Genomic DNA, 56,713 nt, shown 5'->3' with positions numbered 1-56,713 from the left:
TCGAACCGCGGGTCGTCGGCCAGCAGCTTCCAGCCCTCCCTGGCCAGGTCGCACACCTCGTCGAAGAGGGCGCCGATGCCGTCGGCACCCATCACGCGCAGGGTCGTCCACAGCTTGAGGGCGTCGAAGCGGCGGGTGGTCTGGAGGGACTTGTCGACCTGGTTGGGGATGCCCTCCCGCACCGTCCGGCGCGGGTTGAGGTACTCCGCGTGGTAGGTGGCGTGCCGCAGGGCGGCGGCGTCCCGTACCAGCAGGGCGGACGAACTCACCGGCTGGAAGAACGACTTGTGGTAATCGACGGTGACGGAGTCGGCGCGTTCGATGCCGTCGAGCAGGTCGCGGCGGCGGGGCGAGACGAGCAGGCCGCAGCCGTAGGCGGCGTCGACGTGCAGCCAGGTGCCGTGGCGCGCGCACAGCTCCGCGATCCCGGGCAGCGGATCGATGGAGCCGAAGTCGGTCGTGCCGGCGGTGGCGACGACGGCCATGGGGACCAGCCCGTCCCGGGTGCAGCGTGCCAACTCCCGGGCGAGGGCGAGGGTCTGCATGCGTCGGTCGTGGCCGACGGGGACCGGGATGACGGAGTCGGCGCCCAGGCCGAGGAGTTTCGCCGACTTCCGCACGCTGAAGTGGCTCGCCTCGGAGGTGAGGATCCGCAGCCGGGCGAGGGCGCCGGGGCCGGCCTCCTCGCGGGCCAGCAGCAGTGCCTGGAGGTTGGACTGGGTGCCGCCGCTGGTGAACACGCCGTCGGCGGCGGGGCCGAGCCCGATGCGCTCGGCGGTCCAGTCGATGAGTCTGCGCTCGATGAGGGTGCCTCCGGCCGACTGGTCCCAGGTGTCGAGGGAGGAGTTGACGGCGGACAGGACGGCCTCGCCGAGCACGGCCGGGATGACGACGGGGCAGTTGAGGTGGGCGAGGTAGCGGGGGTGGTGGAAGTAGACGGCGTCGCGGAGGTAGACGTCCTCCAGTTCGTCCAGGACCGCGGCGGTGTCGCGCAGCGGGCGGTCCAGGTCGATCCGCTCGATGCGGGAGGCGAGGGCGTCGACCGTGACGCCGGTGAAGGGACGGTCGGTGGCGGCGAGTTGGGCGGCCACCCGCTCGACTCCTTCGGCCACGGAGCGGCGATAGTGCTCCGCGGTCAGGTCATTGAGCAGGTGCGAGCGCATGAAGACCTCCGATGAGGGCGGCGACTTAGGTTAGCCTAACCTAAGTAAGGTCGGGTGATTCCGCCCCCTGACCGCCGTCACCCGTGCGCACGCATCTGCTCCTCGCTCAGCCCGCGCCGCCAGTAACCGACGAACGTGACGCGCCGGCGGTCGATGCCGCGCTCCGCGACGACATGCCGGCGCACCTCCTTCACCTGCCCGGCCTCGCCCGCGATCCAGACGTACGGGGCGCGCGCCTCGGGGAGCCGGGCGGCACGCAACGCGGCCAGGGCCGGGGACGCGGCCAGGGCCGGGGAGGCGGCCAGGGCCGGGGAGGCGGGGGCGGTCCCGGCACCCCAGGGGTCGTGGGGGAGTTCGCCGCGCACCAGCCAGGTGATCTCGGCGTCGGCCTCGGTCACCGGGTCCTGGATGTCACCGGCGTGCCCCACCTCCAGCCAGACGCGGGCGCGGGTGCCCGCGGGCAGCCGTTCGAGGATCGCGCAGGCCGCGGGCAGGGCGGTCATGTCGGCCCACAGGACCACCAGATCGGTGTCCTCGGGCGGCCGGAAACGGATCGCCCGGTTGTCCGCGACCGCCGGGCCGAGCACCACGACCCGGTCGCCCGGGGCGGCACGGGAGGCCCAGCGCGAGGCCGGGCCCGCGGGGGCGGCCTCGCCCGGCCCGACGCCGTGCAGCACGAAGTCGATGTCGATCTCCGCGGGATCCCGCCGCAGCGCCCGCAGCGTGTACGAACGCATCACGGCCCGCACGCCGTCCGGGAGTTCCCGCCAGCCCTGCCACCACCGCTCGCCCAGGCCGACCGGGACGGCGGGCTCGGTCTGGCCCGGGTGCGGCAGGAAGAGGGAGAGGCTCTGGTCGTGCCCGTCGGAGCGGAACGCGTCCAGGTCGTCGCCCGCGAAGGTGAGGCGGCCGAGGGAGGGGCCGAGCCGCCTCGTCCGTACGACCTGGAGGGAGAAGAAACGGAACGGGGCGGCCACGGCCGTCGTCATGTCAGCTCACCTGCTTCGCCGTCTCGATGGCCTTCGCGAGGTCCTCGAGCAGCGGGGCGCACTTGTCGTACGACAGGATGGGCTCGGGATTGCGGGCGATGACCTGGCCCGCCCTGACCGCGGGGAGCTTCTTCCAGGTCGCCTCGGTGACGGCGGCGGGCTGGACGGCCGAGGTGCGGTTGTCCATCATGATGATGTCGGCCGGGTACCTGTCGGCGTTCTCCCAGCTCAGGTTCTCGAACCAGCCACCGCTCGCCTTCAGGGCGGAGGCGGGCGGCTCCACGAGGTTCACGCCGAGCGCCTTGAAGTACTCCAGGTCGATGGAGAGGTTCGAGCCGGAGACGTAGAGGACGTCCTGGCTCGCGGACCCCGCCAGCACCTTGATGCCGGGCCTGGCCCTTGCGGCCGCGCGCAGCCGGGCGGCGGCGTCCTCGAACCGCTTCTTCGCCCGGGTGGTCCGCGCGGAGCCGGTGTCCGCGCCGAGCGAGTTCGCGAGCTCCAGCATGCGCTGCAGCGGTTCGGTCAACTGCCGGTCGTAGACGGAGATCCCGACGCTCGGGGCGCCGACCGCGAGGATCTTCTCGCGGGATTCCTCGGGCACGTACCAGAGGGTGCCGGCGCCGTCGAACATGGTGGTGACGAGCAGATCGGGGCCGAGTGCCGCGTACTTCTCGATGTTGAACTGGCCCCACGCGTTGCCGAGGACCGCGACCTTGCCGATGTCGAGGTCGCCGGCCTGCACGTCCGCCGTGCCGTCCTCGGTCCTCGTCGGCCCGAAGACCCCCTTCACGCCGATGCCGTAGTCGTGCAGCGCGGCGGCGACACCGACGAACGCGACGACGGCGGAGGGCGTCCGGCCGGCCTTCGCGGTCCGCCCGCGGTCGTCCTCGAAGGACCAGGGGCCGGAGCCCTTGCCCGCGCCCGAGCCGCCGCCCGAGCCGCCGCCCGAGCCGTCGTCGCCGGGGGCTTCGCCGTCCTTGCAGGCGGCCAGCAGGGCGCCGAGTCCGAGGGCGCCGCCGGCGGCGAGGACGCCGCGGCGGGAGGGGACGGTGGGTCGGTGCTGGGGCATGGGCGTGTCTGCTTTCGCGCGTGGACCACATGGATTTAAGTTAGGTTAGCCTAACCTAATCAGGCTGGGGGAGTGGAGTGCCCGCCGGGAGCGGTGCCCCGGGGCCCGCGCTTGCCGCGGGTCGCGGCCGAAGGCGGCGGCTTGTGGCCGTCGGGGCGGGTGGGATAAGGTCGATCTTGAGGTTGCAGCCGGTTCCACCGGTCGGCCGCACGCGTTGGTGGTCCAAGGAAAGACGTCCCGCTTCCTGCGGGGAAATGCAGGTGCAAGGCCTGCCCGGCGCTCAAACAACCCTTCTCCCCGTGGTGTTCGGGGAGAAGGGTTTTTCGTTTCGACGCCGGTAGCCTGGCGGCCGTGATCACGAGCACCGCATGGCAGCGTGAGCTGACCGCCGCCTTCTCCGTCCTGCTGGGCGGGCCGCTGGAGTCGTTCGACCCGGCAGCCGAGTACGCGCTGTACTACCGCAACACCATCGACCGCTCGATGCTGTTCGAACTGCTCGACGACGTCGGACAGTTCGGGCGGGTGCTGTCGCCGTCGGCGGACGGCGGCCGTCCGCAGGCGCTGAAGGTGTGCCTGGGCCTGGACTGGGGCCTCGACCTGGCCCGGTCGGAGTTCGAGCTGTGCCCGGACGACGGGACGGCCTTCGCCCGCGCCCTCGACTCGCTGCCCGACACGGCCTTCCTCGACCGGCACCGGACGACCCTGCCCGGCCGCGAACTGGCCCGCCTGCTCCCGGCGCACGGTCTCGGGCCGGCGGACATCGTCTCGGCGTCGGAGGACGGGACTCTCGACGTGGGAGTGACCCTGCGGGTCGCCACCGACGGGACGCTGCGCGACGCCATGGTGACCGCGACCCGCAGCGCGGCGGGCCCCGACGGCCTGCGGCCCGGTCCCGAGGAGGCGGCCGTGCTGTCCACGACCGACGTGTTCACCTTCTTCGGGGACCAGTTGTCGCCCGCGGCGGCCGCGGAGCGGGACCGGCTGCTCGCCCCGGTCGGCGACCCGCGGCTGCGGGCGCACATCTGGTCGCCGTACCTGGACATGCCCTGGGACCGGGCCGAGGACGGCACCGTGGTCGGGACGCCCGCCGTCCGGTACCGGTCCGTCGCCGACCGGCCCGGGACGGCGGTCGTGGCGGCCTGGGACCTGTCGTACTTCGGCGAGATATCCCTCGCCGTCGTGCAGACGGGGGGATCCGGCCGGTGAGGAGCCGGTGTCGCCCGTACGGCCCGAGGTGATCTGCGGGCGGGTGCCCGCCCACCGCGCGTCGACTCGTGGCTCCCCGCGCGAGCGGGAAGTCGGGCGCCGATCGCCGGAGTTGTGGTCAGGAGGCGCGGTGGGCTACAGTCGATCTTGCAGACGCCGCCGGGCCTCACCGGTCGGCCGCACGCGTTGGTGGTCCAAGGAAAGACGTCCCGCTTCCTGCGGGAAGATGCAGGTGCAAGGCCTGCCCGGCGCTCAACCAACCCTCCTCCCCGAGTTGTTCGGGAGGAGGGTTTCTGCATTCTTCGCGTGACCGACGTAACCGGCCGGGGCCGACGCCGCTGCAGGGAGAGGGCGGCCAGGCCCTCAGCCCGTGCCGTTCCCGGCCTTGCCGTACCGGCGGAACGCGGACGTCTCCACCGTCCACGGGCCGAACCGCACGGAGTCCCCGAAGATGTAGGGCTCCTTGTGGGCGTAGCGGTCCTTGTATGGTTCGGAGTGCACCTCGATGGTGCCGGTGCGAGGGTCGACGATCATGTAGTGGGCGATGCCCATCGCAGGGTACTCGGTGAGCTTGACACCGTAGTCGTTGTCGGGGTTGGACGGTGAGACGATCTCGACGGCCGCGAGCACCTGCGTCGCGTCCACGGCGAGTCCTTCCTCGTCGAGTACGTCCTCCGGGATGACGACCGCGTCGGGACGCCGCATGCGCCCGATGGCCGGATGCTCGATCTCCGGCCCGTTCTCGCAGATGTACCCCGGGTGCGTGCCGGGCAGCTGCGCGTTGAGCTGGTTTCGGATACGTCGGACCGTGCCCTCGTGGCGCTTCGAAGGGCTCATCATGGCGAGGAAGGGCCCGGAGGGGCCGATCTCGACGTTCCAGGCCCCTTCCAGGTGCTCCGCGTACGCCGTGAGCTCCTCGGCGATCGCGCGCATCTTCGCGTAGTCCATGTGTCCAGCGTACTGAGGCTTCCGGCGTGCCGATGGCACGGAACCACGGACGGGCCGTACCCGACCCGGCGGCCGGGTACAGCCGTGACCTCTCGGGAAGGGCGTCAGCCCGTCAGGCCCAGTTCCCTCGCGATCAGCATCCGCTGCACCTCACTGGTGCCCTCCCCGATCTCCAGGATCTTGGAGTCGCGCCACATACGGGCCACCGGGTACTCGTTCATGAAGCCGTAGCCGCCGTGGACCTGGGTGGCCTCGCGGGCGTTGTCGACCGCGACCGTGGACGAGTACAGCTTCGCCAGGGCCGCCTCCTTCTTGAAGGGCTCGCCCGAGACCAGGCGGGACGCGGCGTCGCGCCAGGCCAGGCGGGCCGTGTGGGCCTTCATCTCCATGTCCGCGATCTTGAACTGGATCGCCTGGTACGCGCCGATGTTCCGGCCGAAGGCGTGCCGCTCCTTCGCGTACTTCACCGACTCGTCCACACAGCCCTGGGCCAGGCCCGTGGCGAGGGCCGAGATGGCGATGCGGCCCTCGTCCAGGATGCGGAGGAACTGGGCGTAGCCGCGGCCCTCCTGGCCGAGCAGGTTCACCGCCGGGACGCGCACGTCCGAGAAGGACAGCTCGCGGGTGTCCGAGGCGTTCCAGCCGACCTTCGAGTACGGGGCCGCCACCGTGAAGCCGGGCGTGCCGGACGGGACGATGATCGAGGAGATCTGCGGGCGGCCGGACTCCGTGCGGCCGGTGACCGCCGTGACCGTCACCAGACCCGTGATGTCCGTGCCCGAGTTGGTGATGAAGCACTTCGTGCCGTTGATCACCCATTCGCCCGTCGAGTCGTCCAGCCGGGCCGTCGTACGCGTCGCCCCGGCGTCCGAGCCGCCGTCCGGTTCGGTCAGGCCGAAGGCGCCCAGTATCTCGCCGGAGCACAGGCGCGGCAGCCACTCCCGCTTCTGCTCCTCGGTGCCGAAGCGGTAGACCGGCATCGCGCCCAGCGAGACGCCCGCCTCCAGGGTGATGGCGATCGACGAGTCGACACGGGCGAGTTCCTCCAGCGCGATGCCCAGCGCCAGGTAGTCGCCGCCCATGCCGCCGTACTCCTCCGGGAACGGCAGCCCGAACAGGCCCATGCGGCCCATCTCGCGGACGATCTCGTAGGGGAACTCGTGGCGCTCGTAGAAGTCGCCGATCTTGGGCGCCACGACGTCGTGGGCGAACTCTTCGACCGTGCGCCGGAGTTCCTCGAGTTCGGGGGAGAGACGGTGGTCCATGGGATCACTCCTTGTGGGAGAGGGCTCGGACAGTACGGGACGGACTGGGCCGGTCCAGGTGCGCGGCCATCCACACGCTCGTGGCGGTGAGCCGGCCGAGGTCGACTCCGGTGTCGATGCCGAGACCCTGAAGCATCCACACGAGGTCTTCGGTGGCGAGGTTTCCGGTGGCGGACTTGGCGTACGGGCAGCCGCCGAGGCCGCCCGCGGAGGCGTCGACGGTCGTCACCCCGTGCTGGAGCGCGGCCAGCGTGTTGGCGAGGGCCTGGCCGTAGGTGTCGTGGAAGTGCACGCCGATGGCGCCCGTCGGCACGCCCTGGGCGTTCAGCTCGGTGAGCAGGTCCTGGACGTGGCCCGGCGTCGCCACCCCGATGGTGTCGCCCAGGCTCAGCTCGTCGCAGCCCATGTCCATGAGCGCCTTGCCGACCCGGACGACCTGGTGGAGGGGCACCGGGCCCTCCCAGGGGTCGCCGAAGCACATCGACAGATAGCCGCGGACGTGCGCGCCCCGGGACCTCGCCCGCTCGACCACCGGCTCGAACATCCCCAGGGCCTCGTCCACCGTGCGGTTGAGGTTGGCCTTGGCGAAGGACTCGGTGGCGCTGGCGAAGACGGCGATCCGGCGGGCGCCCAGCGCGAGGGCGCGATCCAGGCCGCGTTCGTTGGGCACGAGCACCGGAAGCTCCACCGGCAGGTCGCCGACGAGCGGGTACAGTTCCTCGGCGTCGGCGAGCTGGGGCACCCACCTGGGGTGGACGAAGCTGGTGGCCTCGATGGTGGTCAGGCCGGCGTCGGCGAGCCGGCGGATGAACTCCGCCTTCACCTCGGTCGGAACGGCCGCCTTCTCGTTCTGCAGGCCGTCGCGCGCGCCGACCTCGTGGATCCTGACCCGTGCGGGCAGGCCCCGGGCCGGTACCACCATGGGCAGCCGATGATCCGTCATTCCTCCGCCTCCGTGTGCTCCTCGTGCGCCGCGATCACGGCCAGCACCTGGTCCATGGCGACCGTCGAGCCGGGTGTGACGTCCAGCTCGGCGACGGTCCCGGCGTGCGGGGCGGAGATGACGTGCTCCATCTTCATCGCCTCGACCACCAGCAGGCTCTGCCCGGCCGTCACCTCGTCCCCGACCGCCACCTTCACCACCGTCACCGTGCCGGGCATGGGTGCGGTCAGCGAGTCGGTGCCCGTGCGGGCGGCCCCGGTCAGCGACGCCGCGACCGGGTCGTGGTCGCGCACGTGCCAGGCGTCGCCGTCGCGCCCGAGCCAGGTGCCGTCCGGCAGCGCGGCGACGGTGTGGGTGACGCCGTCCAGGCGGAAGGTGAACCCGGATCCGCCGCCCGCTCCCGGCGGCGGGCCCCAGCTCGCGCGCAGCGGCCGCTCCGCGCCCGGCAGCAGCAGCTCCGCCGCGCCGGCCGCGGTGCCGCGCACGCGGACGGTCACCGGGTCGTGTCCCGGCGCCCGCAGGGGGAACGCCGTCCAGGCGTGCTCGCCGCCCAGCCGCCAGCCGCTGGGCACCGAGAACGGATCGACCCACCCCGGCGCCGGGGCGGCGAGGGCGGCCTGGCGCAGCAGTGCCGCCGCGGCCCAGACCTCCTCCGGGACCCCGTCCCGCACGAGGCCGTCCACCTCCCGCTCCACCAGGCCCGTGTCCAGCTCGCCCGCCACGACCGCCGGGTGGGCCAGCAGACGGCGCAGGAAGCCCGCGTTGGTCCGCACGCCCAGGGTGACGGTCCCGGCGAGGGCGGCCCGCAGTCTCCGCAGCGCGGTCGCACGGTCGGGGCCGTACGCGACGACCTTCGACAGCATCGGGTCGTAGAGGCTGCCGACCTCGGTGCCCTCGGACAGCCCCGAGTCGGTGCGCACCCCTTCGCCCTGCGGCTCGCGCAACGACAGCACGGTGCCGCCGGAGGGCAGGAACCCGCGGGACGGGTCCTCGGCGCAGATGCGGGCCTCCACGGCGTGCCCGGTGAGCGTGACGTCGTCCTGGGCGAAGGACAGCCGCTCGCCCGCCGCCACCCGCAGCTGCCACTCGACCAGGTCCAGGCCGGTGACCAGCTCGGTCACCGGGTGCTCCACCTGAAGGCGGGTGTTCATCTCCATGAAGTGGTACGAGGAGGGGTCGACGCCCGGGACGATGAACTCCACCGTGCCCGCGCCCCGGTAGCCGCACGAGCGGGCCGCCTGGACCGCCGCCTCGCCCATCGCCGCGCGGGTGGCCTCGTCGAGGAGCACGCTCGGCGCCTCCTCGATGATCTTCTGGTGGCGGCGCTGGAGGGAGCACTCGCGCTCGCCCAGGTGCACCACGTTGCCGTGGCCGTCCGCCAGGACCTGGATCTCGATGTGCCGGGGGCGCTCGACCCAGCGCTCGACGAGGAGCGTGTCGTCGCCGAAGGAGGCGCGGGCCTCACGGCGGGCGGCGGCGATCTCGTCGGCCAGCGCGGACGCCTCCCGCACCAGCCGCATACCCTTGCCGCCGCCGCCGGCCGACGGCTTGAGCAGCACCGGCATGCCGATGGCGTGCGCGGCGTCGGCCAGCTCCGCGTCCGACAGGCCGCTCCCGTCCGACCCGGGTACGACCGGCACTCCGGCCGCCCGGACCGTCTCCTTGGCCCGGATCTTGTCGCCCATGAGCGCGATGGCGTCCGCCGGGGGGCCGATGAACACCAGCCCGGCCTCCGCGCAGGCGCGCGCGAACGCGGCGTTCTCCGCGAGGAAGCCGTACCCGGGATGGACCGCCTGGGCGCCGGTCCGGGCGGCCGCCCGGAGGATCCGCTCGGCGGACAGATAGCTCTCCGCCGCCGGCGCCGGCCCGATCCGTACCGCGGTGTCGGCCTCCCGGACGTGCCGTGCGTCGGCGTCCGCGTCGGAGAAGACGGCCACCGAGCGCACCCCGAGCGCGCGCAGCGTGCGGATGACCCGGACGGCGATCTCGCCCCGGTTGGCCACTAGGACTGTCTCGAACATTCCCACCCTCACATCCGGAAGACGCCGAAGCCGGGCGCCGTGCGGTCCCGCTGGGGGAGCGGCGCGTTGGCGCACGCGGTCAGGGCCAGGCCCAGCACCTGCCGGGTCTCCAGCGGGTCGATCACACCGTCGTCCCACAGGCGGGCCGTCGCGTAGTAGGCGTTCCCCTGGCGCTCGTACTGGGCGCGGATCGGGGCCTTGAACCCCTCCTCGTCCTCGGCGGGCCAGGACTCGCCGCGCGCCTCGAGCTGGTCGCGCTTGACGGTCGCGAGGACCGAGGCGGCCTGCTCGCCGCCCATGACCGAGATCTTGGCGTTCGGCCACATCCACAGGAACCGCGGCGAATAGGCCCGGCCGCACATCGAGTAGTTGCCCGCGCCGAACGAGCCGCCGACGACGACCGTGAGCTTCGGCACGCGGGTGCAGGCCACGGCGGTCACCATCTTGGCGCCGTGCTTGGCGATGCCGCCCGCCTCGTAGTCGCGGCCCACCATGAAGCCGGAGATGTTCTGCAGGAACACCAGCGGAATGCCGCGCTGGTCGCACAGCTCGATGAAGTGGGCGCCCTTCTGGGCGGACTCGGAGAACAGGATGCCGTTGTTCGCCACGATCCCGACCGGGTGGCCGTGGATGCGGGCGAACCCGGTGACCAGGGTCTGCCCGAACTCCGCCTTGAACTCCGCGAACCGCGAACCGTCCACCACGCGCGCGATGACCTCGCGGACGTCGTAGGGCGTACGGGAGTCGGCCGGCACCGCGCCGTAGAGGCCGGCCGGGTCCGCCTTCGGCTCCACCGACGGCACGACCTCCCAGGGCAGCTGCCCGCGCGCGGGCAGCGTCGAGACGATGGTCCGCACGATCCGCAGCGCGTGCGCGTCGTCCTCGGCCAGGTGGTCCGTCACGCCCGACACCCGCGAGTGGACCTCGCCGCCGCCCAGCTCCTCCGCGGTCACCACCTCGCCGGTGGCGGCCTTCACCAGGGGCGGGCCGCCCAGGAAGATGGTGCCCTGGTTGCGCACGATCACGGCCTCGTCGCTCATCGCCGGGACGTACGCCCCGCCCGCCGTGCAGGAGCCCAGCACCGCCGCGATCTGGGGGATGCGGGCGCCGGACATCCGCGCCTGGTTGTAGAAGATCCGCCCGAAGTGCTCCCGGTCGGGGAAGACCTCGTCCTGCATGGGCAGGAACGCGCCCCCGGAGTCGACGAGGTAGACGCACGGGAGGCGGTTCTCCAGAGCCACCTCCTGGGCGCGCAGATGCTTCTTCACCGTCATCGGGTAGTACGTGCCGCCCTTGACCGTGGCGTCGTTGGCGACGACCACGCACTCGCGGCCGCTGATCCGCCCGATCCCCGCGATCACACCGGCGGCCGGCGCCTGCCCGTCGTACATCCCGTCGGCCGCCAGGGGCGCCAGCTCCAGGAAGGGCGAGCCCGCGTCGAGCAGGGTGTCCACCCGGTCGCGCGGCAGCAGCTTGCCGCGCGCGGTGTGGCGCGCGCGGGCCCTCTCGCCGCCGCCCAGCCGGGCCGCGGCCAGCTTGGCGCGCAACTCCTCGACCAGCGCGTGGTGCGCCGCCTCGTTGGCCCGCCAGGCCTCCGACGCGGGGTCCCCCGCGCTCGTCAGCTCCGGTGCCTCCTGCATCCCGCGGTCCCCTCACCTTGTTAATGAGCGTTAACGCATTTCCTTCAGGTTAACGAGCGCTAACCTGCCTGTCTAGAATTGCCTCCATGGCCACCAGAACCGACGCCCTCACCCGTCGCGAGCAGATCCTGAAGGAGGCCGCGCGGCTGTTCGCCGAGCGTGGCTTCCACGGTGTCGGGGTCGACGAGATAGGGGCGGCCGTCGGCATCAGCGGGCCCGGCCTGTACCGGCACTTCGCGGGCAAGGACGCGATGCTCGCCGAGCTGCTCGTGGGCATCAGCGAGCAGCTGCTGACCGGGGCCAGGCGGCGGGTCGCCGAGGCCGACGGGAATCCCGCGGGGCGGGACCCGGAGGCGGTCCTCGACTCGCTGATCGAGGGGCACATCGACTTCGCGCTCGACGACCGTCCCCTGATCACCCTGCACGACCGGGAGCTGGACCGCCTCCGGGACAGCGACCGCAAGCTCGTGCGGCAGCTGCAGCGGCAGTACGTCGAACTCTGGGTGGAGGTCGTCCGTGAGGTGTATCAGGGGCTGACCGAGCCGACCGCCCGCTCGTCGGTGCACTCGGTGTTCGGGCTGCTCAACTCGACCCCCCATCTGGGGCGGCCGGGCTCGCTGCCGGGGCGGGCCGCGACGGCGGCGCTGCTGCACCGGATGGCCAGGGGCGCGTTCGCCGCCGCCGGGGCGTGACCCCTGCCGGGGTCCGGCCGTCACGTGACGAGCGTTACGTGGCGGCTGCTCTGGACGGCCTGGTGACCGGCCGGTAACGTGTGCTGAGCAAGCGCTTAGCCATGGGGTCGCAACCATCGATTGAGGAACCCCGACGGCGAGCAGCCAGGTACGCGAGAGCGGCGCCGGTTCAGGCGCAAGGAGGGGTGGCGCGGTGCGCCGTACGGTGTTCAACGAGGATCACGAGGCGTTCCGGGAGACCCTGCGCGCCTTCATCGAGGCCGAGGTCGTCCCGGTCTACGACGAGTGGTTCGCCGCGGGCCAGGCGCCGCGCGACTTCTACTACAAGCTCGCCGAGCTGGGCGTCTTCGGCATCCGCGTCGACGAGGAGTACGGCGGCGCCGGCATCGACTCGTACAAGTTCGAGGCGGTCATGTACGAGGAGACCGCCCGCGCCGGCGTCACCTTCGGCGGCTCCGGAGTGCACGTCCTGCTCGGCCTGCCCTACATCAAGATGCTCGCCACCGACGAGCAGAAGAAGCGCTTCCTGCCGAAGTTCGTCACCGGCGAGGAGATGTGGGCCCTCGCGATGACCGAGCCGGGCACCGGCTCCGACCTCGCGGGCATGAAGACCACCGCCAAGCTCTCCGAGGACGGCACGCACTACGTCCTCAACGGCGCCAAGACCTTCATCACCGGCGGTGTGCACGCCGACCGGGTCATCGTCTGCGCCCGCACCTCCGCGCCCACCGCCGAGGACCGCCGCCACGGCATCTCCCTGTTCGCCGTGGACACCAAGTCCGAGGGCTACTCCGTCGGCCGCAAGCTCGACAAGCTCGGCCTGAAGACCTCCGACACCGCCGAGCTGGCGTTCGTCGACGTCAAGGTCCCGGTCGAGGACCTGCTCGGCGAGGAGAACAAGGGCTTCTCCTACCTCGGCCACAACCTCGCCTCCGAGCGCTGGGGGATCGCGTACGGCGCCTACGCACAGGCCAAGGCGGCCGTCCGGTTCGCCAAGCAGTACGTCCAGGAGCGCACCGTCTTCGGCAAGCCGGTCGCGCACTTCCAGAACACCAAGTTCGAACTGGCCGCCTGCCAGGCCGAGGTGGACGCCGCCGAGGCGGTCGCCGACCGTGCCCTGGAGGCCCTGGACGCGGGCGAGCTGACCGCGGCCGAGGCCGCCAGCGCCAAGCTGTTCTGCACCGAGGTCGCCCACCGCGTGATCGACCGCTGCCTCCAGCTGCACGGCGGCTACGGCTTCATGAACGAGTACCCCATAGCCCGCCTGTACGCCGACAACCGCGTCAACCGGATCTACGGCGGCACCAACGAGATCATGAAGACGATCATCGCCAAGGACATGGGCCTGTAAGCCGGGCGACATCACCGGCCGGTACCCATCCAACCCATGAGCCAGGCGCTACAGGAACTCCTCGATCTGCTCGACCTGGAGCAGATCGAGGAGAACATCTACCGCGGGCAGTCCCGGTCCGCCGTCGTCCCGCGTGTCTTCGGCGGGCAGGTGGCGGCCCAGGCACTGGTCGCCGCCGGGCGCACGGTCCCCGCGGACCGGCACGCCCACTCCCTGCACGCGTACTTCCTGCGGACGGGCGACCCGGGAGCGCCCATCGTCTACGAGGTCGACCGCATCCGCGACGGTCGCTCCTTCACCACCCGCAGGGTGGTCGCGGTCCAGCACGGCAAGCCGATCTTCGGCCTGTCCGCGTCCTTCCAGACCGACGAAGAGGGTCTCGACCACCAGACGCCGATGCCGCCCGCGCCCGACCCGGCCACCCTGCCCACCTCCCCGGAGCGGCTGCGCGGCTACCACCACCTCGCCCCTGACGTGGTGGAGCGGTTCATCCAGGCGCGCGAGGCGATCGACCTGCGCTATGCGGACGAGCCGCCCTTCGGCAGGTTCGGCGAGCCGCGGGAGCCGCACTCCCAGGTGTGGTTCCGCACCAACGGCAAGCTCGAGGGCGCCATCGACGAGCCGCTGCTGCACGTCGTCCTCGCCACCTACGTCTCCGACATGACGCTCCTCGACTCCGTCCTGCTCGCGCACGGGCGCGGCGGCTGGGCCGTCGGCGACGTCGTCGGGGCCTCCCTGGACCACGCGATGTGGTTCCACCGTCCGTTCCGGGCCGACGAGTGGCTGCTGTACGACCAGGAGTCGCCGTCCACGCACGGCGGCCGCGGGCTCGGCCAGGCCCGCATCTACACGCAGGACGGGCGGCTGGCCATATCGGTGATCCAGGAGGGCGTGGTCCGCGTTCCCCGCTGACGCCGGTCGGCCCGCGCGTAAGCCCGCGGTCGTCGGCCGGCGCCCGTAAGTGCGGTGTGGCAAAGGGAGCCCCTGTTCGATGAGCAGGGGCTTCTTGGTGTGCGGGGCATGACCGCGGTGGGGTGGGGGCAGGCAGCGGACGGCTTGTTGTTGAGGTGACGGAGCGTAGCCGCCGCACCTGCTGCGCGGCGGTGACACGGAGGGCGGGCGGCGCCGGCCAGGGTCTTGCCTCGGCAGGGCGGAACATGAACAGACAGGACCGTGCGGACGCGGTGGAACGGGGGATGGCCGCACGCCTTCTGCCCGACGAAGGTTGAGTCACCGACCGGGGACAAGGACCGACATGTCACGGGTCTGTCCCGGCGGGCCATGGCCGCGCGCGGGACGGAGCGGTGCGGAAACCTCGTCCCGTCGGGCCTGTGGCCCGGCGGCCGGCCTTCGTCTGTAACAGGCTTGTCCTAGCGGGCGGTCGGGCGAAACGCACCACGGACCGGACGGCTCTTGATCTGCAGAACGGCCCGAACTCACGGGCCGTCACACCGACCGACATCAAGGAAGACATCATGCGCGTCAGCAGGATGACCATCGCTGCCCTGGCCGTCGTCGCGGGTCTCTCGCTCACCGCCTGCCAGAACGGCGACGCCGCCACGGACCGGAACGACTCGGGCGCCTCGTCCGCCGCTTCCGCCCCGTCCTCTGCGAACGGCGGCTCGAGCTCCGGCGACTCGGCGCAGGACACCGCCAAGGACTCGAACAAGGACTCGAGCAAGGATCAGGGCACCGTCGCCGGGACCGGCTCCAACAAGGGCGGCAAGGTCGGCAAGTGCCGCACCGACGAACTGGAGGTGACGGCGAAGGACGCCACCATCGGCGGCGACAAGGACGGCACCGTCGCGGTGGAGTTCACGAACGGCGGCGGCAGGGACTGCGCGATCTCGGGTTACGCCGGTGTCGACCTGAAGACCAACGCGGGCTCGCTGTCCGCCAAGCGCACCGGAGAGCAGGCCCCCTCGGTCGTCCTCAAGGACGGCCGGTCGGTGTCCTTCGCCATCACCTACCCGGTCAACGACTCCGGTGGCTCCGGCGTCCGCATCACCGGGCTGGTGGTGACCCCGCCGGACGAGACGAAGTCGGTCTCCCTCGACTGGCCGGGCGGCAGCTCCCTGCCCGTCACGGACGGCTCCGGCACCCCGGTGAAGGTCGGCCCGATCGGCAGCGCCGGCCAGGGCGGCTGACCCGCACCCCGGCCCCGCCTGACCCACAAGATCAAGGTGAGCATTCGGAGGTTGTCCCGGCCGACCAGGGCCAGGCCGCGGCCGAACCGCTCGCGCAGGCCGGCCGCGACGGACGACTTCCCCGAGGCCACAAGCCGTCCGCCGCCTGCCCCCACCCCGCCGCGGTCATGCCCCGCACACCAAGAAGCCCCTGCTCATCGAACAGGGACTCCCTTTGCCGCAACGCACTGGGCCCGCGCCCGTAAGCCCGCGGTCGTGGGCTCGCGCCCTCCAGCCCGCGGCCCCCAGCCCGCGGCTTCGGCCCGTGGCCTCCAGCCCCGCCGCGTTCAGCTGACGCCTGTCAGCCCGCGGCTTCGGCCCGCGGCCCCGGCCGCGCCGCCCGTCAGCCCGCGGCCCCCAGCCCCGCCGCGTTCAGCAGGTACGCCGTCAGCGGGTCGTAGTGGCGGGGGCTCACGACGTGGTCGTCGAGAGGCACCGTCACCTGGACGGTCCCCTCGGCCTCCCCGAGGAACAGCGCCGGGTCGTTGCAGTCGGCGTACCCGACGGAGTCGACGCCGAGCTGGCCCGCGCAGCCCGTCCAGCCGTGGTCGGCGACCACCAGGTCGGGCAGCGGGCGGCCCTCGCGCTCCAGACCGGTCAGGATCGCGCGCATCGGCTGGGGCGAGTGGGTGTGCCAGAGGCTGGCCCCGTGCTCCAGCACGGCGACGTCCGCGAACTGCATGACATACCCCTCGTCCGTCTGCAGCCCGTCCGGGATGACCACGATCTCGCAGCCGGCGGCGCGCAGGGCCGCGGCGGTGGCGCGGTGGACGTCGAGCAGACCGCCGGGGTGACCGGTGGCGAACAGCACGCGCTGTTCGCCGTCGGCGGCCTTGCGCAGGCGCGCCGCCAGCCGATCCAGGGCGTCGACCGTCAGCTCCGGGTCGATGGTGTCGCGGCCGAAGCGGTACTCGGGATCGTCGTTGACGCCGCAGCGCTCCGCCATCACCGCGAGGACGTCCTGCTCGTCGCTCCACCGGTCGCCGAGCTCCAGGCCGAGCCAGTAGTTGCGGTCGCCGTTCGCGAGCTTGCGGTAGTGGGAGAGGTTGTTCTCGCGGGGCGTGGCGACGTCGCCCGCGATACGGGTCCGTACGAGGTGGTCGACGAGCTCGGCGCGGCTGGGCATCCCGGGTATCGGCATGGTTCCATTCTGCCGTCGCGTCGCGCCGGGTCAGCCGATGTTTCACGGCGTGGGACGTGCGTCACTCGGTGGAAGGAGCGCCGGGGCAGTGCCGGGGTAGCGCCGGGGCAGTGCCGGGCCGTCAGACCCGTCCGGCCCGGCCCAGGGCGAACCACAGCTCCATGCGCACGTCCGGGTCGTCCAGGTCCGTCCCCAGCAACGCCGCGCAGCGGGCGATGCGTTGGCGGACCGTGTTGCGGTGGACGGCGAGAGCCACCGCCGTACGGTCCCAACTGCCGTGCAGCGAGAGCCAGGTACGCAGCGTCTCGGTCAGCGCGGGGAGCGGGGCGAGCGGTGCGAGCAGGGTCCGGGCGTGCAGCTCCGCCTGCCCGGGCGGCACCAGGTCGGCCAGCACCGTGCGCTCCCCGTGGCGCACCAGCGGAGTGCGGGTCGCGCGGGCGCGGGCCAGCGCGCGGGCGGCCTGCGCGTCGGCCGACGGCCACTCCGGCGGCCCCGCCGCGGCGCTGACGCCGAGGGTCCAGCCCGGCTGCGCGGCGGGTTCCCGGTCGGCGGGCACCAGGACCCGGACCACGTCACCGGCCGTGTCCAGGAGCGACGAGCCCAGCGCCGCGCCGAGCGCCGAGGCGGCGACCGCGTCCGGCGCCGGTTTCTCCCCGGCGGGCCGCGCGTGCACCACGACCCAGCGCTCCGCGCCGAGCAGCGGCGCGACCGCCGTCGCCGAGGCCCCGAGCAGCAGCCGGACGAGCGCCGAGGAGCGCGCCGCGCCGTCGGCGCCCTGGTGCTCGCCGGTGAGCAGCGACAGCAGCACCGCGGCGAGCGAGGACACGGTGTGGTCGCCCGGGTCGCGGCGCGGGGCGGCCACCCCGAGCACGAAGCCCCGGCCGGCACCGAGGGCGTAGGCGGCGAGACGGGTGCCGTCGACGGTGTCGGTGGCGGAGGAGGGACCGTGCGCGTGCCCGCCGGGGCGGCCCTCCTGCCGTACCACCTCCGCCAGCTCGCCCAGTGCGCGGACCGCCGTCCGCGCGGCCCGCCCCGCAGCGGCCAGTTCCGCGCCGTCCGGCCCGTACAGGACCGCCCGGCCGCCCACCCACCCGGCCAGCCGGCGCAGCACCGCCGCGACCGGGGCGGGGCGGGCCGCCGCCGCGGCCAGGCTCTGCTGGGCCTCGCTGACACGGCGCAGTTCGGCCACGCGGGCCTGGGCCATCAGCTGCCACACGGCCCGGGCCACGGCCGAGAACGTCGTCTGCGGCGGGACCTCCAGCAGCGGCAGCCCGTGGTGGCCGCAGGCCGCGACCAGTGCCCTCGGCACCGTGTCGTGCACCGGCGCCACCCCGAAGCCCAGTGCGGCGCCGCCCGCCGCCACGATCCGCGAGACGTACGCGTCGAGACAGTCCTCCCGCTCCGGGTCCGGCCCCGTGACCTTCGGGATGTGCACGCCCGCCGACAGCAGCAACTCGCCGCCCAGCAGATACGGGTAGGGGTCCGCCATCTCCGAGGTGTGCGCCCAGTGGATCACGGTGCCGGGACCCTCCGGGCCGGCGATCTGCCGCAGGGCCAGGTCCTCCCGGGCGAGCAGGGCCGACAGCGGGACCGGCGGGGTGGGTGGCACCGCGGGCGCGGACGTCGGCGAAGGGTCCGGCATGATGGACGATTCCTCTGTCGGATGGGGTTTCGATGGAGGAAACGTACACTTCCCCGGCGGTTTGCGGCCCGCCTAGGGTCCTTCTGGCGGATCTCCGTGGGAGAAGGAGCGGCGTCGTGGGGGTTCCCCCCGCTCGAGCGGAGCCGGAGCGGGGGAGCGTGCTCTCGGCGGGCCGCGGCCGCGGGCCCGCGACACTGGAGGAGACACCGATGACCGGAGGAGTCCGACGATGAGCAGCACCGAGAACTCCGCAGCAGACGGCGGCCGGCCCCGCGGCCCCGTCGACTCCTCGCGCATCCCGCGGTACGCGGGACCGGCGACCTTCGCCCGGCTGCCCCGCCTCGACGAGGTCGGCACCGCGGACGTCGCCGTCGTCGGCGTGCCCTTCGACTCGGGTGTCTCCTACCGCCCGGGTGCCCGCTTCGGCGGCAACGCGATCCGCGAGGCGTCCCGGCTGCTGCGGCCGTACAACCCGGCACAGGACGCCTCCCCCTTCGCGCTCGCGCAGGTCGCGGACGGCGGCGACATCGCCGTGAACCCGTTCGACATCCACGAGGCCGTGGAGACCGTCGAAGCCGCGGCCGACGAACTGCTCGGCACGGGCGCCCGGCTGATGACGCTCGGCGGCGACCACACCATCGCGCTGCCGCTGCTGCGCTCGGTGGCCAAGAAGCACGGCCCGGTCGCCCTTCTGCACTTCGACGCCCACCTGGACACCTGGGACACCTACTTCGGCGCCGAGTACACCCACGGCACCCCGTTCCGCCGGGCGGTCGAGGAGGGCATCCTCGACACCTCCGCCCTCTCGCACGTCGGCACCCGCGGCCCGCTGTACGGCAAGCAGGACCTCACCGACGACGAGAAGATGGGCTTCGGCATCGTCACCTCCGCCGACGTCTACCGCCGCGGCGCCGACGAGGTCGCCGACCAGCTGCGGCAGCGCATCGGCGACCGCCCCCTGTACATCTCCGTCGACATCGACTGCCTCGACCCGGCGCACGCCCCCGGCACCGGCACGCCCGAGGCCGGCGGCATGACCTCGCGAGAGCTCCTGGAGATCCTGCGCGGCCTCGCGTCCTGCGATCTGGTCTCCGCGGACGTCGTCGAAGTCGCACCCGCCTACGACCACGCGGAGATCACCTCGGTGGCCGCCTCCCACACGGCCTACGAGCTGACGACCCTCATGTCCCGCCGAATCGCGGCGGCCCGCGCCGGCGGGGGGACCGGCACGAAGTGACCCGTGCGACGCGGGCGCCCCGTACTCCGCGCCGGTCCGGCGACGGCACGGCCGGCTGGCGGGTCGACTGACGGGCGGACTGACGGGTCGTCAATTTCCGGCCAACAGTCGGCAGGTACGGCGAGTCGGCGGTCCGTCCTCCCCCCGAGAAGGACGGACCGCCGTGCGGTGCACAACGGGTGGTGCGGGGTGGACCGCGCCGCCCGTTGTGCACCACCGACGGTGCGCCTCGGCTCCATCTGTGCGCCAGGATCACCCGTGAGATGCCCCGCAAGCGGGACGTCCCCCCGCCCGACCTGCGGGGACGCCCCCCACGGTGAGGCACCGGAGGGACACCGGGAGGCCGGTGAGACGGCCGAAAGTGTGGCGTCGCGCCGTCGAGCCGGGGAACCGAAGCGGCATTCTGGGGCATCCTTCTTGAGACGTGGCGAGCAGGCAGACATGGGGTGGGACATGTCTCGTTGGAAACACTTACCGGCCTCGATGGATCCGCGGGTGCGACAACTGGTCGTGCAGCTCCGCAGGGTCAAGGACCACAGCGGGCTCAGCCTGGAGGCACTGGCCGCAAGGACGGGCTACAGCCGTTCCTCCTGGGACCGGTACCTCAACGGCAGGGCGATACCACCGCAGCAGGCGGTGGCCGCGCTCGCCCGGGCCTGTGACACCGACCCGGCCCGGCTGCTGGCCCTGCACGAGGTGGCCGCGGAAGCGGGCGAAGGCGCCGGGGCCGGTCCGCGGCAGGCGGCCGCCGCGGAGACGGCGGGGCCGGCGGAGGACGGCGGCGGTGACGGCGACAACGGCAGCGGTGACGGCGACGGCGGTGTGCCGGGGCGAAACCGGGGCCGCTGGGTCCTCGCGTCCGTCGCGGCCGCGATCGCGGCGGGCCTCATCGCGCTGGTGGTGGCCGCGCCCTGGGACGACGGCGGGACGGGCAAGGACCGAACGGCCCCGGTGAGCGCCTCGACGGCGGAGGCCCAGGGGAAGGGGGCGTTCGTGTTCCGGGCGGGCAAGGACTACCCGTGCACGGTGCGCCGCGACAAGGACGGCCTGCTCTACGCCGGGTACAGCAGGACCCGCACCGACCTGATCGGCAGCGGATCCGCCCAGTGGGCCGTCGTCGAGGCCCAGTGCCTGCTGGGCCACCACGGCCTCTCGCCCGGCATCGCGGACGGGGCGTACGGCACCCACACCGAGCGGGCGGTGAAACGGCTGCAGGAGAGGGCACACCTCTCCGTGGACGGCGTGATCGGCGAGGACACCTGGGGGGTACTCCGGAAATGACGACCGGTGACCGGCCGGTGGAGTGCGACCGGTTGGCGGAGACCCTGCGGGGGTTGCGCACACGGACCGGGCTGAGCCTGGCCGCGCTGTCGTCGAAGACCCCGTACAGCAAGTCCTCCTGGGAGCGCTACCTCAACGGCAAGACCGTCCCGCCCCGGCAGGCCGTCGTGGAACTGTGCGAGCTGGCCGGCGAGCGGTCCGGCCGGCCCCTCGCCCTGTGGGAGCTGGCCGAGGCGGCGTGGAGCGGACGCGCGGCGAGCGGCCGGCCGGCCGGGACGGCGACGGCACCGGTGCGGACGTCTCCCCCCGATGAGGCCGGTGGCGAGGCGGCCCGGCGTCTGCGCCCGGGCACGCTCGCCGCGGTCCTGAGCGCCGTGGTCGTCGTCGCGGTCGGCGTATCGTTGGCGGCCGTCGGCGTCTTCGGCACGGACGGCGACGCACACGCCGGGAACGCGCCCTCGACGCCCGCCGCCGCGGCGAAGGGATGTCACGGCAGCGGCTGCACCGGCAAGGACCCGGAGGCGTACGGCTGCGGCGTCGCGCCCCCGCCGCAGACCCTGCGTCAGGAGCGTTTCCCCGGCGGGACCGTGATCAAGATCCGGCGCGGCGCGGTCTGCGGGGCGGTGTGGGCGCGCATCGACCTGGGCAAGGTCGGGGACCGGGTCGAGATCGTGGTCCCGCGCCGGGCCCCGCTGCGAACGGTGGTGAAGGACAAGTACGACGCCCAGGGCGCCATCTCCACCCCCATGGCGGCCGCCACCCGGGACGACCTGACGCAGGTTCGAGCCTGCCTCGTACGCCAGGGCGAGCGGCACTGCTTCGGCACGGGAGCGGCACGGTAGCGGCTACCGGGTGCCGTGCTTCACGGCCGCGACGAACGAGGCCCAGCCGGCCGCGGAGAAGACGAGCACGGGGCCGTGCGGGACCTTGGAGTCGCGTATGGGGACGCCGGCTGGGTGGCCGTCGAGGACTTCGAGGCAACTGCCCCCGTTCGGATCGCTGTAGGACGACTTGCGCCAGCCACTCGGCACGGCAGCGTTCGGGATGGTTCGGTCAGTCATGATGTCCGTAGTCCTTCGCGGTGGCTCTGAGTAGGGCCAGTGACTCCTTGAGCGGCAGCGCGTCGCTGAGCGCGAGATCGTAGCGGGTCTGCAACTCGCGGATCACAGCCGGGGAGTCGTGCAACTTCCCCATCCGCAGGCCCTCACCGTATGCAAGAGGCGGCTGGTCCTCGAACCACATCAGGGTGAGCATGCTTTCCATCAGCGGATGAAGGCCCAATTCAAACGGCATCACGTGCACGCGGATACGTCCGGTCTCTGCGAGGCGGACGACGTGCCTGATCTGCTCGGCCATGATGTCCCCGCTGGCCACGGGGCGTCGCAGCACGGTCTCGTCCAGCAGCGCCCACACCACGGGCGTCATCGGATCTTCAAGAATCTTCGCGCGCTCAAGGCGTGTGACCACACGCCTGTCACGCTCCTCCTCATTCACTGGAGGGAAAGCCGAGCTCAGGATCACACGCGCGTACTCCTCCGTCTGGAGGATGCCCGGGAAGTACGCCAGGGCGAACTCGCGGATCATCACCGCCTGTTGTTCGAGAACCCGCACCGCCTCGAAGTAGTCGGCGGTCGCCACGTCGTTTCGCGGCAGGAAACTGCTCAACACGTTCCCCGTGTTCAAAGCGGCATCCAGGCGCCGCGCGTCCTCCCTGGACGGGATGCGGCGGCCGGCCTCGATGTGGGCGATGTGTGAACGCGTCATGATCGCCATGTCCGCCAGCTGCTGCTGTGTCAGCCCGGCCGCCTCCCGCTGTTCCCTGAGCCAGTCGCCGTAGATGCTGCCCACGCGTCAACCCCCTCGTGACCAGTGCTTCGTCACCCGTTTCCCTCTGGCGAGCCTAGCTCCGACCGTCTCACGCTGTGAGTGGATCGCTACAGAAAGCGACATCCCCGCGACCGTGCGACCGGTCCGGGGGTATGGCCACCAACCACAGCGGAGTTGACGACATGAGTCACCGCATCGCCCGCCTCTTCGAGCAGTTGCCACGGCTGCTGCTTCCCTCCGCGGGGCTGGGGGTGGCGCGATGACGGACCGGACCAAGGGCGCGCGCCTGCTGCCGTGGGCGGGCCCGGACGGCAAGCGCTGCTACCTGGTGACGGACGGGACCGGCTACCTGTCCCGCCTGGCTGACGACATCGAGTCGGTGCAGCTCGGCATGGCGGCCGAACTCCTGGGACATGCCGCCGACATGCTCGCCGACCACCGGGCGACCTGCGCGCAACTCCGGTACCTGCTGGCCAGGATGAGCGAGGCGCTCACCGATGTGCACCGCATCGCCGAGAGCCGGGGCGCCCGCCTTCCCGAGGGCGTCGACTGATCGTCGGCCGAAGCCGGCCGGCCGGCGGGCGGCTCGGACCCCACGCGTGCTGCGAAAGGTTGGCCGAGCCCTAACGGATTGCTGATGAAGCGCTGTCTTCGCCCTTGGATCAGCCCTCCTAAAGTCGTTGGCGTTTCCCGGCGTTGGCCTTGGTCTCCGCGGCAGCCCCTGACGCGGAGCGTGTCCGTTCATGACGGCCGTCGTCCACCGCCGGCATCCCAAGCCCTGCGCTCCCACACGGGTCGCCGTCGTGCCGGTGCCCCGCCCGGAGCCAGGACGGCGCCACCGCGCCAGAAAGGAGGGGAGGCACACCCGACCGCTGTCGCCGGGCCGCAGCTCCCCCTCGGCGCCCGGCGACAGCACCCGGCCGCACCCCGACGCCCGCGACGTCGGTCCCGCGATCCGGGAAGACCTGCGAACAGGAAGTTCCATGCCCCCATCCAGCGCCCTCTCCAGCACCCTCTCCGCAAGCGACGTCGCGTCGCAGGCCGACACACTCCCCTCGGATGGTCCTCCCGCCCGCCGCCGGCATCGTGCGGCGCCGCGGAGGAACCGTCTGTGGCCCGCCGCGGGACGGAAGCCACCCGTCGAGGGCGGAGCGGGCGGTCCCGGCGCGCAGCCGGCCGTGGAGCCGGCCCGCGGCCTCCAGGCCGAGGGCAACAGGTCGCTGGTGGAGACCGGGTTCTGGGTGCTGCTGGTCGCGAGTGTGGCGTTGTGGTGGTTCAACACCCCCAGCGGGTCGCTCACCGACGAGGCCACGCTGTTCACCGCGGTCGGCCGCGTCACCGGCATGGTGTCCGGCTTCCTCCTGCTCGCCCAGGTCCTGGTGATGAGCCGGGTCGGCTGGCTGGAGGACTGGGCGGGCGCCGACCATCTGATGGCCTGGCACCGGCAGCTCGGGGCCCCGGTACTGGTCACGGTCCTGGCCCATACGGTGTTCATCGTCTACGGGTACGCCCTGTCCGCACGGATGACGGTGAAGGCACAGACGCTGTCGCTGCTGAACACCTCCCAGGACATGGTCGACGCGTTCGCCGCCACCGGCATTCTGGTGGTGATCTCCCTCACGGCCGTCCGGGCCGTACGGCGGCGCATGCGCTACGAGGTGTGGTACGCCCTGCACCTCACCGCCTACGGGGCGCTGCTGCTCGGCTACGGGCACCAGCTCAGCACCGGTACCGACCTGCAGTCCCCGGTGGCGCGCGCCTACTGGATCGCCCTGTACGCGCTGGTGATCACCTGTCTGGTCGGTGGGCGGGCCGTCGAGCCGCTGTGGCTGAACCTGCGGCACCGGTTGCGGGTCGCCGCCGTGGTGCCGGAGGCGCAGGACATGTTCTCGATCTACGTGAGCGGCCGGAAGCTGCACAAGCTGAGCGCCCGGCCCGGACAGTTCTTCCGCTGGCGGTTCCTGACCGGCGAGGACTGGTCGCAGTCCCATCCGTTCTCCCTGTCCAGCGCGCCCAACTCCGAGTGGCTGCGGCTGACGGTCAACCCGATCGGCGATCACACCACCCGTCTGCGTTCGCTGAAGGCCGGCACCAGGGTCGTGGCGTCGGGCCCCTTCGGAGCGTTCACGGCAGGCCGACGCGTGCGCAAGCGCACCCTGCTGATCGCCGGCGGCAGCGGAATCGCCCCCGTACGGGCCGTGCTGGAGCGGATGCCGCGGTTCACCGCCCTGATCTACCGGGCCGGCTCCGCCGAGGACATCGTCTTCCGTGACGAACTGGACTGCATCGCCCATGACCGGGACTGCACGGTCCATTACGTCACCGGCTCCCGCCACGACCCCGGGCCCGCCCGGCTGTTCACCCCCGAGGGCCTGGTCGAGCTGGTGCCGGACGTGACCCTCCGGGACGTGTACCTGTGCGGGCCGCCCGGGCTGATCGCCGCCGCGCTGAGCGCCCTGAAGGAACTCCGGGTGCCCGAGCGCCAGATCCACCTCGACCCCTTCGAGTTCTGAACTTCTCCCCGTGTCCGGGTCTTCTCCGGCATCCCCCTCTTCTCCGCTCCGATCCCTGGAGGTTCACCATGCGCAAGTCCATCGTCGCGATCACGGGCACCCTCGCCGGAACCGCACTGCTGACCGCACTGAAGCTGGGCATCGCCCCGGTGGGATCCACCACCACCGTCACCAGCGAGCCGCCCGCGGCCGGCGGAGCATCCGCGAACGCCGCCCCCGCCGTTCCCGCCCCCGCGGCACCAGCCTGCCCCGCGACGTTCAGGAACGCCGCCGCCGATGCGATACCCGCCGTACCCGTCAGCTGGCGCAGTGACGAGGACAGGGGCGACGGCGAGAGCGGCGGCAGCGACGACGAACGCACCCGCACCGGCACCGGGGGCGACGACGAACGCACCCGTACCCGCACCGGGGACGACGACGGGCGCAGCGGGCCCGAGGCCGACGACCGCGGGGGCGAGCAGGACGGCGACGGCGACGGGGACGGGGACGGCGACGGTCGGCGAGGCGGCGGACAGGCCCCCGGCACCGCGAACGACGGCGGCGCCGGCGGTATGTCCACCGGCCCGGCCGCGCCCTCGTGCCCCTCCCCGTCCACGCCGCCCCCCTGCTCCTGCTCCTCCCCCTCCGCGCCCGCACCGTCCACGCCCGCCACTCCGCCCGCCCCGTCCAAGCCGGGTACTCCGCCCGCGCCGTCCAAGCCCGGTACCGGCCTGCGGGACGGCACGTTCAAGGGCGCCGCCTCCACGAACCCCTACGGCACGATCCAGACCACCATCACCGTCTCCGGCGGCAAGATCACCGAAGTCGCCGCCAGTTACCCCACCACGCCGGCGACGACCGCCCAGATCAACGCCCGGGCCATCCCGACCCTCCGCAAGGAGGCGCTGGCGGCGCAGAGCGCGACCATCGACAGCGTGTCCGGTGCGACGTACACCACCGGCTCCTACAAGAAGTCACTGCAGTCCGCCATCGACGGGGCGAAGGCGTAGGGCGGCACAGAGCGAGTCCGGGGCGGCCGGGGACACGGCCGCCCCGGGGTGCCACCGACGGCCCACCGGGCCCTGAACCGACGGCACTTGCCGCCGTTTCGCATTGTCATGCACCGTCAGCCTCTACAGTTGTCCGCACTTCCGGCCCACGGATGCGCCACGGACGGGCTGCCGCGAGGCCGCGCCGTGCGACGAGGTGTGGTCAGGAGGCGGTCGCCGACCTGATCGACGAGGAGGAGTCCCGTGGTGCTCAAGCAGGCGCGCAACACCCTCCGCACCCGGCCTTCGGCCGACGACCTCGACGCCGCCGTGCTGTTCGGGACGCCTCCGGACCCGACGCCGGCACCGTCGTCCCAGGATTCCCGTGACATCGGCCCCGCGGCCGCCGCGGACCCCGACGGGACCGGTGTCCACTGGCTGCGGCCCGCGCCCCGGCGGGGCCATGCCGCGGTCCGGCCCGGGCTGCGGGACAAGCCGAAGGCCGTCATCGGCGCCGTCGTCGCGCTGCTCGCGGTGGGCGGCTTCCTGTTCGCCATGTCGCTCTTCGGCAGCAGCTTCTCGCTCTCGTCCGGCGATCCCCAGGGCCCGGGGACGGTACCGATCAGTCTGCCCACCGGTTTCGCCGGCTCCTCGCCGGTCCCCTCGGCCACCGCGAGGCCGCCGACGGAGCCTCCGGCCGGGTCCGGTGGTTCGTCCACGGCGACGGACGACGGGGTGCTCCGCGAAGGGGACACCGGGCCGAGGGTGCGGCAACTCCAGTCGCTCCTGCACCGGATACCCGGTCTGTACGGGGTCGGCAGCGGCGAGACCGACGGCCGCTTCGACGCCGGCGTCGCCCACGCGGTCGCCCGCTTCCAGGGCTCGGCCGGGATCAGCAGCGAGGCGCCGGGGGTGTACGGACCCGTGACCCAGTACGCCCTGGAGGCCCGTGTCCGGCAACTCAGCGTCCGCCCCGCCCCGAGCCGGCCGGACGACGGCGAAGCTCACGAACACGAGGAGGAGCGGGAAGAGAGCGCGTGACCGCACCGACCGACTCACCGAGGCAGACAGGCACGTTCCATGATCGCTGTGAATCCCCAACCCGCCGGCGCGGACTCGTGCCGGCCTGACGCCGTGCGGCTGCTCCTCGTCGAGGACGACGACCGGATCGCCGGCCCGCTGATCGAGGGTCTGGGCCGCTACGGATTCACCGTGGAGCTGGCCCGCACCGGGGCGGCCGCACTCGCGGCCGCCGCGGCGGATCTCGTCCTGCTGGACCTCGGTCTGCCCGACATGGACGGCATCGACGTCTGCAAGGCGCTGCGCTCCCGCTCCGAGGTCCCCATCATCATGATCACCGCGCGGACCGATGAGGCCGACCGTGTCGTCGGCCTCGAACTCGGCGCGGACGACTACCTCTCCAAGCCCTTCGGTGTACGGGAGTTGGTCGCCCGCATCCGGGCCGTCACCCGGCGGACGCGAGCCGTCGCGGCAGCCGGGGGCGGTCAGGGCGGTGCCGCCTTCGGCGCGGCGGCCGGACCGTCGGCCGCGCCCGCCCCGTGGTCCGACCGGGCCCACAGCGCCCAGCGCATCGGGCCGATGACCATCGACCGCCGGACCCACCGCGTCGAACTCCACGGTCGGCCGATCGCCCTGGCCCCCAAGGAGTTCGGCGTGCTGGAGTACCTCGCGCAGGACCCGGGAGCGCTCTGCTCGCGGCAGCAGATCATGGACGCCGTGTGGGACCCCCACTACTTCGGCCCCACCAGGACCCTGGACGTGCACGTGGCCGCGCTCCGCCGCAAGCTGGGCGACCCGGCGTGGATCGAGACGGTGCGCGGTGTCGGGTTCCGCCTCGCGGACCCGACGGGCGGCCCGGCGTGACCCGCCGCCTGCTGGCCAGTTACCTGAGCCTGGTGCTGCTGGCCCTGCTCGCCCTGGAACTTCCCCTCGGATACGTCTACGCGCGAGGGGAACTCAACCGGTTCACCGGGGCCGTCGACCGTGACGCGGTGATGCTGGCGGAACTCGCCGAGGAGATCATCGACGCACACTCCACCGACATGCTCCCCGGCCTGGCCGCCGACTACGCGCACCGCTCCGGCGGCCGCGTCGTCATCGTGGACCGCAAGGGCGCCGTGCTCGCCGACTCCGGCGCGTCCGCCGCCCGGGGGCGGAACCTGTCCCAAGAGCCCGACATCGCCTCCGCCCTGCGCGACCGGTCCGCCACCGGCACGCGCCGCGACGCCGGCACCGGCGCCGAGGAGTACTACGCCACCATGCCCGCCTGGTCGGGCACGTCGGTCCACGGCGCACTGCGCCTGAGCCACCCGCTCGGGCCCGTACAACGGCGCGTCCACGAGGTCTGGCTCGCCCTCGCCATCGGCGGGGCCTGCGTCCTGGCCGCCGCGGCACTGACGGCGCTCGCTCTCACCCGCTGGATCACCCGTCCGGTACACGCCCTGGAGCGTGCCGCCGCCCAGCTCGCCGACGGCCGTCTCGCGCCTGCGCCGGTCATCGACGACGGCCCTCCCGAACTGCGCCGGCTGGCCGCGACGTTCACCCGTACCGCCACCCGGCTCCACCATCTGCTGCAGACCCAGAGGTCCTTCGCCTCCGAAGCCTCGCACCAGCTGAAGACGCCGCTCACGGCCCTGCGCCTGCGGTTGGAGAACTTCGAGCCGTACCTCGATCCGCGCGCCCACGACAGCCTGGACGAGGCCATCGGCGAGGTGGAACGCCTCGACCGCATGATCCATGGGCTGCTGGCCCTCGCCCGGCTGGAGAACAGCGCCACCACCCCGGAGCCGGTCGATCTCGACGCCGTCGTCGCCGACCGCGCCGCCACCTGGGCTCCCTTCGCCGCCGAGCAGCAGGTGCACATCGCCGTCGCGGGGCAGCCCGCGGGCCCCGCGGTGGCCGTCCCCGGCGCCGTGGAGCAGATCATCGACAACCTGCTGGCCAACGCCCTGCGGGCCGCCCCGCCCGGCACCTCCATCACCCTCGCGCGGCGCCGAACCGAGCACGCCGCCGAACTGCACGTCATCGATCAGGGTCACGGCATGTCCGCGACCGAACGGGAACGCGCCTTCGACCGGTTCTGGCGGGCCCCGGGCACCCACAGTGACGGCTCCGGCCTGGGACTGCCCATCGTGCGCCGGCTCGCCAGGGCGGGGGGCGGCGACGTCACCCTCCAGGAGGCGCCCGGCGGCGGCATCGACGCGGTCGTCCGGCTGCAGCCGGCGGCACCGGCCGAGGACCGGTTCCACGCCGGCCGCCCCCGCGCGGTCGCGCGGTTCGCCGCGCATCCGGCACGCGCGCCGAGGACGGCCGGGGCCACCGCCGGGGCACGGGTGCCCGGCGGCAGTGACGTACGCACGTAGGGGGCGCACCGCCCCCGCGAACCGGTACAACCATTCACCGGTGGCCGTGCGTCAAGAGGAGCGGGCGTGTCGAAAGCACGTCCGACTTCACCCAAGGGGGATGAGAACTTCCATGACTCACCGGATGTCCCGGCGTGTCCGTGCGCTCAGTGCGAGCCTCGGCGCCGGGCTGCTCATACCGCTCGTGGCGGCCGCCACGCCCGCGGCGGCCGCCGGCGCCCCGACGGTCGCCTGCACGTCGGCGAAGGCGGGCCTGGCCGCGAAGCTGCAGAAGGACATCACCGCGGCCCTCGCCGGCCGCAAGGGCACGATCGCGGTCGGCCTCTACGACCGTTCCACCAACACGACGTGCTCGCTGCGCGCCACCTCCGCCTACGACTCGGCCAGCGTCGTCAAGGTCACGGTGCTCGCCACGCTGCTGTGGGACGCCAAGAAGCACAACCGCTACCTGACGAGCCGTGAGACGAGCCTCGCCACGGCCATGATCACCCAGTCGGACAACAGCGCCACCAGCACGCTGTGGCGGCAGCTCGGCCTGACGAAGATCAAGGGCTTCCTCGCCGCCGCCGGCATGACCCGGACGAAGCCGGGCGCCGACGGCTACTGGGGACTGACCCAGATCACCGTGCAGGACGAGCAGAAGCTGCTCAAGCTGATCACCGCGAAGAACGCGGTGCTGAGCGACAACTCCCGCGCGTACATCCTGAAGCTGATGGGGAAGGTCATCTCCTCGCAGCGCTGGGGGACCCCGGCGGGCACGCCCTCCGGTGTCTCCGTGCATGTGAAGAACGGCTGGCTCCAGCGGTCCTCGTACGGCTGGCGCGTGCACAGTGTCGGCACGTTCAACGGCCGCGGACACGACTACATGATCACCGTGCTCACGCACGGCAACAGCACCATGAGCTACGGCGTCACCACCATCCAGAACGTCGCCAAGGCGATCCACAAGGACCTGGTGCCGACGACCGGCCTCACGAGCACCTACGTGCCGACGAGTGCGCCGCGCGAGGCGTTCCCGGCAGTCCCCGCGAACTGACCCGGCTCCGGGCGCACGGCCGGCCGGGTGCGGACCGCACCCGGCCGGTTCCCCCTCCCGGCCCTGCCGCCTGCGCTCGAGGCTTCGCAGCCGCCGACAGAGCTCGCGCACAGCCGTGGCGGGACGAGCGCTCGGCGGGTCTCCGACGCTGAGCAGCACAGGAGACCCCAGATCGGCGGATCCGTACCGCTCACGCCCTCGGAAGGACCTCGCCGAGCCTCCGGGCATGGGACGAATACGCCAATCGTCGCCCCAGGCGACCGTCGCAGCCCTCCGCTTTCTGGGACGACAACACGATCCGGTTCCCCACCACGCTCTCACCGGCCGTCGGCCGGTCGGCGCGCCGGGGTGCCGTGGAGGGGCGTCGCGCCGGAGCCTCCCGCCGGAGTGTCGCGGCGGGATGAAATCCGCACCGGTCCGCGTTGGTGCCTTGAGGAAGATCAGGACCGCAGGGACGGCAGGAAGGGACCGGCGTGGCAGCGCACGAGGGGGAGCGACCGGAGCGACCGGAGCGACCGGAGCGGCCGGGCTGGGCGCGGCGGCTGACGGCGTACGCGTGGCGCTACCGGAAGGACGTCCTGCTCGCGCTCGGGTCCTCCCTCGGCGGCATGGCCGTCATGGCGGTCGTCCCGCTGGTCACCAAGGTGATCATCGACGACGTTGTCACCAGTCACACCCGGTCCATGGCGCCCTGGGCCGGCGCCCTCGTCGGCGCGGCCGCCGTCGTCTACGCCCTCACCTACATCCGCCGCTACTACGGCGGCCGGCTCGCCCTCGACGTCCAGCACGACCTCCGCACGGAGATGTACGCGACGATCACCCGCCTCGACGGACGCCGTCAGGACGAGCTGTCCACGGGGCAGGTCGTCGGCCGCGCCACCAGCGACCTCCAGCTGATCCAGGGCCTCCTCTTCATGCTCCCGATGACCATCGGGAACGTCCTCCTCTTCCTGATCTCCCTGGTGATCATGGCCTGGCTGTCGCTGCCGCTGACGCTGGTCGCGCTGGCCGTCGCGCCCGCCCTGTGGTTCATCGCCAGGCACAGCCGCGCCCGGCTGCACCCGGCGACCTGGTACGCACAGGCCCAGGCCGCCGCCGTGGCGACCGTGGTCGACGGCGCCGTCACCGGCGTCCGGGTGGTGAAGGGCTTCGGGCAGGAGGAGCAGGAGACCGGGAAGCTCCGGGAGGTCGGGCGCCGGCTGTTCGCGGGCCGGCTGCGGACCATCCGGCTGAACGCCAGGTACACCCCGGCCCTCCAGGCCGTGCCCGCCCTCGGCCAGGTCGCCATGCTCGCGGTCGGCGGCTGGCTCGCCGTGCGCGGGCACATCACGCTCGGCACGTTCGTCGCCTTCTCGTCCTACCTCGCCCAGCTCGTCGGCCCCGTGCGGATGCTCGCCGTGGTCCTCACCGTCGGCCAGCAGGCACGCGCGAGCGCCGAGCGCGTCCTGGAGCTGATCGACACCGAGCCGTCGCTGCGGGACGGCACCCGGGAGCTGCCCGCCGACGCGCCCGTGAGCGTCGAGTTCGACGACGTCTCCTTCGCGTACGGCACCTCGCACGAGAAGGGCCCGGTCCTCGACGGGCTCTCCTTCGAGATCCGCCCCGGGGAGACGCTCGCCCTCGTCGGCTCCTCCGGCTCCGGCAAGTCGACGGTCTCGCTCCTGCTGCCCCGGTTCTACGACGTCACCCACGGCGCCGTCCTCGTCGGCGGCCACGACGTGCGCGAGCTGACCCTGGAATCGCTGCGCGCCGCGATCGGGCTCGTCCCCGAGGACTCCTTCCTCTTCTCCGACACGGTGCGCAACAACATCGCGTACGGCCGTCCCGACGCCACCGACGAGGAGATCGAGCGGGCCGCCCGCGCCGCCCAGGCCGACCGCTTCATCGCCGCACTGCCCGACGGGTACGCCACCAAGGTCGGCGAGCACGGCCTGACCCTGTCCGGCGGCCAGCGCCAGCGCATCGCCCTGGCCCGCGCGATCCTCACCGACCCGCGGCTGCTGGTCCTCGACGACGCGACCTCCGCGGTGGACGCCCGGGTCGAGCACGAGATCCACGAAGCGCTGAAGCAGGTCATGGAGGGCCGGCGCCCGTCACCCGGCCACCCCTCGTCGGGCGCCGAGACCCGCACCACCCTGTTGATCGCCCACCGCCGCTCCACCCTCAACCTGGCCGACCGCATCGCGGTCCTGGACGGCGGCCGCCTCGCCGACATCGGCACGCACGAGGAGCTCCAGGCGCGCTCCGCCCTGTACCGGCGGCTGCTCACCGACCCGGACGGGCTGGGCGGCGTCTCCCCGGGCCACGCCCCGGCCGCGCCCCCGCAGGAGGACACGACCGTCCAGGAGGAGCTGGAGGCCGAGTTCGACGCGGAGCGCGGGGTCACCCCCCATCTGTGGACGGGCGACCGCGAGCCCAAGGACCAGGCGCTGGCCGGGACCCCGGCCGGCCCGGAACTGCTCGCCCAGGTCGAGAAGCTGCCCCCGGCCACCGACACCCCCGACGTCGACGAGGCCCGCGCGGTCCGGGCGGAGGAGTCGTACGGCCTCACCCGGCTGCTGCGCGGCTTCGGCCTGCCGCTGCTGGCCGGCCTCGGCCTGGTCGCCGTCGACGCGGGCATGGGCCTGCTGCTGCCGGTCCTGATCCGGCACGGCATCGACCAGGGCGTCTCCCGGCTCGCCGTCGGCGCGGTGTGGTCCGCGTCCCTGCTCGCGCTGTTCACCGTGCTCGTGCAGTGGGCGGCGCAGATCGGCGAGACGCGCATGACCGGCCGTACCGGCGAACGGGTCCTCTACTCGCTCCGGTTGAAGATCTTCGCCCAGCTCCAGCGGCTCGGACTCGACTACTACGAGCGGGAGCTGACGGGCCGGATCATGACACGGATGACGACCGACGTGGACGCGCTGTCGACGTTCCTGCAGACCGGTCTCGTCACCGCCTTCGTCTCCGTCGTCACCTTCTTCGGCATCATGGCCGTGCTGCTCGTGATCGACGTGCAGCTCGCGCTCATCGTCTTCGCCACCCTGCCGCCGCTGGCGGTGGCGACCGTCTTCTTCCGCCGGGCGAGCGTGAAGGCGTACGAACTCGCGCGGGAGCGCGTGTCGGTGGTCAACGCGGACCTCCAGGAGTCGGTGTCCGGGCTGCGCATCCTTCAGGCGTTCCGGCGCGAGGGGGACGGCAGGCGGCGGTTCGGCGAGGGCAGCGACAGCTACCGCCGGGCGCGCATCCGCGGCCAGTGGCTGATCTCCGTGTACTTCCCCTTCGTGCAGCTGCTGTCGGCGGTGGCCGCCGCGGCCGTCCTGATCGTGGGCGCCCACCGGGTGGACGGCGGGACGCTGACGACCGGTGCGCTGGTGGCGTACCTGCTGTACATCGATCTGTTCTTCGCGCCGGTGCAGCAGCTGTCACAGGTCTTCGACGGCTACCAGCAGGCCACGGTGTCGCTCGGCCGCATCCAGGAGCTGCTCCAGGAGCCGACCACCACGAAGACGGCCGACGAACCGCTCCCGGTGCGGTCGCTGCGCGGCGACATCGCCTTCGAGGGCGTCCACTTCGCCTACGGCGACGACGAAGAGGCCCTGCGCGGCGTCGACCTGGTGATCCCGGCCGGGCAGACGGTGGCCTTCGTCGGCGAGACGGGGGCGGGAAAGTCGACCCTGGTCAAGCTGGTCGCACGGTTCTACGACCCCACGCGCGGGCGGGTGCTCGTCGACGGCACCGATCTGCGGTCCCTCGACCTGACCTCGTACCGGCACCGGCTCGGCGTCGTGCCGCAGGAGGCGTACCTGTTCGAGGGGACCGTGCGGGACGCCATCGCCTACGGCCGTCCGGACGCCTCCGACGCCGAGGTGGAGGCCGCGGCACGGGCCGTCGGGGCGCACGACATGATCGCCACGCTGGAGGGCGGCTATCTGCACGAGGTCGCCGAGCGCGGGCGCAACCTGTCTGCCGGGCAACGGCAGTTGATCGCCCTGGCCCGGGCCGAGCTGGTCGGGCCCGACGTCCTGCTGCTGGACGAGGCGACCGCCGCGCTCGACCTGGCCACCGAGGCGCAGGTCAACCGGGCCACGGACCGTATCGCCGGCCGCCGTGCCGCCCACCCGTCGCCCGACCACCGCCCCTCGTCGAGCGCTGGCGCGCGCACCACCTTGATCGTCGCCCACCGGCTGACGACGGCCGCCCGCGCGGACCGGGTCGTGGTCATGCACGACGGCCGCGTCGTCGAGGACGGCACGCACGAGGAACTCCTGCGCCGGGGCGGGCGGTACGCGCGGCTGTGGCGGACGTTCGCCGGGGAGCCGGAGCCGGAGGAGACGGTGGGCTCCACGGCCTGAACCGCCCCGGACGGATCCGTGCCAGGCAACCATCCGGCATACGACGGGCGTCCGTACATCAGTACGTCGATCCACGGGGAGGGGGACGACAGTGGATGGTGGTGCGATACGCCGGCGCCTGGCGCTCGGTCTGGCCGTGCTGACGGCGGGCGGGCTACTGGCGGTGGCGAGCCCCGGCAACGCGCAGGCGGCCGACTACTGTTCCGGACGGAAGGTCCGTACGCTCGCGTTCTCGGGCGGCTCGGTACAGGTCTACAAGCGCGACGGCTATGTGTGCGCGATGACCGTCGTGAAGCGGGTGGCCGGCCGCAGAGCCATGTCGGTCAGCGTGCAGGCGCGGGGCAGCCGCCCCGTGACCGACAGCGGGTCGTACCGGTACCACGCCGGGCCCGTGACCGTGCACGCCGGGCACCGGTGCGTGCGGGTGAAGGGCTCGGTGGGCTCGGCGTCGGTCAGTTCGGGATGGTTCCTGTGCTGAGGGCACGCCCACCCGGCGGCCCCACGGGCGCCCGCGCATAGGCGTGTCATCCCAACGTCCCCTGGTGCGACAGCAGTTGCTCCGCTAGGTTCCGGCGGACATCTGTGTTCACAGGGGAGGGTGCATGCGTAAGGCGCTCAGATGGCTGCTGGCGCTCATGGTGCTCATCGGCACCGTCGGTACCGCCGGGGAGGCCACCGCCTCCCAGCAGGAGCCGAGCGACATCAAGGACCGGCTGCTCGCGATCCCGGGCATGAGCCTGGTCCAGGAGAAGCCGTACGCCGGTCACCGCTTCTTCGTTCTCAACTACACCCAGCCGGTCGACCACCGGCATCCGTCCAAGGGCACGTTCCAGCAACGGATCACGGTGCTCCACAAGGACGTCTCACGCCCCACGGTGTTCTACACCGGCGGCTACAGCGTCTCCACGACACCCGGCCGCCGCGAGCCCACCCAGATCGTGGACGGCAACCAGGTCTCGATGGAGTACCGCTTCTTCACCCCGTCCCGCCCCGACCCGGCGGACTGGTCCAAGCTCGACATCTGGCAGGCGGCGAGCGACCAGCACCGCATCTACGAGGCGCTCAAGCCGGTCTACTCGCACAACTGGATCGCGACGGGCGGCTCGAAGGGCGGCATGACGGCGACGTACTACGAGCGCTTCTACCCGCGCGACATGGACGGCGTCGTCGCCTACGTCGCCCCCAACGACGTCGTCAACAACGAGGACTCGGCCTATGACCGCTTCTTCACGGCGGTCGGCAGCAAGGAGTGCCGGGACCGGCTGAACGCGGTGCAGCGCGAGGCGCTGGTGCGGCGTGAACCGCTGGAGGAGAAGTACGCGGCGTACGCGGCGGACAACGGCTACACCTTCGACACGATCGGTGGTCTGGACCGGGCGTACGAGGCGGTCGTCCTGGACTACGTGTGGGGCTTCTGGCAGTACAGCCTTCTGTCGGACTGCGACACGATCCCGGCGGACGCGAAGAACGCCACCGACGACGAGATCTGGAACTCCGTCGACACGATCTCCGGCTTCTCCTTCTACACCGACCAGGGTCTGGAGCCGTACACGCCGTACTACTACCAGGCGGGCACGCAGCTGGGAGCGCCGACGATCCACTTTCCGTACATCGAGAAGCAGTACATCCGCTACGGCTACCAGCCGCCCCGGAACTTCGTGCCGCGCTCCGTCCCCATGCGGTTCCAGCCGTGGGCCATGCGGGACGTGGACAGCTGGGTCAGGCACCACGCGCACCACATGCTGTTCGTGTACGGCCAGAACGACCCGTGGGGTGCGGAACGCTTCCGGCTCGGCGCGGGCGCCCGCGACTCCTACGTCTTCACGGCCCCGGGCCTGAACCACGGCGCGAACGTGGCGGGGCTGGCGTCCGACGAGAAGACGCTGGCCACGGCCCGCATCCTGGACTGGGCGGGCGTGGCGTCCCCGGCGGTGCTCTCGAACCCCTCGGCGGCCAGGCCGCTGGCGGCGTACGACGCGCGCCTGGACCGCCGCGACGTGGAACGCGAACCGACGCTCAGGCCGTGACGGCCGGCCGCGGGCCGGCCGTACGACGGTGCCGCCGGCCCGCGGCCCGCTCAGCCTGACCGGCGGGCCATCCATGGCGCCCACGCACCCTAGGGCCCTTCTGACGGGACTCCGGCCCTAGTACGACAGCCCGTACCCGATGGGGTACAGCACCTGGGCCGGGTCGTCCGCCCGCTGCACCGGGACCGGCAGCCTCCCGCGCGGCCGCACCCGTCCGGCGATCACCCGTGCGGCCGCGCGGAGTTCGACGTCCGTCCAGGAGTAGGAGGCCACGCAGGCGTCCACATCGGGCAGTCGGGCCACGTCGTAGGGGTTGCGGACCGCGACCGCGATCACCGGCTTCCCCGTGGCGAGCACCTGGTCGACCAGGGTCCGCTGGGGGCTGGCCGCGCCCACGTTGTACGTCCCCACGACCACCGCGTCGGCGTCGCCCGCCGCCGTCACCGCCCGGGCGATCGTCGCCGCCGAGGGTGCCGTGCCGGTGGACAGCGCGGTGGCCGTGAAGCCCAGGCCGGTCAGGGTGTTCGCGAGCACGGTGGTGGGCGGCCCGTCGGTGCCGGACGGCGACGCCGGGTCGGCGCCGACGACCAGCAGCCGGGGATGCGTACGGGGCGACAGCGGCAGCAGACCGCGCCTGTTGACGAGCAGTGTGGTCGTGCGGTCCGCGATGCGGTCCGCGGCGCGCAGGTGCGCGGGGGTGCCGACGGTCCGGTCGACGCCGGCGGAGGTGACGTAGGGCCGGTCGAGCAGCCCGAGTTTCGCCTTCAGGCGCAGGACGCGCAGAAGCGACTCGTCGAGCCGGGCCTCGGTCAGTTCCCCGTCGTGCACGGCCTTGAGCACCGCGTTCCACGCCACGTCCAGGGACGGCGGGTTGAGCAGCTGGTCGGCGCCCGCCCTGAGGGCGAGCACGGGCACGCGGTCGTCGCCGTACTTCTGGCGCACGCCCTCCATGCCGAGCGAGTCCGTCACCACGACCCCGTCGTAGCCGAGTTCCTCCCGCAGGATGCCGGTGAGGATCGGGCGCGAGAGCGTCGCCGGATCGCCCGAGTCGTCGAGGGCGGGCACCATGATGTGCGCGGTCATGATGGAGTCGATCCCGGCGCGGATCGCCGCCCGGAACGGCACCGCGTCGAGCTTCTCCCACAGCTCGCGGCTGTGCGTGATGACCGGGAAACCGAAGTGGCTGTCGACGGCGGTGTCGCCGTGGCCGGGGAAGTGCTTGGCGGTCGCCGCGACGCCGGAGCGCTGGTAGCCGGACACCTCCGCCGCCACCAGGCCCGCCACCGCGTCCGGGTCGGCGCCGAAGGAGCGGACGCCGATGACCGGGTTGGCGGGGTTGACGTTCACGTCGGCGTCGGGCGCGTAGTCCTGGCGGATGCCCAGGGCGCGCAGCTCGGCGCCGGCGATCCGGCCGAGGGTACGGGCGTCGGAGCGGGAGCCTCCCGCACCGAGGGCCATGGCGCCCGGGAAGAGGGTGGCGGGTCTGCCCACGCGTGCCACTATCCCGTGCTCCTGGTCCGTGGCGATGAGCACCGGCAGTCCGCGCGGCTGGTCGAGGGACGCCTTCTGGATCCCGTTCGAGAGGTCCGCGATCTGGTGCGGGTCGCGGGTGTTGTGCGCCCACGTGAAGTAGATGATGCCGCCCACGCGGTACTTGGCGATCAGCTCGGCGGCCGTCCGCACGCCGATCTCCTTGAGGTTGGCGTCGATGTCGGCCTGGTCGGGATCGGTGGCGGAGTGGCCGTACACCCGCATCACGAAGAGCTGGCCGACCTTCTCCTCGAGCGTCATGCGGGCGATCAGCGCCCGCAGCGGCTCGTCGTCGTGCCCGGCGGCGCGGGCGGTGTCCGGGGTGAGGGCGAGGGCGGCGGTCAGGCCCGCCGTGGCGGCGAGGACCGTGCGTCTGGAGGGGCGTGCGGTGCTTCCCGTGCCGGCGTCGTGCACGTGCGCTCCTTCCGGAGGAGAACGCTGAAGGAAACTTCCAAGGAGCCACCAATATCCGGGAAGTTTCTGCCAGTCAAGGGAATGCGCGGCAAACGGCGAGGGGCCGTCATCGGTGCTGTGTGGAGGGGGCGCACCGATGACGGCGTGCTGCCGGCCGCGTGCGGCGGAGAAAGAGGGTCGGCCTCGCGGTCAGCGGCGAGGCCGACACCGCGGCGCGGGGACTCATCCGGCAGGTGTGCGTTGGACGGGGGCGGGACCGACCCGGTTCCCGGGAAACGGCCGGCTTTCCGGAAGCCGGTACGAGGGTGGCCGGCGGGGGCCTTCGGACTTCTGCACCCGTGAAGGTGATGAAGCGTCACCAATACGGTGCATTCCTCACTGTCGGGCTTATAACGATTCCGATCCCGAAAGAACAAAAATTCAGCGTCTGTGAGGCAGTATGCGAATTCTGCACCCGCGATTGCTGCTCGCTGCCGCACTGGTCTTCACCGGCTTCACCGTCGCCTCGGAGGCGCCGGCGATGGGCGAGGTGCGCACCGGTGTCCGGGCAGCCGAGCACGGTCCGGACGGTGACTCCGGCCCTGCGGTGCATCACGACACGTCGCCGCCGTTGCGCACCCTGCACGGGGCGCCGGTGGTGAGCCCGCGTCCGCACCCGGTCAGACAGGGCCCGCATCCCTCAGCGGTGGTGAAGGACCCGGTGGTGCAGAAGGGGCAGAAGCGCGCCGCGCCCCTGCCCGTCGACGTCAGCTTCGACGGCATCGGGTCGAACAACTACCAGGTGCCGGTCGTGCCGCCGGACCCGAACGCCTCGGTCGGCGACACGCAGATCGTCGAGGTCGTCAACCTCGCCTACGCCGTGTACACCAAGACCGGCGCCACCGTCCTGGGGCCGACGGCCACCAACACGCTGTGGACGGGTTTCGGCGGGCCCTGCGAGACGACCGACGACGGGGATCCCGTCGTGCGCTGGGACACCCTGGCCAGGCGCTGGGTCATCACCAAGTTCGCGAACGCCGGTTCGAGCACAGGCCCGTACCACCAGTGCGTGGCCGTGTCCACGAGCCCTGACGCGACCGGTTCCTACAACCGGTACGACTTCAGCTACAGCGACTTCAACGACTATCCGAAACTCTCGGTGTGGCCTGACGCGTACTACGTCACCTACAACATGTTCAGCGTGTCGACGGGCGCGTTTCTGGGGGTCAAGGTGTGCGCCCTGGACCGGGCGAACATGCTGGCCGGCGCGGCGGCGACTCAGCAGTGCTTCGACGACGCCGACCACTTCGGGGTGCTCCCGGCCGACCTGGACGGCTCCACGCCACCTCCCACGGGAGAACCGGAACTCGTGGTCGGCCTCGACACGAACACCACCTTGGCGTACTGGAAGTTCCACGTCGACTGGAGCACGCCCGCCAATTCCACCTTCACCGGCCCCTCGGCACTCCCCGTGGCGCCCTTCACCATCGCCTGCATCGCCTTTCCGCGGCAGACGTGCATCCCGCAAGGCGGTACCACTCAGCGGCTGGAAGCGCTCTCGGAAGTCATGATGTACCGGCTCGCCTACCGCAATTTCGGCGACCACGAGTCCCTCGTGGTGAACCACTCCGTCGCCGCGGACTCGTCGGTCGGGGTGCGCTGGTACGAACTCCGGCTGGCCGGCGGCAACCCCACCGTGTACCAGCAGGGAACGTACGCCCCCGACGACACCTACCGGTGGATGGGCTCCATCGCCCAGGACCGCCTGGGTGACATCGCGCTCGGGTACTCGCAGTCCTCCGGTACCACCTTCCCCTCGATCCGTTTCACGGGCCGCCGGGCCGCGGACCCGCTGGGAACGCTGCCGCTCGGCGAGACCACCGTGCTGCCCGGCGGAGGATCGCAGACCCGCATCGGGCGATGGGGCGACTACACGTCCATGGCCGTCGATCCGACGGACGACTGCACGTTCTGGTACACCAACCAGTACCAGCCGGAAACCGGGGCCTTCAACTGGCACACCAGGATCGCGTCCTTCCGCCTGCCCGAATGCACGGCCGTCCCGCCGCCCTCCTTGACCATCGCCAAGAGCCACAGCGGGAACTTCACCCGAGGGGGGACGGGCGTCTACACGGTCACGGTGGGCAACTCCGGTTCCGGTCCGACCGACGGCACCACCGTCAGCGTCCACGACACCCTGCCGGCCGGGCTCACCGCCGGCGGGCTCAGCGGCATCGGGTGGAGCTGCACCCTGGCCACGCTCACCTGTACGCGCAGTGACGTCCTCGCCGCGGGGGGCAGTTACCCGCCCCTCACCCTGACCGTGAACGTCGCGGCCGACGCCCCCGACCAGGTGACCAACACGGTCACCGTCACCGGAGGCGGGGACGGCACCACCCACACGGCCGTCGACCCCACCACCATCGCCCGGCAGCCCGCCGGAGCGTCGCTGACCATCGCCAAGAGCCACGCCCGACGCGCCGGCGAGCGCGGGAAGGTCAACTACACCCTCACCGTCGGCAACAGCGGAACGGGACCGACCGACGGCAGCGCGGTCACCGTGACCGACATCCTCCCGAGAGGGCTCACCGCTCGCAGCCTCAGCGGCATCGGGTGGAGCTGCACCCTGGCCACGCTCACCTGTACGCGCAGTGACGTCCTCGCCGCGGGGGGAAGTTACCCGCCCCTCACCCTGAAGGTCACATCCTCCTGCCGGTCCTCCGACCGGGGCACCGACGACTCCGACCGGGTCACCAACATCGCCACCGTCACCGGAGGCGGAGACAGCACCGTCCACACGGCCACCGACACCACCACCCTCAAGCACCACGGACACTGCCGGCGCCGTCAGCTCTGACGACGGCGAGCGACAGCGGGGCCCGGACCGTCGGCCACTCGACGGTCCGGGCCCCGGCGCGGGGTGCGGTGAGTGTAGCGAGCGCGGGTTCACTTGGACCCCTTTTTCCGAATCAGTCCCACCATCGTATGACTGTCATCGGTACGGCACGTATATCCGGTTCACTCCGGAAAAACTCTCTGTGTACGGCACATGCCGGGGGAGCACGCGCGCCGATCGCACCATGCGTCCGCCCTCCCGCATGGTCTCCGAACGTCTCAAGGGGGGCGGCGATGGCCGTTGACCGCAGGCAGATTCTGAGGGGGGCCATCGCCGGGGCGGCCACGGCCGCCCCGTTCCGGCTCGGGGAGACGGCGGCGCACGCCCCGTCCGCCCCCGTCGGCGCGTTCGACGATCCGCTGGCCCGGCCGGCCCTCGTGGACGGCGGCAGCCCGGTGCATCTGACCATCGAGAACACCACGCACCGGTTCGGCAGTTCCCTGAAAGCGGCGCCGACTCTGGCGTACCGGCTGACCGAGGGCGAGGTCGTCGTGCCGGGGACGATCTCCGGCTACCTCGGCCCCACCATCGTCGTCCGCACCGGAACACCGGCCGCCGTGAGCGTCACCCACCACGTCACCCGTCATCCGCTCGCCGCCTCCGTCGACACCGCCGTGCACGGAGCGGTCACCGGTGACCGGACGCGGCCCCGGACGGCGGTCCATCTGCACGGCGCCAACTCCCGCCCGCGCCACGACGGCGGGCCGCTGGACACGTTCCCGAGCGGAACCGCCGGTGAGCCGCCGTTCCCGAACCCGACCACCTACCGGTACGAGAACACCCAGGACGCGACCGCCCTCTGGTACCACGACCACGCCCTCGGCATCACCCGGCTCAACGTGTACGCGGGCCTCGCCGCCTGCTATCTGATCCGGGACACCGAGGACACCGGCATCGACACCGGTGACGGCACCATGCTGCCGGCCGGACCGCACGAGATCCCGCTCGTCCTCCAGGACAAGTCGTTCACCGCGGACGGGGAGCAGTACTTCCCCCCGGCGCCCTGGGCCCCCGAGTTCTTCGGGGACACCCCGGTCGTCAACGGGGTGGCACGCCCGTACCTGACGGTGGACCGGGGGGTGTACCGCTTCCGGCTGGTGAACGCCTCGAACGCCCGCTTCTACCGCCTCGGCATCACGGTCCAGGGGACGGGCGCCGCCCTGCCCTTCTGGCAGATCGGTGGCGACGGCGGCCTGCTGAACAGCCCGGTGCGCACGGAGCAGTTGCTCATCGCGCCGGCGGAACGCGCCGATCTGCTGGTCGACTTCCGGGGCCTGGCGGCCGGGACGGTGCTGGAGGTGGGCAACAGCGCGGCGGCCCCCTATCCGGCCGGTTCCCCGAACGCGCCCGCACTGCGGCAGATCATGCGGTTCCGGGTGACCGCGAGAACGGGCTGGGCCCCTCGGCGGCCCCTCGCGGGAATGCGTCTGCGCCCGCTCACCCCGGTCCGGCGACTGGACCGAGCGGCCACGAGCGCGCCCGTCCGCACGCACAGCCTCGTCGAGATCACGGACCCGGGGACCGGCGACGTGCTGATGGTCCTGCAGAACAACCGCTCGTTCCACGACACCGCCTACGCCTCCCACCCGGTCACACCGGACACCCTGGAGGTCTGGGAGTTCGCCAACACCACGCCCGACACCCATCCGATCCATGTGCACCTCGTGCAGTTCCAGGTGCTGGGACGGCAGCCGTTCGACGCGCGCCGCTACCGCAGGGACGTCTACGCCGACGCGTCGGGCCGCGTGCTGCCGGGCTCCGGCCCCTACCCGCCGCCCTCACCCCGCGGACACCTGACCGGCCCCCTCCAGCCGCCCGCGGCGAACGAGACGGGCTGGAAGGACACCGTGCAGGTGCCCCCGGGCATGGTGACCCGCATCGCGGTGCCCTTCGGCTGCGGCGCGGCGCCGTTCCCGATCGCGGCCCGCGAGGTCCACTCCGGCGACTACGTGTGGCACTGTCACATCGTCGATCACGAGGACCACGACATGATGCAGCGTTTCCGCATCGCCTGACCGGTACCGGTACCAGTACCGGCACCAGTACCGGCGCGGCGACGGGGTCCGTGGCCGCGCGCGGATCAGCGATCGGCGTCGGTCCGCAGCTCGGGGCTCGTCGCGCCGACGAACCCGACCGCGAGCAGGCACAGCAGGCCCCCGCTGACCAGGGCGGTCGCCCCCGACGTCCACCCGGCGACCAGACCGCCGCGCAGGTTTCCGAGGTTGGGGCCGGCCTGGCCGACGATCTGTTCGGCGGCCGTGACCCGGCCCAGGAGCGCGTCGGGGGTGCGGGTCTGCACGATCGTGCTGCGGGAGATCACCGAGGTGGTGTCGGCGGCCCCGGCCACGACGAGCAGCCCCATCCCGGCCCAGGGGCTGGTCGTCAGGCCGAAGAGCGCGAGGGCACCGCCCCAGGTGGCGGCGCCGCAGAGCATCACCGGGCCCGGGCGTCCCCACCGGGTGGCCGCGCCGGACAGCACGGAGCCCGTGACGCCGCCGACGGCGACGGCCGACAGGAACAGGCCGAGGGTACGTGGGTTCCCGCCGAACCGCTCGGCGTTGACCAGCGGGAAGAGGCTCATCGGCATCGACAGCACGGTGGCGGCCAGGTCGGTGAGCAGGGCACCGCGCACCACCCGGTGCCCGGCCAGGAACCGCAGCCCGTCCAGCACCCCGCTCAGTCCGGCCCGGGACGGCTCGCCCTCGGGCGGCAGGGCGGGCAGGCCGAGGGCACTGTGGAAGGCGACGGCGAAGCTCAGGGCGTCCACCAGGTAGCAGGCGCCGATCCCCAGCCAGCCGAGCAGCAGGCCGCCGAGCGCCGGGCCGACGAGCATCGTCGCCTGGAACGAGACCTGGTTGAGCGCCAGCCCCGCCGCCACCTGCTCCTTCGGCAGCAGCCGCGGCACGAACGTGCCCGCCGCCGGGCCCACGACCGCGCCGAAGCCGGACTGCGCGGCGACCAGCGCGAGCACCCCGGTCACCGGGACGTGCCCGGTGAACCCCTGCACCGCGAGGAGCAGCGCGCACACCGCCTGGCCCACGGTGTTCCCGAGAAAGATCCGCCGCCGGTCGCCCCGGTCGGCCAGCGACCCGGCGAACAGGCCGAACAGCACCACGGGCAGCGCCTGCGCCAGGCCGACCGCACCGCTCCAGACCGTGCTGTGGGTCATGTCCCAGACCTGGTACATGACGGTGACCATGCTCATGAACCCGCCGAGCACCGACACGGTCCGCCCGATCAGCAGCCGCCGGAACGCCGGGGACGTCCGCAGGGGCCGCACGTCGATCAACGTACGGGGCGGACTCATGAGACGGCGGTGGCGGGGGCCGCGGTGACGGTGACGGCGACGGCGAGGGCGCGGGCGGGCTCGGGCACGGCGGGAGGCTAATCCCCGTTCGCCCGCGGGGCCATCGATTATCCGCGCGGCCGGGCCACGGCCAGGCGTCCGGCCGGGCCACGGCCAGGCGTCCGGCTAGGCCGACTCGGTCAGCAGACGGGTGAGGTGGTCCCGGCCCGGGCCGAGGAGTTCCGGCAGCGGCGGCGCCGCCTCGTACCACCGCTTCTCGTACTCCCAGCACAGCCAGCCCTCCCAGCCGTGGCGGGAGAGGACCTCCACGCACTCGGTGAGCGGGAGGACACCGGCGCCGAGCGGCAGCGGGGTGGTGTCGTCGGCGGACGCGATGTCCTTGACCTGGACGTAGCCGAGATACGGGGACAGCGCCGCGTACGTCTCCTGCGGTTGCTCGCCGCCCAGCCAGGTGTGCATCACGTCCCACAGCGAGCCCACGCAGCGGTGGCCGACCGCACCCAGCACGCGGAGGGCGTCCGCGCCGGTGGGGTGCGAGTCGTGGGTCTCCAGCAGGATGCGCACGCCCACCCCGGCGGCGTACTCGGCGGCGGTGCCCAGGCGCCGGGCCGCGAGGGCGTCGGCCTCCTCGGGGGGCTGCCCGGGGCGGGCACCGGGGAAGACACGGACGAAGGGGGCGCCGAGGTCGTGGGCGAGGTCGAGAAGGTCGCGGACGGCGGTGAGAACGGGCTCGTCCGCACCCGGCTCGGCGACCCGCGCGTACCCCGCGAGCCCCAGGATCTCGATGCCCTGCGCCTTGAACTCGGCGGCCACCCGCGACCGTTCGTCCGGGTCGAGACCGGGATGCACCGGCTCCTCCGGGTGGGTGCGCAGTTCCACGCCGTGGTAGCCGTGCGTGACCGCGAGCCGTACCACGTCCGGTACGGGAAGGCCGGGGACGCCGAGGGTGGAGAACGCCAGCTTCATGCTCACGGACCCTACTCGTGACTGCCGGGTACCGCCCCTCGGAGCCGTTCGGACGCCGCGTGCAGGTCCAGCCGCCAGTCCTGGCCGACCAGGTCCTTGCCGAAGGAGCGGTGGGGCTTCTCGGCGACGAGGACGAAGCCGTGGCGCTGGTAGATGCGGCGGGCGGTGGTCAGCACGTCGTTCGTCCACAGGACCAGCTCGCGGTAGCCGACGCCGCGCGCGAAGCCGATGCACGCCTCGACCAGCCGGTCGCCGATGCCCAGTCCGCGGGCGTCGGGCTCGACCAGCAGGAGCCGGAGCCGGGCGGTGGCCGGCGCCTCGTCCCGTACGCACATCACGCACCCCACCGGCCGACCGTCCCCGGTCTCGGCGATCCACACCCGCTCCAGGTGCGGGTCGTGGTCCTCGCCGAAGTCCGCGACGATCCTCGCCACCAGTCCCTCGTAGTCGGCGTTCCAGCCGTACTCGGCGGCGTACACCGCGGCGTTGCGCTGCACGATCCAGCCGAGGTCACCGGGTGCGGGATCGCGCAGCACCACGTCCTGCGCCTCGGGGGCCCGGCCCCCGCCGAGGACCGAGCGGATGGTGCGCATCGCCTCGGCCAGGCGCGGCCGGTCGACGGGGGCCACCGTGTCGAGCAGCGCGGCCACGGTCTCGCGCGCCCGTTCCTCCAGCAGGCCGGCGGCGTCCCGGCCGCGCGAGGTGAGCGTGATCCGCCGTCGCCGCGGGTCCTTGTCGGAGGGCGTCCGCTCGACCAGCCCGTCCTGCTCGAACTTGTTGAGGATCCGGCTCAGGTATCCCGCGTCCAGGGAGAGCGCGGCGCGCAGGTCGGCCGCGTCCGTACGGGGCGCGTGCGCCAGCTCGTACAGCACGCGGGACTCCGTGAGCGTGTACGGCGCGTAGAGGTGGCGCCCGTAGTCCAGCGCGCCGATGACGTTGGTGTAGAAGCGGTTGAACGAGCGGATGTCCTGGACGGTCATGACCGGCCTCGCCTGCCTCGAATGTTGACTCAGTCAGAGATTCGGGCTCGAGCCTACGGCGGCTTGCGACCGCCGTCCATGAGTCCCGCGTGCTTCCGGGCGTTAGGGTCATGGGCATGCCTGACGAACCGCAGCAGCAGCCGCCGCACCAGCCGGGCCCTTATGGACCGCCCTCCGGACCGCCCTCCGGACCGCAGTACGGATCGCAGTACGGATCGCAGTACGGATCGCAGTACGGATCGCAGTACGGATCGCAGGGCGGACCGCCGTACGGGTCGCCGCCAGGAGGCGGCTACCCGGGCCCGGGCCCCTACCCGGGCCCGTACGCGGCCCCGTACCCGTACGCCCCCGCCCCGCAGCTCGTCATGCCCGGAGTGGTGCGCGCCGCCCAGATCACGATCTGGGCCATGACGGGACTGACCCTGCTCGTGTCGCTCCTGGTCGGCCTCGCCGAGGGGCCGCGCGCCGCGGGCCAGACGTTCGGCCAGAACCTGATGGGCCTGGTCCTGTTCGTCCTGGCCTTCCGCTACCGCACGGCGGGCACCGGTGTCCGCACCACGTCGATCGTCCTGGCGAGCATCCAGATCCTGCTGGCCCTCGGCGGCACCGCCCGCGGCGTTCTGGGAGGCGGCTTCGCCCTGCTGGGCGCGATCGCGGTGGTGGTCCTGCTGAGCCAGAGCGGCGCCGGCCGGTGGTTCGCGCGACCGCGCGTCCCCGGGGCCGGAGGCTGAGCCGGGTGCTTCCGGCCCCGGAGGCCGGGCCGCAAGGTGAGTTCGCCCGCCCCGGGGTGCGGGCCGCAAGGTGAGTTCGCCCGCCCCGGGGTGCGGGCCGCAAGGTGAGTTCGCCCGCCCCGGGGTGCGGGCCGCGAACTGAGCTGGCCCGCCCCGGGACCCGGCCCGCAAGTCCGGGGTCCGCTCGGCCGGGCAGGGTCCGCTCGGCCGGACGAGCCGCAGCCGTCAGGTGCGGTAGGGGCGGCTCACCCCCGCACCACCGCCGTGGACTGCCGCACCATCAGCTCGCCGCGCACCGTCGCGATGCCGCCCGGCGGGGCTTCCTCCCGGCCCATCGCGATCCGGCCGGCCCGTGCGCCCGCCTCGGACAGCGGCAGCCGTACCGTCGTCAGCGCCGGTGCCGCGTCCACCGCGAACGGGAGGTCGTCGAAGCCGGCCACCGACACGTCCTCGGGGACGCGCAGACCGGAGTCCCGTAGGGCCGCGCACGCGCCCAGCGCCACCGTGTCGTTCGCCGCCACGATCGCCGTCAGCGACGGCTCCCGCCGCAGCAGCTCCAGCGCCGCCTCGTAGCCGGAGCGGCGGTCGTAGGGGCCGTGCACCGTCAGCCGGGGTTCGTCCTCGATCCCGGCGGCGGCCAGCGCCGCCCGGTGCCCCTCCATCCGGTGCCGTGTCGTCGTGCGGTCCTCCGGGCCCGCGATGTATCCGAGCCGCCGGTGCCCGAGCCCCGTCAGGTGCTCGGTCAGCCGCCGGCCGCCGCCGCGGTTGTCGAAGGCCAGGGTGACCGCCGCGGGGGCGGGCGGCCGCCCGCACAGCACCACGCGTGTCCCCGCGTCGACCAGCTTCCGCAGCTTCGCGCCCACGGCCTCCGCGTGCGCGCTGTCCTCCACCGCGCCGCCGGTCAGCACCACGGCCGCCGCCCGCTGCCGCTGCAGCAGGGTCAGATACGTCAGCTCCCGCTCCGGCGAGCCACCGGTGTTGCAGACCACCGCCAGTCGTTCGCCGCCGGCCCGGCCGCCCGGCCCCCCGATCTCCGACTGGACGGCGCTCGCCATGATCCCGAAGAAGGGGTCGGCGATGTCGTGCACCAGGATCCCGACGAGGTCGGAGGTGGCGGCCGCGAGCGCGCTCGCCGGGCCGTTGAGGACGTAGTCCAGCTCGTCGACGGCCCGCAGCACCCGCTCCCGGGTGGATGCCGCCACCGGGTAGTTCCCGTTCAGCACGCGTGACACGGTGGCAGGCGAAACCTGCGCGCGCGCCGCCACGTCCGCCAGGGTCACCGTCATCGTCGTCGTCCTCCGGTCGTGCTCTCGTCGTCCTCAGGAGAAGGGCGTCCCCGAAGACCCCTTGCCGACTCTCCTACAGCTCCCCGGACGCCCGTGTACAGGTCCACGGTTCTCCGTGTTCGATCGGCCACGCGATCTTGGCCGGTCCATCGCGCAGAGGCTAGCGTCTCCCGGTGCAGAAAGCGCTTGCCGTCACCGTCGCCCGTTGGGGCTGACGGTGACGACGCTGTGCCGGGGCGGTTTCTTTCCGATCGAGGTCGAACTCTTCGACGAGGGGCTGTGAGCGGAGGGACTGTGAGCGGAGGCGGGCCTCACGGCGGCAGCAGCGTTCCCAAGGGCCCCAGATCCAGGTTGAGATCGGACATCGTGAGGCCGTAGCGCTCGCACAGCTCGGCCATCCGGTCGTGCAGGATCATCAGCGTCAGCCCCAGCCGCTCCTCCTGCTCCCCCGTCAGATCGCCTTGGTCCACGCGGTGCAGGGCCTGCCGCTCCATCAACTGGCGCAGCAACTCCACGATGGTGAGGACCAGCCTGACGAGGTCCCGTTCCACCGTGTCCGGATCGGCGCGCAGCTGCCGTACCGCCCCCACGCCCCGCTCACCGGGCGGCGGCGCGAGGTCCTCCGGCCGGGCGGGCAGCAGCGAGAAGGCCCGGTCCGCGGCCTCGGCCACCTCGCGCAGCCGGTCGGCCCGGGGACGGTCAGGGGGTCTCGTCATGGTGGCCGCCGTGTCCGACGGGCGCCCGTTCCGTCCCGCCGGGAAGGACGGGAGCCCACTGTTCCCCCATCTGCTCGCAGATGGCGACGACCACCGCGCGCAGCGAGATCCGCACCAGATCGATGTCGGCGATCGACAGCACCAGATCGCCGGTGAGCACCACACCGCCGCTCAGCAGCCGGTCGAGCAGGTCGATCAGCGCCACCTGCGGCTGACTGAGCGGACGCCCGCCCGGCCCTTCGAACTCGAGTTCGCTCACCGCGGCCGTACCCCTTCCTGCCCCTCGGGCGCGGGAGGCATGGCGAACGAGTACGGGGCCCACGGGCCGGTCACGTCCACCCGTACCCCCGGCAGTCCGTCCGCTGCGTGCAGCATCCGGTCGCGGAACTCCTCCGACAGACGGCGCGGCACGAGGTAGGCGTCATTGGCGACGTTCTCCCCGGCCTGCCGGGCCAGGTCTCCCTGCTGCGGGCGGTGGCGCGCACGCTCCACCGCCAGACCGCGTGCCCGCGCCTCGGTCCGCCGGACGGCCTCCTCGGCGGCCCGCCAGGCGTCCTCCCGCGCCTCACGCTGGTGCCTGCGGCGGCGCAGATAGGCGCGACCGGGGTCCGTCTCCTCCGCCGACGGGTCCACGGGCGTGGCCACGGCTCCCGGCGGGACCTCGGCATACACCTTCACACCCCACTCCACCTGGTCGGCGAGCCGGTCCAGCAGCGCGGTGAAGGCCGGCTCCTGCTCGCCCAGCATCTCCCGGACCCGGCCCTCGTCGAGGTAGACGGTGGCCAGCCGCAGTGGCAGGACCGTGGTGTGCGCCGCCAGCGCCTCGATGACGGCGTGGTGCGCACGGGCCGTCGGCTCCAGCCACCGAAGGTCCTCCAGACGGACCTTCAGGGCGGCCTCCGAGAAGTCCTCCCCGGGAACGGCGCTGACCGCGGCCGCCACGGCCCCCGAGCGCACGAGACCGACCGGTGCGTCCGCCACCCCGCGGATCCCGGCCAGCGCCGTGCCCTCCAGCTCGGGGGACGGTCGCAGCACGGCGTATGCGTAGCTCAGCTGCCCGTCCACGGTCATCGGCCCCGGTCCTCGTCCTCGTCCTCGTCGGTCCTGCGGCGCTTGCGTCGCGGCTCCGTGCGGGGCTCCCGCTCGCTCTCACGAGGACGCCGGCGGCCGGCCGGCCGGGCGTCGGAGAGCTCCGCCGGGGACTCGGCGAGACGGCTGCGCAGCTCCTCCACCTCGGCGCGCAGGCGCTCGTTCTGCGCCTCCAGGTCGCGCCGGCCGTCGGTACGCGAGGCGCGGGAGGACAGGGCGGGGTCGTGCTCCCACCAGTCGATGCCGATCTCCCTGGCCTTGTCGACGGAGGCCACCAGCAGACGGAGCTTGATCGTGAGCAGCTCGATGTCGAGCAGGTTGATCTTGATGTCGCCGACGATGACGATGCCCTTGTCGAGCACGCGTTCAAGGATGTCGGCGAGGTTCGCGCTGGAACCCTGCTGGCCGTACGGGGTGAAGGCCCGCGACGGCGTGGGCACTGGCTGGGACTCGGTCACGGTGCAGTCGACCTCGTTTCCCGGGGTTCGGTGTCTTCCTAGCGGTCGTCGGCCTCTCGGCCTTCGCGCTCCTCCTCGTCCTCTTGCTCCTCGTCCCGTCCCTCGGGCTCCTCTTCCTCTTCCTCTTCGTCCTCGTCCTCGTAGCGGTCCTCGGGTTCCTCCTCGCGCTCTTCTTCTTCCTCCTCCTCTTCAGGCTCTTCCTCTTCTTCCTCGTCGTAGCTCTCCTCGGGCTCCTCCTCGCGGCCCTCGGCCTCCCGGCCCTCTTCAGCCTCTTCGCCTTCCTCGGCCTCCTCCGGGCCCCGGACCACCTCGCCGTCGCGGATCTCCCCGCGCCAGCCGCCGGTGGCCTCGCCGCGCGTCATGACGAACGTGCGGAACAGCTTCAGATCGAGCCGTACCCGACGCCCCTGGGCGCGTACCAGGCCGCCGACCCTCTCGACCACGCCCTTGGGGAAGTACTCCAGGACCAGCAGCACCTTGGTGAGGTTGTCCCCGAGCGGGTGGAAGGTGACGACACCCTTGGTGGTGGCCTTGGCGCCCTCGGACGTCCAGGCGATCCGCTGGTCGGGGACCTGTTCCGTGACGATGCCCCGCCAGTGGCGGCTCGCCTTGGCGATCTTCACCTGCCAGTGGGTGGTGACCTCGTCCTCCTGCTCGACCCCCACCACGCCCTTGGCGAAGCGCTCGAACTCCTGGAACTGCGTCCACTGGTTGTACGCCTCGCGCACCGGCACGCCCACGTCGACGTCCTCGATGATGGTCAGGCCCCTGCCGGTGCCGGTGGGGGGCTTCACCTGGCCCGTGCCCTTCGTGCCCTTCCCGGTGAGGTCCTTGACCTTGTCCTTGGCCTTCTGCTTCGCCGTGTCCAGGAGCGCGTCCTTGGCGTGGGAGGCGACCGAGGCCAGCAGCTCGCCCGACGGCGCGTGCCCGAGGAGCTTCTTGCCGCCCTTCGCGGCCGCGGAGGTCAGCGCCTGGGGACCGAGGCTCGTCTCGCTCAGCCGACGCGCCCCTTCGCCCAGCCGGTGGCCCACGCCCTCCAGCATCAGCTCCACCCGCGCCTCCAGGTAGTGCTCCAGCTCCTCCTTGAGCCGGTTCGCACCCGGGCTCTGCAGTGCCTGTTCACGGACCTTGGTGAGGGTCCCGATGCCACCCGAGCCGTGTTCGGCCGCCTTGTCCTCAGCCATCGTCCGGCCTCCTCGATCGTGCCGAGCCGCTCTTCGGAGGGCCCTGGGCGCCCGCCGTCCGCTGCTTGCGCGGCTCGCCGCCTTCATGGCCCGATCCGCGGTGGTGCGACTTCTTCTCCTGTCCGGCGGTCCCCTCCTGCCGCGCGCCACGGTGCCCGTCGCCGCGGCGCTTCTCCCGGTGTTCCCGGTCCGCTTCCTCGTCCCGGCCCTGTTCCCGTTCTTCGTCTGGGCCCTGTTCCCGCTCGGCGTGCGTCTTCTCCCGCAGCCCCGCCGTGCGCTCGTGCAGGGCGTCGGCCAGGCTGTCGGCCTTGGCCGTCAGGACGGAGGTCGCCGCCGCCTTGCTCGCACCGGCCAGCTCGGTGCGCACCTGCTGGCTGACGTTGCTGAGGAAGGGGGACTCCTCCATGACCTTGCCGAGCTGCCCGGGCTTGATCCGCGATCCGGCCAGCAGCGCGCCGAGGCTCAGGGCGAGCTTGGCCTTCTTCGTGCGGCCCAGCACATAACCGCTGAGGACGGCCGCGCCGATCTTGGCGTTCTTCATGATCCTGTCCTCTTTCCTCGCCTTTCCTCGCCGACGCGTCGCGGTCGGCTTCTCACAGGCCGCCCTGCGCTCCGCGCCGCAACTGGTAGGCCCTGATCTCCTCCAGGCGGTGCAGCAACTCGTCCTCGCGCCGCGTGAACTCCTCGTCGTCGATACGGCCCTCGGTCCGCGCCTGCTCCAGCTGCACGAGTTGCTCCTGCACAGGGGCAGGGTCGTAGTACTCGTCCTCGGCGGTACGGACGACCTTGTCGAGCACCCACACGATTCCGCGAACAGGTGCGAACGGCAGGGCCAGGATCTCGGGAACCAGTCCTCCCACGTCTCCTCCTCACGTCCTCACGTCGTGTCCTCACGTCGTGTCCTCACGTCGTGTCTTCACGTCGTGCGGACCGGTCGAACGCGGCGCGCCGGGGTCAGGTGAAGCTGTACGGCGGCAGCGGCCCCCGTACCCGTAGCTCGACGCCCTCGCCGAGCCGTCCGGCGGCTTCCTGCCCGGCCCGTACGCACTCCTCGGCCCGGTCGTCGTCCACCAGGAACGACACGTTCACGAAGTACTGCTGGGACGGCGGCGTGAGCTTCTCCGCCAGCGCGAACGGCCGCAGGGCGGTGAGGACCTCGCCGGCCAGCGCCTCCTGGTGGCGCTGCACCTCCTGTGACACGAGCTGCCCGAGCGCCACCCGGTCCTCGTAGGTGCCGCCGCCCCCACGGGTCGCCTCGTTGAGCACGCGGGCCTGCTCGGACCCCTCCAGGACGGCACGCAGCACCGCGTTCTCGTCCTCCACTCCCTTGACGTTGAACTCCGCCCGCCCGGTGAGTTCGTCGAGGCGCTGGGTGAACTCCTCGGCCCGCTGCTCCAGAACGGCGCGTACGGACCCCTCGTCCGTGGCGACGAACCCGAATCCCAGCGGCAGGATGGTGCCGTCGGCCCACAGGTGTTCCTGCACGGTGTGATGGGCCTCCAGGTCCCGGCGCGCGACCGAGATGTCCTCGGGGGCCTCGCTGACGACGGCGCACAGCGAGCCGGCGCGCACCGCGTGCAGCTCTCCGGGTGACTCGCCCACGCCCTTGACTCCGTCCAGGTCCAGCGGATGCGAGTCCTTGCTGATCGCGTACACGTACACGGACATCGGCTCGCTCACTCCTCCCGGTCCTTCGAGGAACGGCGCTGCGAGCCGCGCTCGGCGTGTTCGTGCCGCTTCTCGCGCTCACCCTCCCCCTCGCCCCCGCGCCCCTTCTGGAACGACTCGGTGAACGCCTCGACCGCGCCCGTCAGCGCACCCTTGCTCTTGCCCCGGGCACCGCTCTCGGTGATGCTCTGGGCGATGTCGGTCAGCTGGGCGGGGGCCTTGCGTCCGGACTCCAGGTCCAGCCGGTTGCACGCCTCGGCGAACCGGAGATACGTGTCCACACTGGCCACGACCACGCGCGCGTCGATCTTCAGGATCTCGATCCCCACGAGGGACACCCGCACGAACGCGTCGATCACCAGACCCCGGTCAAGGACCAGTTCCAGCACGTCGTACAGATTCCCCGAACCACCACCGGCGGCCCCGGGAACGGCGCCACCTCCGCCCTGCGGCACCACAGTCACGGTCTTCCTCTTCCCCTCGGACAAAGGGGAGCCGCCCCTGTCAGCGGCCCTGTCTGTCGACCTGCGCACGGGTGTAGCGGCGTCCGCGCTCGTACGCCATCAGCCTGCCCGCGGGGTCCAGAACGACCTGGTAGCTGGCCAGCACGCTGCTCGTGTCCGGGATGCGCTCCAGCTCCACGACCTCGACCTCGGCCTCCCAGCCCTGGTCGGTCGGCTTGAGCGCGGACACGGACTCCGGGGCCCGCCCCAGCAGCTCGGCCAGCTGCCGGGTCGCGCTCCGCATCGCCTCGGTCGCCGACACCCGCTGCTCCGCGGACGCCTCTCGCGACGGGTCACGTGCCTTCTTCGGCTCACGGTCGTTCGTGATCATTCACCTTCTAGCTCTCTGCCCATCGTCGGTCCTTTCCGCAGCCCCCGCCACTCGTGGGCCTGCGGCGGGAATTCCCCGCGCGGAGCGCGCAACCCTTTCCCCGACCGGGGTGTCGAACCAGGCATCGGCACTCCTGGGGTGGGGATCCGGGGGGGATCGGAGGAGTGCCGGCAGGGAGGGGAAACCGAGGGGCCCGGTCCGCGGACCGGGCCCCTCGAAACATGCCGCGGCCGCTGCGGGCGAGCCGCGGCCGCCGTCGTGAGGTGCCGCCTCAGGGCGCCGGACTCCCGCACAGCGCGTCGACCTCCCCGGCCGTCGGGAAGGACGCCTGCGCGCCGGGACGGGTGACCACCGCCGCACCCACCCGCGCCGCACGGGCCGCCGCGTCGGGCAGCGGCGAGCCCAGGCCCAGCCGCCACGCCAGCGCCGCGGTGAAGGCGTCGCCCGCACCCGTCGTGTCCACCGCCTCCACCGTCGGGGACGGCACCCGGCTCATGGCGTCCCCCGTCGCCACCAGCGCGCCCTCCGCGCCCAGCGTCACCACGACCGACCGCGGGCCGAGCGCCAGCAGCCCGGCCGCCCGGTCCTCGGGCGCACCGCCCGGCTTCCCGCCTGCGATGACCCGCGCCTCGTGCTCGTTCACGATCAGCGGGTCGCAGGCCGCCAGCAGCTCGGCGGGCAGCGGCCGCGGCGGCGACGCGTTCAGCACGAAGCGGGTGCCGGACGGCAGACTCCGTACGACCTCCACGACCGTCTCCAGCGGGATCTCCAGCTGCGCCGACACCACGCGGGATGCGCGCAGCAGCCCGCGCGCGGCCCGTACGTCCCCGGGAGCCAGCCGTCCGTTGGCCCCCGGCGAGACCACGATGCTGTTGTCCCCCGAGGGATCCACCGTGATCAGCGCCACCCCCGTGGGGGCCCCGCCGACCAGCACCCCCGCGGTGTCGACGCCCGCGTCGCGCTGCGCGTCCAGCAGCAGCCGGCCGTACGCGTCGTCGCCGATCCTGGCCAGCAGCGCCGCACGGGCGCCGAGACGGGCGGCGGCGACCGCCTGGTTCGCACCCTTGCCGCCCGGGTGGACGGCCAGGTCGGAACCGAGCACCGTCTCCCCGGCCGCGGGCCGCCGCTCGACCCCGATCACCAGATCGGCGTTGGCCGACCCCACGACCAGGAGGTCGTAGTCGTACATGAACTGCCTCCCGACGGATCCCACGGGCCTACGCGTACAGGGTGCCCGCCCGGACGGCGGCCCGCCGGTCCGACGCGCCGCCCGACTGCTGTAGCAGGCCTGTGACTTCAGGTGGTTGCGAGTGTGACGCGCCGCAGTGAACATGGAAGGTGCAGAATCGTTCAGTGATGTCAACTCGCCACAGGGGGAGGCAGCATGAAGTTCGACATGGGGGCGCAGGTCCTGTCGACGCTGATGAAGGACTCGCACGGGTCGAGTGATGATCTGGGGACGTTGATTCGTCAGTTGGTGCAGGCGGCGCAGCCGTTGGAGGGGAAGTTCAACGGTGCGGGGCGGGTGGCGTTCGATCAGTTCAAGGCGCGGGCTGATGGGATCACGAAGGAGTTGAACGCGTCGTTGGCGGCGATTTTGGGTGGTCAGTCGGGGATGGAGTCGGCGTTCGGTTCGGGTGATCAGGAGCAGGGTGAGAACGCGCGGCGTCAGCAGGCGGCGGCGAACTTCGACGGGGCGCGGTTCCGTTGAGGGTGGCGGGTAGTGGGGATGTTGTTGTGACGGGGAGTGGTGTGTGATGGCGGGTTCGGGTGCGGATCGTCGGTCGTACGACACGGGTGCGTCGGCGGATGT

The 56,713-nt window shown here is 72.5% G+C and carries 50 protein-coding genes (1 of these 50 cut by a window edge); 22 read left to right on the top strand and 28 right to left on the bottom strand.

The genetic code is table 11. The features are described 5' to 3' along the window. From ACFYMU_RS18835 to ACFYMU_RS18825, 3 genes are all read right to left on the bottom strand, one after another. Nucleotides 1-1,163, bottom strand: the 5' portion of a protein-coding gene (locus ACFYMU_RS18835; protein WP_388374162.1) for a pyridoxal phosphate-dependent decarboxylase family protein. It extends 280 nt beyond the left edge of the window; 1,163 of the gene's 1,443 nt are visible here — the first part of the coding sequence; it begins with the start codon at nt 1,161-1,163; its stop codon lies beyond the left edge, outside the window. Between the two features lie 77 nt (nt 1,164-1,240). Beyond that, nucleotides 1,241-2,152 (bottom strand): siderophore-interacting protein, encoded by a 912-nt coding sequence (locus tag ACFYMU_RS18830; RefSeq protein WP_388374160.1) that lies wholly within the window; start codon nt 2,150-2,152, stop codon nt 1,241-1,243. A gap of 1 nt (nt 2,153) precedes the next feature. Further along, entirely contained in the window at nt 2,154-3,221 is a 1,068-nt protein-coding gene (locus tag ACFYMU_RS18825) for an ABC transporter substrate-binding protein (protein WP_388374158.1), read from the bottom strand. A 351-nt stretch (nt 3,222-3,572) separates the two neighbouring features. Here ACFYMU_RS18825 and ACFYMU_RS18820 point away from each other — a divergent pair, with 351 nt between their 5' ends. Beyond that, on the top strand, nt 3,573-4,427 hold the full coding sequence (locus ACFYMU_RS18820) for a hypothetical protein (RefSeq protein WP_388374156.1): 855 nt from the start codon (nt 3,573-3,575) through the stop codon (nt 4,425-4,427). A gap of 363 nt (nt 4,428-4,790) precedes the next feature. Here the strand turns inward: ACFYMU_RS18820 and ACFYMU_RS18815 are convergent, their stop codons facing one another. The 5 genes from ACFYMU_RS18815 to ACFYMU_RS18795 form a co-directional block, all read right to left on the bottom strand. Then, nucleotides 4,791-5,375, bottom strand: coding sequence for a Uma2 family endonuclease (locus ACFYMU_RS18815; protein ID WP_388374154.1), 585 nt, complete (start codon nt 5,373-5,375; stop codon nt 4,791-4,793). Nucleotides 5,376-5,479: 104 nt separating this feature from the next. Beyond that, the gene (locus ACFYMU_RS18810; protein WP_388374152.1) at nt 5,480-6,640 is read right to left on the bottom strand and encodes an acyl-CoA dehydrogenase family protein; all 1,161 of its coding nucleotides are present in this window, start codon (nt 6,638-6,640) and stop codon (nt 5,480-5,482) included. Between the two features lie 4 nt (nt 6,641-6,644). Continuing rightward, nucleotides 6,645-7,583 (bottom strand): hydroxymethylglutaryl-CoA lyase, encoded by a 939-nt coding sequence (locus ACFYMU_RS18805; RefSeq protein ID WP_388374150.1) that lies wholly within the window; start codon nt 7,581-7,583, stop codon nt 6,645-6,647. Then, entirely contained in the window at nt 7,580-9,604 is a 2,025-nt protein-coding gene (locus ACFYMU_RS18800; RefSeq protein WP_388374148.1) for an acetyl/propionyl/methylcrotonyl-CoA carboxylase subunit alpha, read from the bottom strand. The genes ACFYMU_RS18805 and ACFYMU_RS18800 overlap by 4 nt, the downstream gene beginning before the upstream one ends. A gap of 8 nt (nt 9,605-9,612) precedes the next feature. Then, nucleotides 9,613-11,244: a carboxyl transferase domain-containing protein gene (locus ACFYMU_RS18795; protein WP_388374146.1), complete on the bottom strand. Its 1,632-nt coding sequence runs from the start codon at nt 11,242-11,244 to the stop codon at nt 9,613-9,615. Between the two features lie 86 nt (nt 11,245-11,330). Between ACFYMU_RS18795 and ACFYMU_RS18790 the strand changes: the two genes are divergently transcribed. The 4 genes from ACFYMU_RS18790 to ACFYMU_RS18775 all read left to right on the top strand — a co-directional run bounded on the left by ACFYMU_RS18790 (nt 11,331) and on the right by ACFYMU_RS18775 (nt 15,434). Then, a complete protein-coding gene (locus ACFYMU_RS18790; protein WP_388374144.1) occupies nt 11,331-11,936 on the top strand; it encodes a TetR/AcrR family transcriptional regulator in 606 nt (201 codons plus the stop codon). Between the two features lie 193 nt (nt 11,937-12,129). Further along, nucleotides 12,130-13,287: an acyl-CoA dehydrogenase family protein gene (locus ACFYMU_RS18785; RefSeq protein ID WP_388374142.1), complete on the top strand. Its 1,158-nt coding sequence runs from the start codon at nt 12,130-12,132 to the stop codon at nt 13,285-13,287. A 36-nt stretch (nt 13,288-13,323) separates the two neighbouring features. After that, the gene (locus tag ACFYMU_RS18780) at nt 13,324-14,199 is read left to right on the top strand and encodes an acyl-CoA thioesterase (protein ID WP_388374140.1); all 876 of its coding nucleotides are present in this window, start codon (nt 13,324-13,326) and stop codon (nt 14,197-14,199) included. A 563-nt stretch (nt 14,200-14,762) separates the two neighbouring features. Next, entirely contained in the window at nt 14,763-15,434 is a 672-nt protein-coding gene (locus ACFYMU_RS18775; RefSeq protein WP_388374138.1) for a DUF4232 domain-containing protein, read from the top strand. Between the two features lie 382 nt (nt 15,435-15,816). On the opposite strand, the gene ACFYMU_RS18770 is transcribed toward ACFYMU_RS18775, so the two are convergent. Both ACFYMU_RS18770 and ACFYMU_RS18765 read right to left on the bottom strand, forming a co-directional pair. Further along, the gene (locus tag ACFYMU_RS18770; RefSeq protein ID WP_388374136.1) at nt 15,817-16,614 is read right to left on the bottom strand and encodes a phosphatase; all 798 of its coding nucleotides are present in this window, start codon (nt 16,612-16,614) and stop codon (nt 15,817-15,819) included. Nucleotides 16,615-16,735: 121 nt separating this feature from the next. Continuing rightward, on the bottom strand, nt 16,736-18,256 hold the full coding sequence (locus ACFYMU_RS18765) for a helix-turn-helix domain-containing protein (RefSeq protein ID WP_388374134.1): 1,521 nt from the start codon (nt 18,254-18,256) through the stop codon (nt 16,736-16,738). Nucleotides 18,257-18,485: 229 nt separating this feature from the next. On the opposite strand from ACFYMU_RS18765, the gene speB reads away from it, so the two are divergent. From speB to ACFYMU_RS18750, 3 genes are all read left to right on the top strand, one after another. Then, nucleotides 18,486-19,493, top strand: a complete 1,008-nt coding sequence (gene speB / locus ACFYMU_RS18760; protein WP_388374132.1) for an agmatinase — start codon at nt 18,486-18,488, stop codon at nt 19,491-19,493. A 495-nt stretch (nt 19,494-19,988) separates the two neighbouring features. Then, on the top strand, nt 19,989-20,774 hold the full coding sequence (locus ACFYMU_RS18755; protein WP_388374130.1) for a helix-turn-helix domain-containing protein: 786 nt from the start codon (nt 19,989-19,991) through the stop codon (nt 20,772-20,774). Beyond that, nucleotides 20,771-21,616, top strand: a complete 846-nt coding sequence (locus tag ACFYMU_RS18750; protein WP_388374128.1) for a helix-turn-helix domain-containing protein — start codon at nt 20,771-20,773, stop codon at nt 21,614-21,616. Before ACFYMU_RS18755 ends, ACFYMU_RS18750 begins: the two co-directional genes overlap by 4 nt. A gap of 3 nt (nt 21,617-21,619) precedes the next feature. On the opposite strand, the gene ACFYMU_RS18745 is transcribed toward ACFYMU_RS18750, so the two are convergent. After that, a complete protein-coding gene (locus tag ACFYMU_RS18745; protein ID WP_388374126.1) occupies nt 21,620-21,835 on the bottom strand; it encodes a DUF397 domain-containing protein in 216 nt (71 codons plus the stop codon). Further along, nucleotides 21,828-22,622 carry a helix-turn-helix domain-containing protein gene (locus ACFYMU_RS18740; protein WP_388374125.1) on the bottom strand — a complete coding sequence of 265 codons (795 nt, stop codon included), beginning with the start codon at nt 22,620-22,622 and terminating at the stop codon, nt 21,828-21,830. The genes ACFYMU_RS18745 and ACFYMU_RS18740 overlap by 8 nt, the downstream gene beginning before the upstream one ends. A 238-nt stretch (nt 22,623-22,860) precedes the next feature. On the opposite strand from ACFYMU_RS18740, the gene ACFYMU_RS18735 reads away from it, so the two are divergent. The 10 genes from ACFYMU_RS18735 to ACFYMU_RS18690 all read left to right on the top strand — a co-directional run bounded on the left by ACFYMU_RS18735 (nt 22,861) and on the right by ACFYMU_RS18690 (nt 36,862). After that, the gene (locus tag ACFYMU_RS18735) at nt 22,861-23,154 is read left to right on the top strand and encodes a hypothetical protein (RefSeq protein ID WP_388374123.1); all 294 of its coding nucleotides are present in this window, start codon (nt 22,861-22,863) and stop codon (nt 23,152-23,154) included. Nucleotides 23,155-23,779: 625 nt separating this feature from the next. Then, nucleotides 23,780-25,114 carry a ferric reductase-like transmembrane domain-containing protein gene (locus ACFYMU_RS18730; RefSeq protein WP_388374121.1) on the top strand — a complete coding sequence of 445 codons (1,335 nt, stop codon included), beginning with the start codon at nt 23,780-23,782 and terminating at the stop codon, nt 25,112-25,114. A 68-nt stretch (nt 25,115-25,182) separates the two neighbouring features. Beyond that, on the top strand, nt 25,183-26,103 hold the full coding sequence (locus ACFYMU_RS18725; protein ID WP_388374119.1) for an FMN-binding protein: 921 nt from the start codon (nt 25,183-25,185) through the stop codon (nt 26,101-26,103). Nucleotides 26,104-26,346: 243 nt separating this feature from the next. Next, nucleotides 26,347-27,123 carry a peptidoglycan-binding protein gene (locus ACFYMU_RS18720; RefSeq protein WP_388374117.1) on the top strand — a complete coding sequence of 259 codons (777 nt, stop codon included), beginning with the start codon at nt 26,347-26,349 and terminating at the stop codon, nt 27,121-27,123. Nucleotides 27,124-27,216: 93 nt separating this feature from the next. Continuing rightward, nucleotides 27,217-27,966, top strand: a complete 750-nt coding sequence (locus ACFYMU_RS18715; RefSeq protein WP_388374545.1) for a response regulator transcription factor — start codon at nt 27,217-27,219, stop codon at nt 27,964-27,966. Further along, nucleotides 27,963-29,465 (top strand): ATP-binding protein, encoded by a 1,503-nt coding sequence (locus ACFYMU_RS18710; protein WP_388374115.1) that lies wholly within the window; start codon nt 27,963-27,965, stop codon nt 29,463-29,465. The genes ACFYMU_RS18715 and ACFYMU_RS18710 overlap by 4 nt, the downstream gene beginning before the upstream one ends. A 112-nt stretch (nt 29,466-29,577) precedes the next feature. After that, complete coding sequence (locus ACFYMU_RS18705; protein ID WP_388374113.1) at nt 29,578-30,501, top strand: serine hydrolase; 924 nt, start codon at nt 29,578-29,580, stop codon at nt 30,499-30,501. 473 nt (nt 30,502-30,974) lie between these two features. Beyond that, nucleotides 30,975-34,835, top strand: a complete 3,861-nt coding sequence (locus tag ACFYMU_RS18700) for an ABC transporter ATP-binding protein (RefSeq protein WP_388374111.1) — start codon at nt 30,975-30,977, stop codon at nt 34,833-34,835. A 91-nt stretch (nt 34,836-34,926) separates the two neighbouring features. Continuing rightward, nucleotides 34,927-35,313, top strand: a complete 387-nt coding sequence (locus ACFYMU_RS18695; RefSeq protein WP_388374109.1) for a hypothetical protein — start codon at nt 34,927-34,929, stop codon at nt 35,311-35,313. A 124-nt stretch (nt 35,314-35,437) separates the two neighbouring features. After that, nucleotides 35,438-36,862: a S28 family serine protease gene (locus tag ACFYMU_RS18690; protein WP_388374107.1), complete on the top strand. Its 1,425-nt coding sequence runs from the start codon at nt 35,438-35,440 to the stop codon at nt 36,860-36,862. Between the two features lie 117 nt (nt 36,863-36,979). Here the strand turns inward: ACFYMU_RS18690 and ACFYMU_RS18685 are convergent, their stop codons facing one another. Then, entirely contained in the window at nt 36,980-38,806 is a 1,827-nt protein-coding gene (locus ACFYMU_RS18685) for a glycoside hydrolase family 3 protein (protein WP_388374105.1), read from the bottom strand. Between the two features lie 439 nt (nt 38,807-39,245). Here ACFYMU_RS18685 and ACFYMU_RS18680 point away from each other — a divergent pair, with 439 nt between their 5' ends. Together ACFYMU_RS18680 and ACFYMU_RS18675 are read left to right on the top strand one after the other, a co-directional pair. Continuing rightward, on the top strand, nt 39,246-41,642 hold the full coding sequence (locus tag ACFYMU_RS18680) for a hypothetical protein (protein WP_388374103.1): 2,397 nt from the start codon (nt 39,246-39,248) through the stop codon (nt 41,640-41,642). A 272-nt stretch (nt 41,643-41,914) separates the two neighbouring features. Beyond that, complete coding sequence (locus ACFYMU_RS18675; RefSeq protein WP_388374101.1) at nt 41,915-43,696, top strand: multicopper oxidase family protein; 1,782 nt, start codon at nt 41,915-41,917, stop codon at nt 43,694-43,696. A 65-nt stretch (nt 43,697-43,761) separates the two neighbouring features. Here ACFYMU_RS18675 and ACFYMU_RS18670 read toward each other — a convergent pair whose 3' ends face one another. From ACFYMU_RS18670 to ACFYMU_RS18660, 3 genes are all read right to left on the bottom strand, one after another. Continuing rightward, entirely contained in the window at nt 43,762-44,988 is a 1,227-nt protein-coding gene (locus ACFYMU_RS18670) for an MFS transporter (protein WP_388374099.1), read from the bottom strand. 165 nt (nt 44,989-45,153) lie between these two features. After that, a complete protein-coding gene (locus tag ACFYMU_RS18665) occupies nt 45,154-45,954 on the bottom strand; it encodes a sugar phosphate isomerase/epimerase family protein (protein ID WP_388374542.1) in 801 nt (266 codons plus the stop codon). Between the two features lie 11 nt (nt 45,955-45,965). Beyond that, nucleotides 45,966-46,934, bottom strand: coding sequence for a GNAT family N-acetyltransferase (locus ACFYMU_RS18660; protein ID WP_388374097.1), 969 nt, complete (start codon nt 46,932-46,934; stop codon nt 45,966-45,968). 116 nt (nt 46,935-47,050) lie between these two features. Here ACFYMU_RS18660 and ACFYMU_RS18655 point away from each other — a divergent pair, with 116 nt between their 5' ends. Beyond that, nucleotides 47,051-47,665, top strand: coding sequence for a hypothetical protein (locus ACFYMU_RS18655; RefSeq protein WP_388374095.1), 615 nt, complete (start codon nt 47,051-47,053; stop codon nt 47,663-47,665). A 245-nt stretch (nt 47,666-47,910) separates the two neighbouring features. Here the strand turns inward: ACFYMU_RS18655 and ACFYMU_RS18650 are convergent, their stop codons facing one another. From ACFYMU_RS18650 to ACFYMU_RS18595, 12 genes are all read right to left on the bottom strand, one after another. Further along, nucleotides 47,911-48,951, bottom strand: coding sequence for a LacI family DNA-binding transcriptional regulator (locus ACFYMU_RS18650; RefSeq protein ID WP_388374093.1), 1,041 nt, complete (start codon nt 48,949-48,951; stop codon nt 47,911-47,913). Between the two features lie 311 nt (nt 48,952-49,262). Then, nucleotides 49,263-49,667 (bottom strand): gas vesicle protein K, encoded by a 405-nt coding sequence (locus ACFYMU_RS18645; RefSeq protein ID WP_388374091.1) that lies wholly within the window; start codon nt 49,665-49,667, stop codon nt 49,263-49,265. Beyond that, entirely contained in the window at nt 49,651-49,926 is a 276-nt protein-coding gene (locus ACFYMU_RS18640) for a gas vesicle protein (protein ID WP_388374089.1), read from the bottom strand. Before ACFYMU_RS18640 ends, ACFYMU_RS18645 begins: the two co-directional genes overlap by 17 nt. After that, the gene (locus tag ACFYMU_RS18635; RefSeq protein WP_388374087.1) at nt 49,923-50,738 is read right to left on the bottom strand and encodes a GvpL/GvpF family gas vesicle protein; all 816 of its coding nucleotides are present in this window, start codon (nt 50,736-50,738) and stop codon (nt 49,923-49,925) included. The genes ACFYMU_RS18640 and ACFYMU_RS18635 overlap by 4 nt, the downstream gene beginning before the upstream one ends. After that, nucleotides 50,735-51,214, bottom strand: coding sequence for a gas vesicle protein GvpJ (gene gvpJ / locus ACFYMU_RS18630; RefSeq protein WP_388374086.1), 480 nt, complete (start codon nt 51,212-51,214; stop codon nt 50,735-50,737). Before gvpJ ends, ACFYMU_RS18635 begins: the two co-directional genes overlap by 4 nt. A 38-nt stretch (nt 51,215-51,252) precedes the next feature. Next, nucleotides 51,253-52,398, bottom strand: a complete 1,146-nt coding sequence (locus ACFYMU_RS18625) for an SRPBCC family protein (protein WP_388374084.1) — start codon at nt 52,396-52,398, stop codon at nt 51,253-51,255. Next, entirely contained in the window at nt 52,391-52,939 is a 549-nt protein-coding gene (locus ACFYMU_RS18620; RefSeq protein ID WP_388374082.1) for an ABC transporter substrate-binding protein, read from the bottom strand. Before ACFYMU_RS18620 ends, ACFYMU_RS18625 begins: the two co-directional genes overlap by 8 nt. Nucleotides 52,940-52,991: 52 nt before the next feature. Further along, the gene (locus tag ACFYMU_RS18615; RefSeq protein WP_388374080.1) at nt 52,992-53,258 is read right to left on the bottom strand and encodes a gas vesicle protein GvpG; all 267 of its coding nucleotides are present in this window, start codon (nt 53,256-53,258) and stop codon (nt 52,992-52,994) included. Nucleotides 53,259-53,352: 94 nt separating this feature from the next. Continuing rightward, nucleotides 53,353-54,078 (bottom strand): GvpL/GvpF family gas vesicle protein, encoded by a 726-nt coding sequence (locus ACFYMU_RS18610; protein WP_388374078.1) that lies wholly within the window; start codon nt 54,076-54,078, stop codon nt 53,353-53,355. Further along, nucleotides 54,075-54,524, bottom strand: a complete 450-nt coding sequence (locus tag ACFYMU_RS18605) for a gas vesicle structural protein GvpA (protein WP_388374540.1) — start codon at nt 54,522-54,524, stop codon at nt 54,075-54,077. Before ACFYMU_RS18605 ends, ACFYMU_RS18610 begins: the two co-directional genes overlap by 4 nt. Before the next feature lie 46 nt (nt 54,525-54,570). Continuing rightward, nucleotides 54,571-54,900, bottom strand: a complete 330-nt coding sequence (locus tag ACFYMU_RS18600; protein WP_388374076.1) for a gas vesicle protein — start codon at nt 54,898-54,900, stop codon at nt 54,571-54,573. Nucleotides 54,901-55,171: 271 nt separating this feature from the next. Further along, entirely contained in the window at nt 55,172-56,089 is a 918-nt protein-coding gene (locus tag ACFYMU_RS18595; RefSeq protein ID WP_388374074.1) for a ribokinase, read from the bottom strand. Between the two features lie 195 nt (nt 56,090-56,284). Here ACFYMU_RS18595 and ACFYMU_RS18590 point away from each other — a divergent pair, with 195 nt between their 5' ends. Further along, the gene (locus tag ACFYMU_RS18590; RefSeq protein ID WP_388374072.1) at nt 56,285-56,611 is read left to right on the top strand and encodes a hypothetical protein; all 327 of its coding nucleotides are present in this window, start codon (nt 56,285-56,287) and stop codon (nt 56,609-56,611) included. Nucleotides 56,612-56,713 lie beyond the last annotated feature (102 nt).

Source organism: Streptomyces sp. NPDC007264 (assembly GCF_042869095.1).
Taxonomy (GTDB): domain Bacteria; phylum Actinomycetota; class Actinomycetes; order Streptomycetales; family Streptomycetaceae; genus Streptomyces.
This window is presented reverse-complemented; position numbering and strand designations above follow the sequence as displayed.

Bases quoted from the DNA above. Each gene is read 5' to 3' on its own strand.
- ACFYMU_RS18830 (WP_388374160.1), bottom strand. From the start codon at position 2,152: ATGACGACGGCCGTGGCCGCCCCGTTCCGTTTCTTCTCCCTCCAGGTC.
- ACFYMU_RS18825 (WP_388374158.1), bottom strand. From the start codon at position 3,221: ATGCCCCAGCACCGACCCACCGTCCCCTCCCGCCGCGGCGTCCTCGCC.
- ACFYMU_RS18815 (WP_388374154.1), bottom strand. From the start codon at position 5,375: ATGGACTACGCGAAGATGCGCGCGATCGCCGAGGAGCTCACGGCGTAC.
- ACFYMU_RS18810 (WP_388374152.1), bottom strand. From the start codon at position 6,640: ATGGACCACCGTCTCTCCCCCGAACTCGAGGAACTCCGGCGCACGGTC.
- ACFYMU_RS18805 (WP_388374150.1), bottom strand. From the start codon at position 7,583: ATGACGGATCATCGGCTGCCCATGGTGGTACCGGCCCGGGGCCTGCCC.
- ACFYMU_RS18800 (WP_388374148.1), bottom strand. From the start codon at position 9,604: ATGTTCGAGACAGTCCTAGTGGCCAACCGGGGCGAGATCGCCGTCCGG.
- ACFYMU_RS18795 (WP_388374146.1), bottom strand. From the start codon at position 11,244: ATGCAGGAGGCACCGGAGCTGACGAGCGCGGGGGACCCCGCGTCGGAG.
- ACFYMU_RS18790 (WP_388374144.1), top strand. From the start codon at position 11,331: ATGGCCACCAGAACCGACGCCCTCACCCGTCGCGAGCAGATCCTGAAG.
- ACFYMU_RS18780 (WP_388374140.1), top strand. From the start codon at position 13,324: ATGAGCCAGGCGCTACAGGAACTCCTCGATCTGCTCGACCTGGAGCAG.
- ACFYMU_RS18775 (WP_388374138.1), top strand. From the start codon at position 14,763: ATGCGCGTCAGCAGGATGACCATCGCTGCCCTGGCCGTCGTCGCGGGT.
- ACFYMU_RS18770 (WP_388374136.1), bottom strand. From the start codon at position 16,614: ATGCCGATACCCGGGATGCCCAGCCGCGCCGAGCTCGTCGACCACCTC.
- ACFYMU_RS18765 (WP_388374134.1), bottom strand. From the start codon at position 18,256: ATGCCGGACCCTTCGCCGACGTCCGCGCCCGCGGTGCCACCCACCCCG.
- speB (WP_388374132.1), top strand. From the start codon at position 18,486: ATGAGCAGCACCGAGAACTCCGCAGCAGACGGCGGCCGGCCCCGCGGC.
- ACFYMU_RS18750 (WP_388374128.1), top strand. From the start codon at position 20,771: ATGACGACCGGTGACCGGCCGGTGGAGTGCGACCGGTTGGCGGAGACC.
- ACFYMU_RS18745 (WP_388374126.1), bottom strand. From the start codon at position 21,835: ATGACTGACCGAACCATCCCGAACGCTGCCGTGCCGAGTGGCTGGCGC.
- ACFYMU_RS18735 (WP_388374123.1), top strand. From the start codon at position 22,861: ATGACGGACCGGACCAAGGGCGCGCGCCTGCTGCCGTGGGCGGGCCCG.
- ACFYMU_RS18725 (WP_388374119.1), top strand. From the start codon at position 25,183: ATGCGCAAGTCCATCGTCGCGATCACGGGCACCCTCGCCGGAACCGCA.
- ACFYMU_RS18705 (WP_388374113.1), top strand. From the start codon at position 29,578: ATGACTCACCGGATGTCCCGGCGTGTCCGTGCGCTCAGTGCGAGCCTC.
- ACFYMU_RS18690 (WP_388374107.1), top strand. From the start codon at position 35,438: ATGCGTAAGGCGCTCAGATGGCTGCTGGCGCTCATGGTGCTCATCGGC.
- ACFYMU_RS18680 (WP_388374103.1), top strand. From the start codon at position 39,246: ATGCGAATTCTGCACCCGCGATTGCTGCTCGCTGCCGCACTGGTCTTC.
- ACFYMU_RS18675 (WP_388374101.1), top strand. From the start codon at position 41,915: ATGGCCGTTGACCGCAGGCAGATTCTGAGGGGGGCCATCGCCGGGGCG.
- ACFYMU_RS18670 (WP_388374099.1), bottom strand. From the start codon at position 44,988: ATGAGTCCGCCCCGTACGTTGATCGACGTGCGGCCCCTGCGGACGTCC.
- ACFYMU_RS18665 (WP_388374542.1), bottom strand. From the start codon at position 45,954: ATGAAGCTGGCGTTCTCCACCCTCGGCGTCCCCGGCCTTCCCGTACCG.
- ACFYMU_RS18660 (WP_388374097.1), bottom strand. From the start codon at position 46,934: ATGACCGTCCAGGACATCCGCTCGTTCAACCGCTTCTACACCAACGTC.
- ACFYMU_RS18655 (WP_388374095.1), top strand. From the start codon at position 47,051: ATGCCTGACGAACCGCAGCAGCAGCCGCCGCACCAGCCGGGCCCTTAT.
- ACFYMU_RS18650 (WP_388374093.1), bottom strand. From the start codon at position 48,951: ATGACGGTGACCCTGGCGGACGTGGCGGCGCGCGCGCAGGTTTCGCCT.
- ACFYMU_RS18645 (WP_388374091.1), bottom strand. From the start codon at position 49,667: ATGACGAGACCCCCTGACCGTCCCCGGGCCGACCGGCTGCGCGAGGTG.
- ACFYMU_RS18635 (WP_388374087.1), bottom strand. From the start codon at position 50,738: ATGACCGTGGACGGGCAGCTGAGCTACGCATACGCCGTGCTGCGACCG.
- ACFYMU_RS18625 (WP_388374084.1), bottom strand. From the start codon at position 52,398: ATGGCTGAGGACAAGGCGGCCGAACACGGCTCGGGTGGCATCGGGACC.
- ACFYMU_RS18620 (WP_388374082.1), bottom strand. From the start codon at position 52,939: ATGAAGAACGCCAAGATCGGCGCGGCCGTCCTCAGCGGTTATGTGCTG.
- ACFYMU_RS18600 (WP_388374076.1), bottom strand. From the start codon at position 54,900: ATGATCACGAACGACCGTGAGCCGAAGAAGGCACGTGACCCGTCGCGA.
- ACFYMU_RS18595 (WP_388374074.1), bottom strand. From the start codon at position 56,089: ATGTACGACTACGACCTCCTGGTCGTGGGGTCGGCCAACGCCGATCTG.
- ACFYMU_RS18590 (WP_388374072.1), top strand. From the start codon at position 56,285: ATGAAGTTCGACATGGGGGCGCAGGTCCTGTCGACGCTGATGAAGGAC.